Source organism: Clostridium magnum DSM 2767 (assembly GCF_001623875.1).
Classification (GTDB): domain Bacteria; phylum Bacillota; class Clostridia; order Clostridiales; family Clostridiaceae; genus Clostridium_AM; species Clostridium_AM magnum.
On the sequence record NZ_LWAE01000002.1, the window covers coordinates 57,672 to 115,342 of the forward strand.

The window sequence follows — 57,671 nt, forward strand, 5'->3', positions numbered from 1 at the left end:
AGATAAAAGAGTTACATATATAATACTTACTAGCGAAGGTAACCGGATAAAAGATAAGTATAAAGCTATTTCTAATGAAGTGTATGCTACTGCCTATAAAGATTTTTCACAAGAAGAAAAAGAGATATTTTTAAAACTGTTAAAGAAAATAAATAATAATTTCAATTCAACTACTTAATCAGAGAGAAATAAGTATAACATGTAATTCTAATAAGTATTGAAAAATGTAGTAGGAAAATATTTGCCACTCTGTGAAAGTAAAACTGATTAGTTAAACTGCCTCAAAACACTATAAGTATTTTTGAAGCAGTTTTTTAAATCTATATTTTAGTGCAGCACTGTATCTAATACCTTATAAAAAAATATTAAACATAACGTCAGTATCTTCATGGGTAACTATTAAATGAAATCCAGTGCCTGTGAAATATCAAAAATCAAATCTTCTTTGTCTTCAATGCCGCAGCTTATGCGAATTAATTCTGCTGGAACACCAGCCTCCTTTAACTGTTCGTCATTCATCTGGCGGTGTGTACTTGTTGCAGGATTCAGACAGCAGGTACGGGCATCTGCTACATGGGTTTCAATGGCTGCAAGCTTAAGATTTTTCATAAAGATTTCAGCTGCTTCACGTCCATCTTTTAAACCAAAGGAAACAACACCACAGGAGCCATTTGGTAGGTATTTCTGTGCAACCTCATAATATTTGTCACCTGGTAGACCGCAGTAGTTAACATAGGCAACCTTTGGATGATTCTGAAGAAATTCTGCAACAGCTTGTCCGTTTTCGCAATGACGTGGCATGCGGACATGAAGGCTTTCTAGCCCAAGATTTAGGATGAATGCATGCTGTGGTGACTGAACAGAACCAAAGTCCCGCATTAGTTGAGCGGTACATTTGTTAATGAAAGCTCCTTCCTTACCAAATTTTTCGGCATAGGTAATACCATGGTAGCTGTCATCTGGTGTGCAAAGCCCAGGGAACTTGTCAGCATGAGCCATCCAATCAAAGTTTCCAGAGTCCACAATGGCCCCGCCTACGGCAGCACCATGACCATCCATGTATTTCGTGGTAGAATGGGTAACAATGTCAGCACCCCATTCAAAAGGACGACAGTTAATAGGTGTTGCAAAAGTATTGTCCACGATAAGTGGAACACCATGTCCATGAGCAGCCTTTGCAAATTTTTCGATATCCAGTACGGTAAGTGCAGGATTGGCAATTGTTTCACCAAAAACTGCCTTGGTATTAGGCTGGAAAGCATCATTTAATTCTTCTTCCGTACAATCAGGAGAAACAAATGTGGTTGTAATGCCCATTTTGGCCATGGTTACAGAAATCAGGTTGAAAGTACCTCCGTAAATGCTGGAAGAAGCAACAATGTGGTCTCCACAGTTGCAGATATTAAACAGGGCAAAGAAATTGGCAGCTTGTCCGGAGGAAGTTAACATTGCAGCTGTACCACCTTCCATATCAGCAATTTTAGCAGCCACATAGTCATTTGTTGGATTCTGTAGTCTGGTATAAAAATAGCCAGTGGCTTCCAGGTCAAACAATTTTCCCATATCTTCACTGGTATCATATTTGAAGGTTGTGCTCTGGATAATAGGAACCTGACGTGGTTCACCGTTGCCGGGTCTGTAACCGGCCTGTACACATTTTGTATTCATTTTATAATTTCTCATTTCATTACGTCCTTTCTGAAAATAATAATATAATCATTATAATTTTAATTTTATGGTACTTCAAGGGTAAATTGGATATTAATTACTCAAGATTTTTACTGTTGATTATATAAAATAGAACTGAATAAAACTTGATTCAAAACTTGCATTATAAGTAATTTTTGGGTGGAATAAGAGGCCGGAATGAATAAAACTGAAATTTATTATAACCATAGCTTGCAATTATCCGGGATATATATTAAAATTCTTTATAAATACACTTTTTCTTTCACAAGTATCCAAGTAGGAAAGTTTGGTGGGTAAAAGTGGGAATGTATCAATTTGTATTTAATAAGGGGGCTATAAATAGTGGTGAGATTTTCTGAGATGGATTCCAAAGCCTTGCAGGAATATAGAGAAGGGCTTTTAAAAAGATATGAGGACTTTAAGAGTCGGAACCTTAAGTACGATATGTCACGGGGAAAGCCATGCCAAGAGCAGCTGGATTTATCCATTGGAATGCTAGATGTAACAGACTATAAGAGTTATGACGGTACGGACTGCAGAAATTATGGAGGTCTTGATGGCATTCCTGAGGCAAAACAGCTTTTTGCAGAGCTTCTCGAGGTTAATACGGATGAAGTTATTATAGGTGGTAACTCTGCACTTAATATGATATACGATACAATAGCCCGTGCAATGTCTTTCGGTGTATCAGGCAGTGAAGTTCCATGGGGAAAGCTCCCTAAGGTTAAGTTTTTGTGTCCTAGTCCTGGATATGACCGTCATTTTGCTATATGTGAGCTTTTCGGTATTGAAATGATCGTTGTGGATATGAAGTCCGATGGACCTGATATAGATGCCATTGAAAAGCTTGTTTATGAAGATGAAGCAGTAAAGGGAATTATGTGTGTTCCAAAGTACAGCAATCCCGATGGAATTACCTATTCAGATGATGTTGTAGACAGGCTTGCAGGGATGAAAACCAAGGCTAAAGATTTTAGAATCTTCTGGGATAACGCATATGCAGTACATCATCTTTTCGGCAAGGGAGACAGGCTTAAGAATATAATGAAGGCTTGTAAGGATGCAGGAAATGAAGACAGAGTGTTTGTATACACCTCAACTTCAAAGATAAGCTTCCCTGGAGCAGGTGTAGCAGCGATGGCTGCAAGTAAAGCAAATGTAAGCATGATTAAAAAATTGATGTCAGTTCAGATGATAGGGCCTGATAAAATGAATCAGCTTCGCCATGTGAGGTTCTTCAAAAACATGGAGAATATTGAAGAGCATATGAGGAAGCATGCTGAGATTATTGAACCGAAATTTTCAGCTGTTTTAGATATACTTAATACTGAGCTTGGCGGCAAGGAAATTGCATGGTGGAACAAGCCTAACGGTGGATATTTTATTAGCCTTAATACTCTTGACGGGTGTGCAAAGAAAGTAGTTGCCATGACTGCTGAGGCAGGTGTATTAATGACACCCGCTGGTGCTACCTTCCCATACGGCAAGGATCCGAGGGGCAGAAATATACGTATTGCGCCTACATTGCCATCCATTGATGAGCTTAAAAAGGCAATTGAGATATTTTGTATATGCATACAGATAGAGAGTATTAATAGCCTTCTGCTTACGAAGTAATATAGGGTTACGAAAGGGAATGTTAAATGGTAAAAAAGAATTATATAAAAATTTTAAGTGATGATGAAGTAATAGACACGCTAGACCTATATAAAAAAGATGCTGAAAGACTTATGAGGCAATTAAAAGCTATGGATAGGGCTAAAATAGAGGAGACTTATTCCGAAGATGGTAAACTTATAACAAAAATTGTCCATGAAACAGAGGATCATATAGTTGTTGATGAAATTGTATTTGATGATAGTGTCGACGATATAAAATATGAGTCTGAACAAATACAAACAGAAGTAGAAGCAGATAAAACTCTAAAAAGTGAGATAATAGGAATAGACAATAAAATTCAAGAGTTTTTAAAACAAATGGACAGAGAGATCGACAAATTAGAAAGAGATATACAACAGGCTAAAAAAGATTTAATAGATGGTATAAAGGGTAATTCAAATATTATAGCTAATAATGGACTTTCTAAAGGTGCTGAAACAATAACAAAATTAACATTTGCCATAGATCAATTATATACTCAAAAACAAAGGTTTGAATACATTTTTAAATTTAAGGATGCTAAATAAATAGTATCCTTTTCTTTTGGCACCTTTTCTCAACTTTTGGTGAACTGGAATAATTACAATTTTCTTATTTGGTATGCCACTTTTCTAATATAGAACCTGGAATCTGTAATGTACAACATGCTGCCATTTGTGTTAATATGTAACTATTATAAAAATTTAGTTTGACAAAAATAAAATTTTCTTGGGAGATGGTTATATGCATAAAAATAAATTAGTAGTTGTTGGAGTCGGACATGTTGGCTCGTATGTTTTAGCAGATGCTATGAAAACTGGTTTGTTTGCAGAAATTGGTGTGATTGATATTTTAGAAAATGTAGCTTACGGAGAGGCCCTTGATCAAGCTCAAGCAACAGCCTTAACTTATATGAATAATGTGGATGTTAAGAGTGGAGGATATGAACAATGCGCGGACGCTGACGTCATTATTGTTGCCGCAGGTCCAAGTGTTATACCTGATCCTAATGATCCAAAAGGTGAACCAGATCGTACTCTATTAACAAAAATGAACTGTGAAGTTATCCGTGAGGTAATGACAGGTATTACGAAATATACAAAAGAAGCAATTATAATTCTAATTACCAATCCATTGGATACGATGGTTTATATTGCTGAAAATGAATTTGGTTATCCTGCTGGACGTGTATTTGGTACTGGAACAATGTTGGATTCTGCTCGTTTACGTAAAATAGTAGCCGATACTTATCAGATTGATCCTAAATCTGTTACTGGTTATATGATGGGTGAACACGGTAGTACTGCATTCCCTGTTTTGAGTCATGTCAATGTTTCTGGTATTCGATTTAACGAATTAAATCAATATTTAGAAGCAACAGCAGATATTCAAGATCCTGAAGTAGTAAAAGCTTCCGTTGTAAGTGCTGCTTATAAAGTGTTAAACGGTAAAGGTTGGACCAATGCTGGTGTTGCTCAGTCTGCAATTACAATGGCAAAAGCAGTTTTATTAGATGAAAAGAGTGTTTATCCTGCTTCCACTACTTTACGTGGTCAATATGGTCATGATGGTGATGTGGCATTGAGTATGCCATGCATTATAGGGCGTGAAGGCATTTTAAGACAATTACCTATAAAATTGAATGAATGGGAAACACAAAAATTAGAAGAATCAATTGCATTTATTCAAGCAACTATGCGTGATGCAAAAACTGGTCCAGAGTTTGCAAAATAAAAATAGAATGTTTGGTGGGAAAGGCAAGTTCGGATGGAACTACACTTACAAGACTCCTGTGGTTCATTAATTAATTTTATATGTACGTACATAATGGGGACCTAAAGGGGTCTCCATCTTTTATTGTAAATTCTTTGGTATTGCGATACCATTAGGTCTATCAATTTTTAAAAACTTCATACTCCATAAAATAATAAGTCTTAAGATAAAATTGTATGCATTAGGTAAGTAAATCTTTTTATAATAAAACTTGAAATTATAATTTACGATATGTATAATATATTTAATAATTGTAATGTATAAAGAACAAATGTTAAATATAATTAACAATATTTAAATACATTTTTATAACAACAGGAGGTTATTACATGAATCTGAATCCAATAATTGCAGAAAATCTTAAGCGTTTGAGATTGGAAAGAAATTTAAGTTTAGGACAATTGGCGGAATTGTCTGAAGTGAGCAAGGTAATGCTTTCGCAAATTGAAAAAGGAGATACAAATCCAACAATCAATACTATTTGGAAAATTGCAAAGGGCTTAAATGTTCCATACACAGTGCTGATTGATAAACTTGAAGATGAAGCTTCTGTGGTAAGAAAAGCAGAAGCTGGATATCAGAACAGTGAAGATGGAACATATAGGGTATATTGCTATTATGGAAATACACCACATAGAAATTTTGAATTATTTTTACTTGAATTGGATTCAGGTGCAGTATATACTTCTGTTGGTCATTCTGAAAAATCTCAAGAATATATCAGTGTTATTCAAGGAGAACTTGTACTTACAACAAACAATGAGGAATATTTGTTGAAAAAGGAAGATTCTATTTGTTTTTCATCAGCAAATCCTCACACTTATAAAAGTTGTGGCAAGGATATTCTTAAAGCTATAGTTGTAAATTTTTATCCAATTTAATAATTTTAAATAAATTTTGGGAGGAACTAGAAATGACTGAATTAATATTTCAAAAAGACAGTTACATAAAGGAATTTGAATGTAAAGTTATTGGGGTAGATGTGGCTGAAAATGCTGTTATTTTAGATAGAACAGCATTTTATATAGGAGGAGGCGGGCAACCCTGTGATGTTGGAGTATTGGAAACAGCTGCAGATAAATATATTGTTAAAAAGATTAAGAAAAAAGGAAATGACGTATACCACTATATTGATGAAAAGACTCCTGAAGTCAATGAAATATGTACAGGAAAAATAGATTGGGAACATAGATATAAGTTAATGAGAACTCATACAGCTATGCATATTTTATGTGGAGTTGTATGGAGAGACTATAAAGCACAGGTAACTGGTGGAGATATGGATTGTCTTAAAGGAAGAATGGACTTTGAGTTTGAAAACTTTGATAAGGCATTAGTAGAGGAAATTGAGGAGAAGGTTAATAAGGAAGTACAATGTAAAAGAGATATTAAGGTAAATATTTTAGGTAGAGAAGAGGCTTTTAAAATTCCTGACTTAATAAGAACGAAAATAAATCTGTTGCCAGAAGGAATTAAGCAAATAAGAACAGTTGAAATTGAGGGATTAGATCTTCAAGCAGACGGAGGAACTCATGTAAAAAATACTCTTGAAGTTGGAAAAATAAAAATAGTGGACTATAAAAGCAAAGGAAAAACCAATAAGAGAATATATGTTGAAATAGAAGGCTAGATTAACAATGAAGAATATACTCACTGGTGGCTTAAAATACTTAAGTACTGATTTATTTTAAATATGTTCATACTTTGTGAAATAAAATTATATCTCAATCTTCCTAAGTTGTGACGTAACAGTAGTTCTTTGTGAAGAAAAAATATTAAGTTGATTTAAATCTACTACTATGTTAAACTAGGCCTATAAGTTGCAACTTATAAGTAATTAAATAATTGTATAGTTTTCTAGGGTTCCGCAGTTTGTGACTGGCTGGTCCGAGAGAAGACGCACATTTAATTGTGTACACGGAAGGATAAAAGCCTGGGAGATATTTTTATAATATTTCCTTAGGCTTTTTTATTTTACTTATTTTAGAATATTGCTATGAAATATTATTATGGTAAACGCAAATACTTGTTTTTAGAAGGAGTAATTATGGAATGGTTTTATTTAGTGATAGCGGGAATTTTTGAAGTAGGGTGGGCAGTAGGATTAAAGTATTCAGAAGGATTTACAAAAATAATGCCCAGTATATTAACTTTGGTAGGGATGATCGCAAGTTTCTATTTTTTATCATTGTCTTTAAAAAGTCTCCCAATAGGTACTGCATATGCAATTTGGACAGGAATAGGCACTATTGGTACAGTATTGTTAGGTATTATTTTATTTAAGGAACCCATTAATATCATACGTATAGTTTGTATAGTCTTCATAGTTAGTGGAATCATTGGGTTGAAATTAATATCAATAAAATAATCCGCTAATTAAAAAATAAGAAACAACTAATAAAGAAGTATTAATAAAGTAATTTCAGGGAGTTAAAGTCCTAAATGTAACGGGCAAACTGCCCAGTGTTTCGAGTGAAAGGAGAAAAAGGTGATGAGTGGTTTCAGTTATAAGGATATTTATATTGAAGATGGAAGGAGGGTGCTAGAAGTTAACATACTTCCAGAAAAGCATTGTAACTTTGACTGTATATTTTGCCCTATTGGAAGGTCGCAAAATAAGGTAGATATCCAAAAGTCATTTGACAAAATAGATAGTTCATTGATTGAACTAGAAAACATGATAGAAAATACAAAGACAGAATTAATCTTTATTAACTCAAAAGGAGAAGCTTTAGTAAATGATAAAATTGGTGATATTATTGACCTAATCAAAAGTAAGGGAGTGCCTGTACGGCTACTATCTAATGGATATTTACTAGGTAGAGATGAATATATAAAAATTGCTAATAAATGTGATGAGGTGGTTGGAGAGATAAAAGTAATAACAGAAGAAGATTTTCAAAAAGTCCAAAGACCGATTGAAGGATATACGTTAGAAGAATATATTTCTAACATGGTTTCATTTAATAAACAATACAAAGGGGAATTTATATTTGAAATTACTATCATTAAGGGCTATAACGATGATGAAAAATCAATTCAGAAGATAAAAAATATTATCAACGAAATATCTCCGAGCAAAATAATTGTTGCAAGAATGGAAGATGAAAGATTTAAGAAAAAACTTGGTATAACTGATGAAAGATTTGAGGAAATTTCAAAGGCATTAATAAACAGTTTACTTCATACCACTGGCCCATACACCTAAATATAGTAGGAGGCTAAGCGTAAATTACGCTTAGTCTTAAAAGAGGAATATATCTTTAAAGTTGAACTCTCATTAGTTACTATTAGTAAACTTATCTAAAATTATTCATCTAAATATTATAAATTTATGAATCTTTGTTCAACTATTAGTCAACTGATTATTTTTAAAGATCCAGCGTTTTACACAACAAACTATTAAAGTAATAGAAGGTATAACAATTTGTATCGGTATATGTATGTATTTTACAGTAAAATCTAACCCTAACTTTATATGCTGAGGATAATTTCGTGCTAATAAAACTGAGGCTATCGTTATAATAATACAGAAGGGTATGACAAGTACTTTTGTATCCTTTAATTTAAGTAGTTGGGTTGTTCCCAGCATAGATACATATGTAAGTATACTGATTTTAAAAAAAGCACCGTAAATCATAAGTATTATTACAAGTATATCGAACCTATTTACAAATCCTCCAAATTTAATTAAACGCATTGCAAGTATATGTGGGAACAAAGTCAGTGACGCATATTTTGCTCCTAAGGATATTATAAAAACTATATTCACTATACATAAAAGTATGCCTTCCACAATAATAGAAATATAGGCGACATTTTTTACTTTTTCTGGTTGATTTACATAAGAGTACAGCATAGTGAAGGCTACTGTTTCTCCATAAGGAAACGCCACTAGAGGCCATCCTTTTTTTATTATGTCTACAAATCCATTTTCCACCAGGGGCAAAAGGTTTTTAAAGTGAGTAGCGTGAGGAGTTATTAATAAGAAAGTAATCTCAAGGATAAGAAATATGATAAAAATAAGTATCCCCATTCCTGCTACTCTTGCAATGTTTTCGAAACCTTTGTAAAGGCCATAGGTAACTGTGGCCATTATTGATATATATATCACAGCGGGCGGCATATATGCCATAACATCATTAAGTAAAAGTTCCACGAAATCCCTTAAGTCTCTTGCTGCTATATATGCGAAGTATACTATATAAGTTATACTAACTAAGCTTCCTAAAAATTTTCCTAGTATCTTAGGCATATAAGTTGCTAAAGTATCCTTAGGATATTTTTTAAACAGTGATATATAAATATATTGCAGAGCAATACCGGGTAAAATATAAATTAATATACCAATCCATACATCCTGCTGAAGTTCAGGGGTAAGAAAATACAATGCAGCAGTGGCATAAGGAAGCATTACCATAAGGCTAAACAATTGATATTTTGATATTTTGATCTCCACTCTTTTTCTCCTATTATTTTATTGTTTTATTGTTTTATTCAAACTTCCTGGTCTTTTAATACTTGAATGTACATTTACATTTACCTTACAGTACTCAAACTCTTCATCCCATTTATCTTTAAGCTTTTTCCATTGTTTTGGATAACTTCTATGGATAACCTCACCAAAACCAAATACATCTTGGTTAAGATCTTTTTGTGCAGTATTTATCGCTTCCTCTACCTCAGATTTTATTACATTATTTTGAATTTGATTAAGTTTATCCATTATGTCTGGATTCTTCATTACATCTAAGTCCTCTGTCATCTCCCGTATATTAGAGCTATTTTTTATATCTATTTCTATTGTTGTACTATCATTTTCTAATATAGGTGTTATTTTAGTAGATGAGTTTATAATCAGCGTACTTAAGCTACCATTTTTAATGCCAGGTAATACTACAGCACTACGTCGTATTTTTCCTATCACCCATTCTAAACCTCTCGTTTGCTTTTCATTCATAAAGCCTATTAATCTATCCTTTTTAAACACAGCGGTGCCTTCAATTTTAAAAGAATCCAAATTAGTTATTTCATCAGTATTTTTCTTTATAACTGGAGCAATTGGTGCAGTACTCTCAGTTAGCAGCGCATTAGCAATATCTAGATTAGTGCTATAGGGTGCATATCCTATTTTGTCCTGCCTCTCTAATATGTCTTCAATGGCAGCTGGCGGTAAGGGATTTTCAAGAGTTTCTATTTTCATTATTTCTAAAGCAGTTCCTTTGGCTATCAGCATTGGAATATTGGGTCTCATTTGATACAGTCTCAAGGAGTTGTCTAAAATATTGTGTATGCTTTTCCTTGCAGTTTCTTCTCCTATAATAATGACCTTATTATGAGAAAATCTTATTTCCTTACCAAGTTGTTTATTTAATTTATTTACTGCATGAAGTATTGTATCGCCAGTGGCAGTATATATTGCAGACTCTGTAGGTTTTCCCCCACCTCTTCGCATTGACATTCCTGAGGACTTTTGTGAAGATGATTCTGATAGTATTCTTATACTTACTATAAATTTTCCGTCTGGTGCAGTATCCACACCTAAAGCCATTACTTTAGCTAGGTTAACTATTTCTACTTTTTGTGCGCATCCTGAACAAAAAGATGTAAGCGTAATAATCAAAAATATACTTAAAAGCCTTTTTTTCATAATTTTCACATCCATCTAAAAGTATTGAATCACTTAGTTTTATCCCTTTTCTGTCTGCGTGTGGAATTTATCCAGGTCATTATTTTAGGTCTATTTTTCATAGCAGGAGCTGGGGATCTTACAATAGCGTCACCTAATTCATCTTTTACTAATGGCATTATTGGAGCCATATAAGGTACCCCAAAAGAACGCTTAGAGGTAAAGTTTATTAATAAAATTGCAAATCCGCAATTTAATCCCAATAGACCTAAAGTTCCACCCAAAATTATAAATATATAACGTGGTATCAAAATTGACATATACATCTCAGGATATCCTAATGTAAAAGAGGATATGCCTGTAAATGCCACAACTATTACCATTAGTTCGCTGACTAGTCCTGCACCAACTGCTGCCTCTCCTAATACTAAAGCACCAACTATACTTATAGCCTGACCTAATGCTCTTGGCATCCTAAGTCCTGCTTCTCGTAATGCATCAAAAATAAATACCATGGTCAGTGTCTCCAAAAGAGCAGGAAAGGGAACGTTACTGCGGCCTTTAATTATTGTTATCAGCAAAGATGTTGGTATCAGTTCCTGATGAAATGTTATGATTGCAACATAAAATCCAGGCAACAGTATAGATATAAAAAAAAGGAAATACCTAATCCATCTATTAAAGGTTGTTGGAATATATCGTAAGTAATAATCTTCACTCCCCTGCAGAAATTCCATAAAAACTGCTGGAGCAGTTATAGCCGTTGGACTACCATCAGTAATAATTGCTATTCTCCCTTCTAGCAATTTACTCACAACTGCATCAGGTCTTTCTGTTGTAAAAGTTGAAGGAAACATGCTTTTACGAGTATCACTAATAAATTCTTGGAGATCATTACTATCGAAAATAGCATCTGTATTTACTTCATTAACCCTATTCCGTGCTTCGTTTACTATCTTTGGATTAGCTATGTTTTCTAAGTAAATAATCATAACATCAGTTTTGGTATTAGTTCCAATCTTAATCCTTTCTACTTTTAGGTATCTGTTCTTCAATCGCTTCCTTATTAACGCTATATTAACCTCTATCGATTCGTTTAGAGATTCTTTAGGACCTCGCAAACTTAACTCTGTATCCGGTTTTTCTACAGGTCTGTTTGGTGGGCTTTTCAAACTAGCTGTTATGCTTCTATTTATTCCACTGACAAATAGAGCTATATTTCCTTGTAATATTGAATCAATAATTTTATTCATGTCATCGTAAGTATCTGCTTTTCCTACCCCAAACAAGCTCTCATAATAATTAATGTCATTGAGATTAGCGGTTACCCCTAATGGATACCTAATAAGTTTATCTATTACAGATTCTTCTATCATTTTTGGTGGAGTCAAATTGGCAATATAAATTAGAAAAGCTGGATACTCTGAGTTACTAGCTATATTTATTTCTCTTATCATTACATCTGAACAATTACTAAACACATTGTGCAGAAAATCTTTATTCAATTTCAGCTCTTCTGATACATATATAGGTTGTTTCTGCTGATCCTCCATACTTGTAGTAGAATTAGTTGTGCTATTCATGTTAGAATTACTACTGTTTATTTTAATCACCTACTTTTAATTATCTCATAACTAGTATTTTCATGATGTGCTAATATATACACTTTCTTACTATTACGCCTATTTATACAAAAAAGGAGCAGCATTTTATTTCTGCCGCCTTTAGGCTCTCTTATCTTGTATTGCCTCTGTTGACTAATTACCTTCACCATTTCATCTATCCGGTGGCTAAAGTCTGTATGTTCTATAGAAACTGGATACTTTTTAATGTCTTCTTCTGAATTGGAATAAAGCACCACTGATTTCTGTAACTTATTTCCCATATGTGCTTCCTCATAGATGCTATTGTTGTATTACATTCATATTACAACAATATTGTAAAAATATTACGTGAGTAACGCAACTGTATTTTCTAAAAGGGGTGCCACCAACATTTTCAACAAAACCACGTTAAAGGCTAAACTGAATATAATATATAACATTGTACAAATTATATTCAGAGGTGATAACATGAGAAAAAAATTAGTTATAATATTTACTATTATACTTTTCACAATAGCTTTTACTAATAGATTTTGCTCTACCACTTATGCTAACGATAAGAACACTTTTTTTAATGCAGTCAATATAAATCAAGATGAATCTCAAGAAAAATTAGAAAATGACTTATTGCTTAGTGTTTTTACACCATATATATCTAAAGCAATTGAAAACTATTATGGTGAACTAAGGCAATTTGATTTATGGGATGCCAAAATTATAAGTATAAAAAGACTTGAGCCTGGGACATTTAATTTTGAAACTATGATTTCAGTAGCAACATTTAAAGGACCGCATAATCCACCTTATGGCTTAGAGATGGTTACAATAAGATTTGATGATACTGGAATACATGTTGTGAATTTTAAACATAAAGATGTGTCGTTCTATGATTGAACTAGAAAATATGATAGAAAATACAAAAGCAGAATTAATCTTTATTAACTCAAAAGGAGAAGCCTTAGTAAATGATAAAAATTTTGCAATAGAAAATAATACAATCTACAATGTTGAAATGCAGAGAGGAAAGCATAAGAATTTACCTAAGAGACTAAGATATTATCAAGGAAGTATAGACTTAGACTTAATAAGCAAAGGTGAAGATTATAGGGGGCTTACAAAAAGTTATATTATATTTATTTGTACATTTGATTTGTTTAATAAAGGCCGCCATAAATATACTTTTCAAAATGTATGCTTAGAAGATAATAGTATAATATTAAATGATGAGGCACAAAAAATAATATTAAATACTAAAGGAATAATGAAGGATTTAAGTGAAGAATTACTAGAATTCCTTGCATATGTAGAAGATTCAACAGATGATACAGTAAAGCATGCAAAAGGAAATCTTGTGAAAAGCATACACAAAAGAGTGCAGGAAGTTAAAAATGATATTTCAGTGGAGGTGGAGTTTATGACTTTATTGGAAAGAGATAGAGAAAAAATTGAAGAAGGAAGAGAAGTAGGAAGAGAAGAAGGAATTCTTTTGACAAAAAAAGTATTAAAGCTTTCAACTGAAGGATATACAATAAGTCAAATATCGAAAGAGTGTAATATATCAGAAGATCAAGTGAAAAAGATATTGGAACAGTATTATAATATTTGATAAGTTAATAAATTATAGATTTAAAATTAATAATTAAAAAGCTTTGTATTAAAAAAATTACTGACATGGAATATTCGTCAGTAATTTTTTTGCTTGCAATTTATAGAGTTTAAAAAGTAAAAAAATTTAACCGACCATTTCATCTGATTATTTACTACATCTTCTTAAGTCTACGCCATAGGGTTGTATAGCTCATTCCAAGCTCTTTTGCTACTTTAGTCTTATTACCGTTATATTTTTTTAGCGTATCCTTTATTAACTGATTTTCTATTTTTGAAATTTCTGATGTGGCATCACTTGGTTCTTCAGAGAAGGGTTGAAGAACTCTTTTTTCTGAATTATTGGGTTCTAAATCTAAAACCTGAGAGACCAAGTAGTCATCAATAATGTTATTTTCACACATCACAATAAGTCTCTCTACAATATTGTGAAGATGCCTTATATTTCCTTTATAAGGTAAACTACCAAGGGTTAGCAGGGCATCACTAGTGATTCTTATATCTGAAGCGTTGCTTGAAATAAAATGTTTAACTGGCAGTTCAACAGCCCCTTTTTTATAGACAATCTTAACTTTAAGTTACAGTATAGTATATTGTTAAGAATGTAAAGCTTAGGTATAATTAGGCTATACTAATCCATATATCCTTAAGGAAAGGAGTTTTTTATATGGATTCAAGAAACGTAATTAGAAATATTGCTGAGAAATATAATCTTCAATCCGTTGGAATATTTGGGAGTCGTTCTAGAGGGGACAATAGAGAAGATTCGGACTATGATATTTTTGTAATAGGTAGCTTGTCCTTAGATGAAGAATTGAAGCTAGAATCAGAACTAGAAAATCTGCTTAATGATAATGTGGATGTAGTAAAAATAAATGAAAATACTGATAAGCTATTATTAAAAAATATAGTAAATGATGCTGAAGTTATTTATAGCAAAAATAATGCCTTTGAAAATTTATATAAATTTATAGAGAGATTTTTTATAGAAAATAGTGATTTTATTCACAGGAGGGAGACTGATTTAATTGATTAATAGAGATAGAGTTTTAAAATTACTTAGTGATTTTAAAGAGTGGCAAATTGATTTTAAAGAGTGCTTAGATTCAATAGATATATGTGATGATAGCATTAAGAAAATACTATATCATAGTGTGAGGGCATACTTTTTAGATTTTCATATATTATGTAAGGACTATATATCTATTAGTCTATCTTCTCCAAACAGGGAGTAAAGAGCGGCTACGTCCCTGGATTCGTTCAACTAAGAATCAGGTGGGGGTTAAATGCCTAAATAGCATTTAACGGGCAAAGCCCCGGGTCGTAGACGAAACCCCATCTGATTCAAGTTTCCACTTCATAAGATAACCTTTAGGTTGTATCGGGAGGTAACTATATGAATATAAAAAATAAAAGTTTAATGGAGATTCATTTAGCAGTTTTTTTATTTGGCTTATCAGGTTTGTTTGGAAAATTGTTATCATTGTCATCAATAATAATTGTCCTTGGGAGAGTTTTCTTTTCAAGCATTTTTTTATTGATTATAATGATTTATCTCAAAAAAGATATAAAACTAAAACAACAAAAGCATTATTTTTATTTGGTAGTAATGGGTGTAATTTTAGCAATCCACTGGAGCACTTTTTTTAAGTCCATACAGGTGTCTACAGTAGCAATAGGATTACTTACATTTTCTACATTCCCTGTTTTCGTTACTTTTCTTGAACCATGTTTTTTTAAAGAGAAAATTAAGTTGTCAGATATTGTAATTGCAATTATTACATTCTTGGGTGTAGTGTTTGTTATTCCAAAGTTTGAAATGGGAAGTAATCTAACCCAAGGTGTTCTTTGGGGAATAATATCTGGTTTTACTTATGCCATTCTTTCAATGCTTAATAGAAAATATGTAAAAGAATATTCAAGTTCTGTAATTGCTTTTTATGAACAACTTGTAGCAACAATTGTATTAATTCCTTTTTTGTTTTTGCAAAAACCCGCTTTTCATATTAGAGATGTACTACTGCTAATCATATTGGGTATAATTTTTACTGGAATTTCTCACTCATTATTCATAAGTGGTTTAAAGAACATTAAAACGCAGACGGCAGGAATTATATCAAGTCTTGAACCAGTTTATGGTATTATTTTTGCTGTTTTTTTATTAAGAGAAATACCAACTTTAAGAGAAATTTTAGGTGGAATTATTATTTTAGGCACTGTTTTTTACTCAACTATAAAATCTAAATAACTCATTAAAAAATAAAATTCTAAAAATCTTTATTGTTATTTGTTTACTAAAAATCATTTTAATCAATAGACATAATGAAACGGCGGCCTTGAGTTCTCAAAGCCGCCGTAATAAGTTATATTATATTAATCTTCTTTTTTCTAATTCCTTTTGAATTTCGCACTGATCTATCATACACGTAGTTTCTCCAAGTTCTATGGATGGTTTTGTTTTTCCGTGGAAATCACTGCCGCAGGTCACCAGTAGGTTGTGTTCTCTGCCTTTCTGAAGAAAATATTTCGCAGTTTCAGCATCATGATAACTGCTGAATGCTTCAACGCCCTGTAAACCAGAATCTATCATTTCATCAAAGAGTTCAAATTGTCCTTTTAAATTATTGCCCGGATGAGCAAGTACTGTAATGCCGCCACTTTCAGCTATCAGTTTGCTCACATCTTCTAGTGAAGGATAAATGATTTCTGTATAGCATGCCTTTCCTTGAGAATAAAAGTCCCAGTAAAAGTTAACATAAGGGTTATCACTACGACTACCGCCAGACCTGTATGGATGTAACAATTCACTTTCTTTATATCGTGAATCATTCAATAGAATTTCTGCAAACATTTCTCCGGTATAGATACCACTTTTGCTTAATTCATCCACCTGCTCTTTTTTTATATCAAATCCAAGGCTCCTTGTTAACTCTAATTTCTTAACAGAACAGGCTTTTTCTTGACGAAGAATGTTTTCTTCCAGATCACAGAACATCACCTTTTTATAATCGATTCCGTATCCAAGAACATGCAGATTTATATCTCCATATGTGCAGTCTACTTCAATTCCATTAATGAAATGAATATTGTATTTGCAGGCTTCTTTTCTTGCTTCATCTACTGCCTTTATACTGTTATGATCAGCAATTGCCATAATGGAAACTCCTTTGTTATGGCACATTTTCACCAGCTCAGAAGGTGAGAATTCCCCATCATCACTATAATAACTATGCATGTGCAAATCAATGAATTTGTTTATCATGAATTTTACATCCTTTCTATAATATTATTATAAACATCTTTTGTTATATTATGTTTTATTATAAATTTAATTTGATAAACACCCTAAAAATTTCCAAACCATTAAAAGGAAATTTAAGGTAAATATCGAATATATAAATACAAACCAAATAATAATTTAAATGACATTAGGGAGGTATTGTATGGAAAAACTCTATTATTGTTCAGAATGCAAAAGGATTATAAAAAATGAAGGTAAGTGTGCTTACTGTGATTCAAGTGACATAAAAGAGCTTATGCTAAAAACTTCTGTAAATGTTATAGGAACTAAAACTAAAGGTAAAGTACTTAAAATTAAAGATGGGAAAGTAAATCTTATTGTTAAGGATGAAGGAAATAATAAAATAGTTAAAGAATATGAAGTGGAGCAGCTAAAAAAAGTATTATAGGGGTTAATCCTCTATAATACTTTTTCATATGCTTATTCAATTGCAGCAACTCCAGATTGCAAACTAGTAAATGGATTAGCTCTCTTCATAGCCGTTAACAGCTACCTCTAATTTTCCTGTCTCAGGATCTATTATCAATCCGTGGACTTTTATATCTTTAGGGATTAAAGGATGATTTTTTATTAATGTAACACTCTCTTTAACAGATTCCTCTACAGAGTTAAAACCATGTAACCACTTCTTTATATCAATGCCTGCATTGCATAAAGTTGATATAACATCTGTAGATATGCCTCGTTCTTTTGCACTTTCTAAGGTTTTATCTGCATTTAAATTACTCATGCCACAACCATGATGACCAATTACTAAAACCTCATCTGCTTGAAATTCATAAACAGCAACCACAATACTTCTTATTATACTTCCAAATGGATGCATTATAGAAGCACCGGCATTCTTAATAAGTTTTACATCTCCATTTTTTAGATTTAATGCTTTTGGAAGAAGCTCTGTTAATCTAGTATCCATACAGGATAAAATCACCAGCTTTTTTTTCGGCTCTTTTGATGTTTTATACTTAACATATTCTTTATTTTCTACAAAGGATTGATTATAATCTAATATTTCTTGTAACTTATTCATAGAAACCTCCAAAAAAATTATAATATTTAAATTAATTTAGTATCTTCATACTATTGAAATTTAGATGATAGTAATTATATCATATTTATATAATAATAGGTGGATATTTTTATTGCAGACACAGTAAATTTATACGTGATTAAAACCTTCCTTATGAGGTCTGAGTTTAGAGTAATGCAACTATAATCAAAGTTGTTGATACAAACTAAAAGAATAAATTATAATATTTCTGCCTATAGCTCCTGTAACTGTATATATAATAAGTGAAGGGAGATGATAAATATGGCTGCAATGGCAACAAAGCTGCAGACTACACTAATAGTTAAATATGGGGATGGTGTAGATGCACTGGGAAAAGAGATAATCAAAAATCAGAGGTTTTCAAAGGTAAAAACTACTGCAACAGAACAAAATATTTTAGATGTGTCACTGGAAATTGAAAAGCTTCTTGGAAAAACCTTAAATGAGGTTATAAGAGAAGATCAAAGCGGCATAACAAATGCTTAATTAGTAGTTCTCAACGCTCAACTAAAATAAAAAAATGGAGGATGTGTACATGAGTAAAACCTTAGTTATGAATTTTTTAAATGAGGGCGGCAGTAAAACTGCCATAAGAGTGAATAATGTTAAAGATGGTGTAACTGAAGCAGAGGTAAGCGCTGCTATGGATGTGATAATTGCAAAGAATATATTTACAAGCACTGGAGGAGATTTAAAAGATAAAGATTCTGCAGAACTTGTAGATAAGACTTCCACTGAATTAACGGTAAAGTAAGCACTTTGAAGCTTTACAATGAGATTAGATAGGAAGTTCTTTACTATCCTATCTAATCTTTAGTTGAAGCAAAATCTTAATTCAGATGGGGATTCTTTTACCCCAAGTTAGTCAGGTAAAAAATAAAGTAGGTGAGGCTGTTTGAATAATGATCTGTTGAACATGATTGGTAATGTGGGCTTTCCGATAGCTGTATCTGTATATCTACTGGTTAGGTTAGAGGCAAAGCTTGAAGTATTAACAGTCAGTATAAATAATTTGGCTAATTCAATAAAAGCTTAAAAAAGTACATGTAGGACTTGGTTCCTGCATGTACTTTTTTACACCTAATTAAAGGTGGTATTTATCATAGAAGAATTTATAATAGTTTCTGCATTCTACCACAAAATTTATATCAGCACTACTTTTTGGTATTACCACAAGAATCCCTAATTATCAATGGTGTATCGAATAAAACATTAGCAGTACTTTCAATATTATGATCAATTAGATCAGAAACAAGCTGAATGCAAGATCTAGCCATTTCCTCCATGGGGATATTAACGGTAGTAAGTGGAGGAGTGCTGAACTCTGTATTTTCAACCCTACTCATACCAACTGCAATTATTTCTACATCATCTGGAACTTTAATTCCTTCCTTGTTAAATACGTGAAGTACACCTAAAGCTAAGGTATCAGAATTACAAAACAGAGATTTAGGACGATTATCTAATTTAATAAATTTCTTAGCAGCTTCCACACCACCTTCTATGGTGTTATCAGAAATTATGATATTTTCTGGTAGGATTTCAATATTAGCAGTTCGGCAAGTTTCTATAAATCCTTTATTTCTAATATCCATTGCAAGATATGCTGATTTAGCTAATATGATAGCAGCACTTTTATGTCCCATATCAGCAAACAATGAGGCAGCTTGCTTACCCATCTTATAGTTGTCGACATGGACTGAACAATATCTATTAGAAAAACGATTAAATAAAACCAAAGGTATTTCAGGAGTTATGCTTTCTAGATATTCCATATCTGAAACAGAGGTATTTGCAATAATTGCAGCATTGTATATATTACGATTTGTAATCCCTTTTTCCAAATGAAGAAAATCATTCTTATAGGGACAAATTACAATGTCAAAGTTGCGATTGGAATTAAAAACTTCGTTTTGAAGTCCTGTTAAAAATCTAGCCATTAAATTTTGAAGAAATAGTAGCCTTAATGGCAGCTTTTAATATAGATCCTGAAACCTGTGAGGATGCCGCGATTGAAGATGCTTCAGTTTTTGGAAGAAACTTTGCACAAGCTGGGGGACTAACAAGTTCTATAGAGAATTATGTTAAGGAAAAAGGACTTGAGATAGAATTCAAACCAGTGAAAGCAAGTGGGTTTGATGAGATAAAGAAGACCATGGTTATGGCTAAAGGGGGGAGACTTCAAGGAAACTTTATAGAAGGCATGATGTGTGAAGGTGGATGTATAGGAGGTCCAGCACTGATTGGTGAAAATACTTATAATTATAAAGTTGCAGATACTGAAATATATATGCATCCATGCGATAAATTAAATGAGTTAGAAAAAATAATACCACAGCTCAAACAACAAGGAGTAACTGGAGTTGTTGCAGGTACTTTAGCCTCTACAGTAGCGATGAAGTATGGCATGAAGGTTGAAATGCTGGACACAAAAGTGCCTTCGATTAAAGGAGCGATAAAAGAGGCGGTCATAAGTTGATGTGTATGACTGAAAGAAAGTAAGGGCATACAACGTAAATCCACGATAAATGAATAATTGTAATTTTATGCGTCATAATCGTATAATATGAAAACCATTTATAGAATCTCTATTTTTCTTTATAATTAATAGATTATGCTTCTAAAAATTTCAAAAGAGCATTTTTGTTTAATACGAGAATTTTTTTATATTTAGTATCAATCCATTGATATTGAGAGAATTTGTTTAAAGTTCTGCTTACCGTAACTCTACTTACACCTACAGCCCTTCCAATATCTTCATGGGTGCAATCAATAGAACAATTAGTATATAGACTCATATTTAATAGATATTGGGTAATTCTTTTCTCTGCTGGTAAAAATGAAATATTGTCAATTTCATTTGATAACATTCTTACCTTTTTCGATAAAAGCTCTATGAAATTCAAAGCAAGAAGTGGCTCTCTTTGAAAATATAACATAATGTCAGATTTATTAATGTTGATGATTTCTGAATCTGAAAAAGTTTTTGCCGATGACATTCTTGGAAAGCCATCAAAAAAAGAAGCTTCTCCAAAAATTTCTCCCTTTTTATAAATTGTTAAAATTTTTTCTAAGCCATCTGGGGAATTTACAAAAGCTTGAACTCTTCCTTCTTTTAGGTAATAAAAATTTTTAGCAATTTCTCCTTGACGATAAATTATTTGATTATTTTTAAACATCTGTGCAGGTTTTGTCTTAAAAGTTTCAAACAATTCAGTAGGAATACCTATTTTATGGCCTAAAAATAATTCCCATTTATTCAAGAAAAAATACCTCCATTTAGTAATTATTTTTTAATTGTATCATAGTTTACATTCTTCATAAAAGTTTTATGTAATAATATAGTAAAACAATTTATGGAGGTAGCAAAAAAATGAAATGGAATAGTAATCTATATGATAATAAACATTCTTTTGTAGCAGAATACGGTAAGTCTATGATTAATTTTGTAAATGTGGGAAAAAAGCAAAAAATTTTGGATTTAGGATGTGGTACAGGGGTACTAACAAATGAGTTGGCAAAAAACGGTGCAACTGTTATTGGAACAGATTTATCAAAAAATATGATTGATAAGGCAAAATCTAATTATCCTAACTTAATCTTTCAAGTGGAGGATGCAACAAATCTGCCTTTTAAAAATGATTTTGATACTGTTTTTTCTAATGCAGTTTTTCATTGGATATCGAATCAAGAAAAATTGTTGCATTCTGTTTATACTTGTTTAAAAGATAATGGGACATTGATTTGTGAATTTGGAGCAAAAAATAATATAAGTCAAATTCAAACTGCTTTTGAAAAGGTAATAGAACAAAAGGGATATTCTTATTGTTCACCATTCTTTTTTCCTTCAAAGGAAGAATATAAGTTATTATTAGATCAAGTTGGTTTTGAAGTAAAACATATCATTGAATATGATAGACCAACACCACTTGCTGATGGGGAAAAAGGACTACGTAACTGGATTTGTCAATTCTTTGCAATTGATTTACTAGAATTTTCAGATGAACAAAAGGAGCAGATATTACTTGAAACAGAAAAACTTTGCAAAAATAGCATATGGAAAAACAACCAATGGGTAGCGGATTACAGGCGTATTCAAATTGTTGCAGTTAAAAATAAAAATAATCGTACCAAATGACATAATGGGTAATTATATTTAGTTCATAATGTTCTTAAGTTGTGACGAAACTGTAAATAATTATTCAGTAAAGATTATTTATATAATTGGTAGACAAATTAAGAGTTTCTGGGGGACTATTCATACTAACATAAGGAGGTAGATTAAAGTGAAGTATGTATTGTTAAGTGCAGATAACAATCCATCTGTTTATTCAGTTCCAAATGAGGTGGCTGGTAACTTAAGAAAATACTGTATAGATTTTTGTGACAAATGGCTACATGAGAGTCCGCATGCGAAGAAATATCGCGTAGATGGTGGCGTTTGCTATGATGAAAAAGACTTTATTGAATATTTGAATAGATGGGTTTTTCCTAATATACCATCAGTATTTATTGAAACACTTGAATGGATTGATTTAAGGGAAGACATTCCAGAAAAATATAAAGGATGTGAATGGTTCAATTTTTAATAGAGCCTTAAAATGTTTTGGTTAAACAACATGAACATAATATCTTGTTGAGTTAATACGCGTTTTTATGCAGCGTCATAGCAGTAATCTATTGTCCATTAATTATACGAAGGAGAAATATAATATGGACTACTTGGAGTGGAAAAATTATTTGCAAAATCTTATCAATAAGTATGATAAGCAAGGATATGATAAATTACACCTGATGAAAGAATATGGTTTAACATTCGGTCACTAATAGACACAGTAGGTATTTGATAAAGGTCGCCATAAATATACTTTTCAAAATGTGTGCTTATAAGATAATAGTATAATGTTAAATGATGAAGCGCAAAAAATAATATTAAATACTAAAGGTATCATGAAGGATTTAATGCAGAAATAAATGAATTTGATGTTGAATATGTAAGAGATGTAGTGAAAAGTAATAACAGAAGAAGATTTTCAAAAAATCCAAAGACCGATTGAAGGATATACGTTAGTAGAATATATTTCATACTTGTGCGGAATTCTCCCGTCCTCTATAGGCGGGAGATGAATAGCATTTGATGATAGTCAACAATTACCTATTTGTTACAACAATAATAATTATATGGATAAATTAAAAAAAGTATATGTAGGACTAGTTCCTAGATGTACTTTTTTTATGCGCAATTTAATAGAAAATCAAGTTTATAAGGCGAAATAACTTTAATTATCACAAAAAAACATAAAATTTAATTCTATAATTTAGACAAATTTCATTGATGAAAAAAGTATTTTTATATAATAAATGGTAATTAAAAGTTGCAATATGGAGAGGCGTTTCTTTAATAAAAGTAGAATAAATAAATTATGTAGAAAATTTAGTAATAATCAATCGAAAAAATTAATCGACGAAAAGTAGCTGTTTTCGGGCCTTAACCGTCTTTATATATATAGGGACAATTTACAGTTGAAAAATTATTAATCTAGGGGGAAGAAATTATGATATCAGAAAAAACGAATTGTGGCGAAATGGAAAGTTTGTTAGATAGAGCGAAGAGAGGTGACAAATCAGCCACTCAAGTAATACTTAATAGGTTTATAGGACTGGTAATAAACAATTATAATAATTTAGTCCACGAAAAAATTGACATTGAGTTTGACGATTATATTCAAGAATGTAATGTGAAAATTATAGAGTGCATTAATAAGACTAATAAGGAAAACTATTGGCAGCTAACCAGTATGATTGAAAAAAGTCTGAGATACAAGACCAGTGATGTTGGGAAAAAAATCAGCAACTTTAATAAGTTGAATATGCTTTGTGAGAATAGCATCGATGATTACAGAGCTAAAGAAATAGAGAAAGTTCATAAATTTGAGGATTTAGTATTAGGGGATATGGCCGTTGAACGTATCTGCAATACTATTATTAATGACAAGCTAAGCAGAGAGGAGAAAAGGGTATTTGATGTATATATTTCTGGGCTGGATCTTGAAGAATATGCACAGGGAAAGGGGATTATGGTTAAAAGTGTGATGAAAACCTTTAGAAGTGTTATCTGTAAAATTAGAAGCATAGAACAATTGAAAAACTACCACAATATGATTTTTATTACTCTCATCTTCCTTAAAAATATGAATACTTTTGTAGAGATAAAAGAATTATGTTTCTTCATAGAAATTATAGGCATGTAAATGGGGAGGTTTTAGTATAAAAGAGTATGAACTAATACAAGAAGTTCTTCGAGCTAAGGCTGGAGATAAGGAAGCTATGGGAGTTGTAATGAAAAGGTTTACGGGATTGATTGCAAAAACTGCAAGAGGGATTTATATAAAAGGGCTAGAATTCGATGACTTGGTCCAAATTGGGCGGCTCTCAATAATTAAGGCTGTAAATATGTTTGATCCTTCAAAAGGAAAAAGCTTTACAGGTTATGTGAAAAATGCTATTATAAAAAATTTTTATTATCTAATAAGGGGTACTGCGAAAACAGCTAGCTATTGTAGTTTAAATAGTCTAAATTCCGAAGGGATTGAGATTATAGAATGCCTAGTTTCTGAAGAGAATGTTGAAGAACAAATTATAGAAAGTGAACAAGCAGCAGCTTTACATAGAGCTTTAAGGGAATTGTCAGAAAAAGAAAGAGAAATTATAGAATGGTTTTATATAAAAGATAAAGCTTTGGGACAGTATGCAGAAGAAAAGGGAATTGCATATAGAACCGCTATAGATAGGAAAAAGAGAGCGCTAGAAAAACTTAAGAATATTTTAACGGGGAGGAATTAAGGTGGCACTGTATAGACAGATACAAACATTATTTTGGCAGGATGGATTTATAGCGGAGCTTACGCCAGAGGAGAGGTATTTTTACTTTTATCTTCTAACAAATCCAAGGAGTACCCAATGCGGTATATTTGAAGTTAATATGAGAATTATGGAGGCAGAAACTGGATATAATCGTGAAACCTTAGAAAAGCTAATAAAGAGATTTGAGGAGTATGGAAAGATTATATATTCTAAGGAAACAAAGGAGATTATTATATTAAATTGGCTAAAGTATAACTTCATAAACAGTAAAAATACCATGTGCTGTATAAATAAAGAACTTAAATCAGTTAAAAATGAAGGATTTTTAAAATTATTATATAAAAACTGCCTAATCAAAGGATATGATGTGGAGGCAATATTTAAGGATATTACTTTAGCTGTGGCGGAAGATAAATCAGAAGTAATTCCTGAAGAATTAAAAGAAGAAGTAGATGAGAATAAAGTAGAAGGCAGTAATATAGATGGACAAACTATAGCTGAAGATAGTACTAATGAGGAAGTGGGCAGAGATTCTATTGATGATGACATAAAAAAACAATCACTTGCTAGGGGCTTTGAAGGGGCTTATAAGGACCTTGGGGAAAAAGAAGAAGAAAAAGAAATACAAAAAGAAGCTTCTAATAAAGAAAAAGTAATAAATAAAACAGAAGGAGGTGATGCCTTTTATGGCCATGAGGAAAATTTCAGCTGTAGGGTTTTAATGGAGTTTAATAAAAACATACGGCAGGCTACCATAAGGGATCTTGAAAAGCTTGGGCAGTGGAAAAGTTATTTCTCTGATGAGGTAATAATACAGGCAATTTTTGAGGCAGTGAAGTATAAGGCGAGGCATACGGGATATATTGACTCTGTTCTTAAAAGCTGGAGGTCTGTTGGTATAACTAAGCTGGAGGAGCTTGTGGAGTATAGAGATGGAAGTTCTCAAAAGGATGAAAAGTGTAATGCAGATGCATATAGATATTTGGATTAAGAAGGAGGGGGATTATGAAAATAGAGAAAATATATAATCAGGATGCGGAGGCCAATATACTTAGTTCTATTCTTGTAAAAAATGACAGTATATGTGAGGTCATTGATGTCCTAAATCCTGAGGATTTTTATAATACAAGGCATAAAATAATCTATGCAAAGCTAAAGGAAATGTATGAAAGCAGCCTGCCAATGGATATTGTAACCCTATCTGAAAAGCTTGGCGAAAGGCTTAAGGAAGTTGGAGGAGTCAGCTATTTAGGGGAGCTTATAAACTCTAGTATTAGTGCAGTTAATATTAAAAATTACGGCTATATTGTGAAGGAGAAATCAAGTTATAGGCAGCTAAAAGGCATTCTCAGCAGCTCTTTAGATAAGCTGGATAAGGAAGAGATTGAAGCGGAGGATATGATAGAAAATGTACAGGATTCTCTTTTGGGTATAAGCAGTGTTGAAAAAGAAGATTCTGGACATATGACTGGAGTAATGGAGAGGTTTATGGATACTCTTCAGACAAGATATGAGAAAGGCGGGGAGATAAAAGGAATAAAGAGCGGCTATAGGATTTTGGATAAAACCTTAGGTGGTTTTATGCGTCAGGATTTAGTAGTTTTAGCTGCAAGGCCTTCTATGGGGAAGAGTACTATGGCCATAAACCTGCTTTTAAATACAGTTTTTATAGGACAGGCTAAGACAGCTTTTTTTAATCTTGAAATGAGTGAAATACAGGTATCAGACAGGGTTGTAGCTGTCCATACTGATATACCTATGAACAATGTAAAGACTGCCAGTTTAACTGATGAACAGTGGTATAAGATTTCTAAAGCTGCTTCCGATCTGGCGGCTTCAGCCATAAAGATTTATGATAAAAAACTAACTCTAAAGTCTATAAAAGCAGAGTGTAAAAAGTTGAAGATTAAAGAAGGGCTGGATATTGTTTTTATCGACTACCTTCAGCTTATTGATAGTGAGAGAAAATCGGAAAATAGGAATCAAGACATTTCCAGGGTAACTAGAACTCTTAAGCTTATGGCAAAAGAGCTTGATATAACTTTAATTCTCCTTTCTCAATTATCTAGAGCACCAGAACAGAGAAATGACCACAGGCCGATGCTTGCAGATTTAAGAGAGTCCGGCAGTATCGAACAAGATGCTGATATTGTTATGTTTTTGTACAGGGATGACTATTATACCAAGGATAGTGAAAGTAAGGGGATTATGGAATGCATTGTTGCGAAGAATCGAAATGGGGAGGTGGGGACTGTGAGATTGAAGTGGATGCCGGATGTGCAGAGGGTGAGGTAATATAATCCTTTTTTTAAATCAGTTAGGGTTTGAAACCCCGTCTGATTCAAGTTTACACTTCATATATCCTACTTTTGATAAAATAGAAAGAGTTTGGATAAGCCCAAACTCTTAATTAGTATTCGGTATTTTCGCTGTATTGCATTAGTTCCTCAATACTTACAATTTTTCTTTTTTTAATTATAGTTCTTAGTTTTTTATTTTTCATAAAGTAGTTATCCCATACTTCATTTAAATTGAATATAAGAACACTACTTCTGCCTTTTGGCTTATAAGTACATTCGTTCTTCAAGGTGTCCAGTATTTTATCCCTTGAGAATTCACCTTTATTGTTGCCTATCAAATTCTTGACTATACTTTCAACATCCTCTAAATAAATCATGTAATCCCCTTATATAAAAGTTCTATACAAACTATATATATGCAGTGTTATATAATATTGATTATTTATAAATGAAATACTTATTTGAAACAATATTATAAATTTTATTTAAAAACCTATAATATTGTTAAACCTGTTCAAGACCAGTTCCATCTAATTTAATTCTTAATATTTCATTGCCGCCAGTATCAAAGTATATCCAACCAGGTACGGTCCATAAATACCTAGCAACATGATCAGTAAGTTTTGTATTCTCAGAGCCATCGAGCTTTACTTTGAATAAACCTATTTGTTCAGGTGTTCCACCAAACTCAGTAACAGTATAATAGATATAATCATTATATATGTTTATACTGTATACACCTCCATCTTTACGCTCAACTGAGGTTAGTAGCGTATCTTCTGTACCATCATTTTTAACTTTATGAATACCTTGAATATCACTATAAAAAATCCAATTATATACCGGCTGAAATCTTGATAAAGTTTTATTTGTCACTTGTTTTACAGTACTTCCATCAGTTCTAATCATTGCGAATTGTGGTTTTACTGGATTAGTTAGAATATACATATTTGTGTATATCCATCCTTCCTTCACGCAAAATGGAAGCCCAACTTCTATTGAGTAAGATTCATTTAAATTTAGATGTATTTTCATTTCGTTTGTGCCATCTATTTTAATTTTACATAACTCACCGCCTCCAGTATCTGGAACACTCTGTGTATAATAAAGCCAGTCGCCGTCTAGCTGCATATGACGGGGATAGGAACTGCTTAATTTTACTTTGTTCGTACCATCAATATTTGATTTATAAATACCGTGGTCATTGCCAAAGACTACAGAGTAGTACATAGTATTTCCTACAATATTAGTACTGGCTAGAGGTTGATTTGCTAATTTTATGTTGCCTGAGCCATCTGCTTTCACTCTATACAGGGCATAGTTATCACTTGGTTTTCTATAATATATATATCCATTGTTATAGGACACAGATAATCCGTTTATAACATTACCAAGGTAATCTTCCTCTCTTGTTGTTAACTTTTCTATGGTTTCATCTGGAACTACTCCATCACCTCCAAGTACAACAATATTTTTTGTTGAAGAATTTAACTTAGCAAGACTATAAAGAAAACCTTTTGTTTTGTTGCCAGGTGTTTTAGGAGTGAGTACTATAAAAGAAGAATTTTTAGCTGCAACAGCAGCTCCAGATAGAGCATCAGGAAAATTTTCGCCAGAGGCAGTATAAACGTTAGTATAATCATATTCACCAAAGTGATTTATAACATCGATATTTGTATCATATCTATCTGCTCCTGCAATTCTTTCAGATCCAGGAAACTTGCTTAAAAGAGAATCGCTAATAACTCCTAAGCCACCTACTACATAGGATTTAGTAATTTTCTTTGCAGATAAATAAGTCTTTGTTGTATCTGAGAGAGTATCTTTTGAGGATAGGATAATAGGCATCCCCTTTTTTGCAGCTATTGGAGCAATAGAAAGTGCATCTGCAAAGCCTAATCCAGAGGTAACTACTATTTCACTGCCTGTATTAAAATTAGAATGTATATAATTTGCGATGGTAACCGAAGTTTCATACCTATTACTTCCACTCAGTCTAGTAATACTTATATTAGGTATTTTTCTTAAGGCATCTTCAGTTGTCTTTGAAATACTAGCCTCTCCACCGATAATAAATAAGGTTTGTACTTTTAAATCTTTGATTTTTGTTATTGTTTCCTCACTTATCATAGACTTTTCTACTAAAAGAATGGGTGCGTCTAACTGCTTTGCTAAAGAAACTGAACATAAAGCATCGGGGAAATCCTCACCACTAGCTAACACTAGGTTTTTAGATTCTTTCCAACTAGAATTTAAAATTTCAATGCTAGTTTTATAACGAGTATCTCCTGAAAGTCTAGTCACTTTAGACACTGTTGAAACTTGAGGAGTTGTTAAGGACCAAACCTTTGTAAATACAAAAATAAGAGGTACCAAAAAAATTAAAATCTTTTTTAACTTTATCATGGATTCACCTTCTTCGTATAATAGAATTTTGTAAAGTTAACACTAAAAATGTACTAGGTAAGCTTAGTATTAGATTTTCCCTATATAGAAAAGATTATTTACATAAGAATAAAGAATAGATCCGAGCATGTTAAGAATCTATTATAGAATTTCGTTACCTAAGTCTTGATTTGTTACCAGTTTTATATACTTGTGGAGAGTACGTAAATAAAATATAATTGTGTAGTAACAAATTGTTAACAAAAGGAGACAAATATGAAGAAAATAGTTTCAAACATTACCTCACTTTTAATACTATCTTTAGCTGTAATATCAACATCTCAAGTTAGTGCAGCAACATTAGATAAGAGATTATCAGGAAGCAACAGATATGAAACAGGTGCTAAAATTATAAGTAATGGGTGGACAACTTCTGAGTATGCCGTAGTTGCTAGTGGTGAGGGATTTGCAGATGCACTTTGTGCAGCTCCTTTAGCTAAAAAATATAATGCACCAATTTTACTTACTGGAAAAGATACTTTGGATTTAAATACAAAAAATCAATTGAAAGCACTTGATGTAAAAAAGGTATTTGTGGTTGGTGGCTCTGGTGTAGTATCAGAAAGTGTAAATTCTGAAATGAAAGATATGGGTATTGAAACTAATAGAATATATGGACAAAATAGATTTGAAACATCTCTACAAGTAGCTAATAATTTAGGAGATATTGCTGGTGTGGTAGTAACAAATGGATTTGGATTTGCGGATGCGTTATCCATAGCTCCAGTGGCAGCACAAAAGGGAATGCCAATACTGCTAACGGATAAGGAGGATTTATCTTCATCAGTTAAAGAGTTTTTAGCTAATAGTTCCTATAGTAAAAGTTATATAGTTGGTGGAAGTGGAGTTGTAAGCGATAAAATAGCATCACAGCTAAAAGGTAATACAAGACTTGGAGGGGCTAGCAGGTATAGCACAAATGCAGCTGTATTAAACCAGTTTGCTAACGAGTTTAGTTACGACAAAGTTTATGTAGCTTCTGGAGAGAACTATCCAGATGCCTTAAGTGGAAGTGCTTTAGCAGCTTTAAGTAATTCTCCTTTGATTTTAGCAGGTACTTCTGTTAATCCTTCAGTAATGTCCTCAATAAAAGCTCAGCATGAAAATTATAATAATGTGATAATTTTAGGTGGAACTGCAGTAGTTTCTGATGCAGTAGCAAGCGATATTGTAAGTGGAGTAGATACCATCACTTCAGCGGCTATTAGGAATGAGTTTCAAAAAATAGGGTTTGTATTTAGTTCAGAAACAACTGCTTTATATGACAAAGATGGAATTACTATTGGGTTAGTAAATCAAGGTGAGTATTGGCAGCTTGCTGTAAAGACTTGGGGAGAAGAGGAAGAGAGTTTATTTTATAGAGGAATGAGCATAATTCTAGGACAAGATGCAGCTTGGAGCAGTTTAATATATATTGATTATGCACTAGATATGCCTGATTCTGTTCATACAACTGAACATGTTCGTACATTTGTCAGTGGTGACAAATTGGTTGTGCATATTTTTAATCCAAAGGAATAATAGAGTATAAATGAAGTGGAAACTTGAATCAGATGGGGTTTCGTCTACGACCCGGGGCTTTGCCCGTTAAATGCCATTTAGGCATTTAACCCCCACCTGATTCTTAGTTGAACGAATCCAGGGACGTAGCCGCTCGCAACGTACACTTTGAAGAAGATGGGAGTATTAGAGCGGGTAGTCATCGGATAAATACTAGATTAGCGTGTCCATTAAACCTGGGGCTATTGCAAAATGAAATTTTGCAACAGCTCTTTTACTTGCTCAAAGATTTAATTTTGCTTTCTCAGTTATCCAGAGTAAATGGCAAGTTGTTTAAAGTATATAGCTTGGGTATAATATTAATAATTAGAACTAAAACTGAGAGGTGTTTTAATGCAGAAAAAATTCAATATAACCGGTACATGTATTCCAGAAAAGCATTATATGGTTAACATAGATAATAAATTGAAAAAAATGATCCTTATGATTGAAGATGGTGAATATTTTACTGTAAATAGACCTAGACAATATGGAAAAACTACAACATTATATATGTTGTCTAGAGCATTAAAAAAAAGAGAAGATTATCTTGTTATTAAATTGAGTTTTGAAGGAATGGGAGATGAAAGGTATAGTAGTGAAAAAAGCTTTATAGAAGGTCTTTTTATACAATTTAAAAGAATATTTTTAATGGACAATGAAAATCAAATTATGCAATTAATAGCTGAAAATAAGGAGATAAAAACTCTTGATGAATTAGGGGTATTTATAACTGAACTTGTATTAAAGTCTAGAAAAAAAGTTGTACTTATAATTGATGAGATAGATAAAAATAGCGACAATCAATTATTCTTAAACTTTTTAGGAATGCTGAGAAATAAATATCTATTACGAAGTGAAGGTGAAGATTTTACATTTCAAAGCGTTATTCTTGCTGGTGTACATGATGTAAAAAACCTGAAGCTTAAATTAAGAAAAGATGAGAAACGTAAGTATAATAGTCCTTGGAACATAGCTGTAGATTTTAATATGGACATGAGCTTTTCTAAGGAAGAGATAGGTACCATGCTTCAAGAGTATTCTTATGAAACAGGTATGGAAGTAAATTTGGAATATTTTTCAGAAAGAATACACTATTATACTTCTGGTTATCCATTTTTAGTAAGCAGATTATGCAAGATAATAGATGAAGAAATATTGATGGATAATAGAGGAACATGGAAAGAAATATATCTAGAACAAGCGCTAAGTATACTTTTAAAAGAAAGTAATACTAATTTTGATTCTTTAATAAAAAATTTGCAGAACAATAATGATTTATATAATATTGTTTATAAATTAATTATTGAAGGTAATGAATTGTCATACAATTCTGACAACCCAATAATAAACTTGGCGACGACTTATGGTATTTTTAAAGAAATGGATAGAAAAGTAAAGATTCATAATAGAATTTATGAACAGCGAATTTATAATTATATGATTTCAAAAGTTGAAACTTCAACAGATATAAAAGGATATAATTTTCGAGATAATTTTTATTACCTGATAACAGTATAGACTTTGAAAAGGTACTCTTAAAGTTCCAAGAGTTCATGAAAAAAGAGTATAGCACAAGAGACAAAGAATTTTTAGAGAAAAATGGCAGACTTATTTTTCTAGCCTTCATAAAGCCTATAATTAATGGAGTAGGATTTGACTTTAAAGAAATTCAAATCTCTGAAGAAAAAAGGTTAGATGTAGTTATAACATACTTAAGTAAGATGTATGTTATAGAAATGAAAATCTGGAGAGGTCAGGCTGCTCATGAAAGAGGTATTAAGCAGTTGTGTGATTATTTAGATGTTATGACTTTAAGTGAAGGATTTCTTGTAATTTTTGATTTTACAAAGCAGGGAAATAAGAATTGGAAAAAAGAAAGATTGCAGATAGAAGGCAAGGATATATTTATGATTTGGATATAGGTTACACTTTTATTTTGTAAAGTGGTTAGAAATATAGTAAATATTAAGGATTATGTTGGAGGATACTTGGGAAGATCCGTAGATTTGTGTAAATCAAATCTACGGATCTTAGTCGTGTAAACAATTTTGTGTATTCTCTTAGGTTATGTCGCAATCTTGTCTTTAAATTCTTGAAGGGTTCGTACTCGTGCTGATATTTTTAACCGTTTTTTAAGTTTTAATGTCAGATTGATTATTTATTATTTTTATAATATCCTCAGAAGCTTATTGGTACATTTGTATATATACATAAATTAAGATATAATTTATGTTAAAATATTGGTATATTAGTTATATGTTGGGTATTAATTAAGCAATATTTATACTTAATTCTAGATTTTATACAGTGTGAAATTACAAGGAGGTTTTGGTGAGTAATTTAGACAATATATTAAAAATGATATTCAAACTTAAGCCAGGGGTAGTTATAAAGCGAAAAGAGTTAGCAGATGAATTTAATATTAGTGAAAAACAAGTTGCAAGATATAAAAGAATTTTAGAAGAATTCTTTACAATAGAATCTATACCAGGACCTACAGGTGGATATAGACTATTAGATTCATATTTTCCTTTTAAAGAATTATTAACAGAAGATGAAGTAATGCTTTTAAAGTATTATAGTGCATCATCACAATATTCTGATGATGAAAAACTTAGAAAAGCATTAGATAAAATAAACTATTCAATATTAAAAGAGGATAATCAAATATCTGCACAGATCATTCCATATTCAAGAATTAATAATAATGGACGTGATATTCAAAGAACACAAAATAAATTTTATGAAGCTATTTTACATAAGTATGAAGTTATTATTAGTTATACATCAAATGAAGGAAAAAGCACTCGAAGAAGAGTTCAGCCATATAAGTTATTTATGTATAAGGGAGAATGCTATGTAATTGCAAAATGTTTACTGAAAGATAGCATTAGATTTTTCAAACTTGTTAGAATAAGTGAAATGATTGTTACCAGTATTAAGTTTGAACAAAACTTGGATGTAGAAAAGTTCTTACAAGATTCAATGGACAAGAATATAGGAATCTTTTATGGTCAGGAATATAAATTAAAACTTAAAATATATCCACCAATGTCAAATACAATCAAGGAAAGAATTTGGGTTGACAATCAAGTAATAACTGAGCTTGAAAATGGTGAAATATTCTTTGAAGCTACTATGCAAGGTGGACCAGAAATCATTTCTTGGATACTTTCAATGAGAAGTTGCGTAAAAGTCATTGAGCCTGAAAGTCTAAAAATTGAATTAAAAGAAGAATTAGAAAAAATGATCAATAATTTAAAAAAATAAAAAATTAGTGACTGTTTTTGTCCAGAATTATTAGTATAGTGTTTTTAGAAGCTAATGTATAAGTAATTCTACCAAGTGATAGGAGGGATTTTGTGAGATTCAAAATAAATTTAAGTGCAGCTGATAAGAAAATTCCAATTGGGAATAGATTTATGATATGTAGTTTATTAAAGAAAGCTATTGAAATAGGAGATGCAGAGTTATTTAATGAAATATATTTTTATGAAGATAAGAAAAATAAAAAAATTAAAGACTTTTCCTTTGCAATTTATTTAAGAGATTTTAAGGTGGAAGATAGCTATATAAATGTTAATGGAGATATTTCTATAACTGTTAGTACACCAGATTACAATTTAGGGATAGCAATCTACAATGGATTATTAAAGATCAAAACCTTTAATTTCAAAGGATATAATTTAGAGTTAAAAACAGTTACTTTGTTAAAGGAAGCTAAGGTAAAGAGTAACATAATTCCATGTAAAACTTTATCACCAATTTTTATAAAAGATAGGGCGGGAAAGGGCATAGATGTACATGATAGCAACTTTGAAGAAGGGCTTAATTATATAAGTAATTTATATCTTGAAACGTATAGAGGGTATGGTTTAAGGGAAAGACTTAAATTTATTCCTATTAATATGAAAAAAGTAGTAGTAAAAGAAGAGGTAGAAGGCTTTAGAGAAGGAACTAATAAGCAATTTTTATTGGTTGATTCATACAAAGGAATATTTAATTTAAGTGGAGATATTGATGATCTTCAAATTTTATTAGAAGCAGGAATGGGATATAGACGAAGCCAGGGATTTGGACTGATAGATTTAGTATAGGAGGTGGAATTTTGAGTTTAGTGAGAATCGAACTAGGTGACTGGTTAAAAAATGCATCAATTATTGGGCTTATAAAGGTATTAGAGCATAAGAAGAAGCTTGGAGAAAGTATTAAAATTAAAAATGATTATTTAGAATTTGATTCTGAAATGTTAGATGGTTTCGAAGAGGCTTATTTTAAAACTTTAATATCAGAACATGAGAAAAAGTTATCTTGGTATAAATTGGCTAGCCTTGAAGATGATTTAAATGCAATCGAAGGCAATGAAATAACTAATGAGAATGTGGAAAAATTAAATGATATTTTAGATAAAATGAAGTCAAAATCAATGCTTAATTCTAATAGCTATTTAAGTGCTTATTTATTATTAGAAGATAGAGTATGGATAGTAAATAAGGAAAAAAATCTAGCTAAGATAAAGCTTAAGAAAAAGGATAAAGTAGAAGATTTTAAAGAAGAAATATTAAAACAAATTTCCATAGCAAAAGAAATAATCAAGTGGTTTAAAAAGCCAGAGGTTAAAAGAGTAATTGCAGCAAAAAATGTAATGTATGATATAATTCAACCATTTTGGAATAACATAAGTATGCTACTTAAAACAAACAACGAGAAAAATATGTATGAATTGTATAAAAAAGATTTTATAGAGCCATTTACTAATTATGTTGAAAGTGATAAGACTAAGTATAAAAATAATTGTTTTACTTGTGATAACAAAATTAAGAAACTTGGGAAACCAGAAGCTTTTGATTTAACATGGCTTGTTAAAACAGGAGCAGATATGTCAAGAAAGTCATCACATTTTTGGAATATGAATGGGGATGCGTATATCTGTCCAATATGCAACTTAGTATACTCATGTCTACCACTAGGATTTGTACTAATGGAACGTAAAGGAATTTTTATTAATAGTAATCAAAGTATTAAAAGCCTTAAACAATGTAATATTACTACTATTGATTGTAAAGGAGATAGATTTGTGGAAATAGAAAATTTATCTTACTATAATGTGCTTAATGCAATGGAAAATGTAAACATAGAAAATATTGATAAAGAATTTGAGAATATTCAAGTTGTGAAGATTGATGGAAATAATGATAGAAGACCTTATAGTTTTAATACTTTATCACCAAAAATTATGAAGATTTTATACTATCATAGGAAAGCATTAGAAGGCTTAATAAAAATTAGAGTTAGGATAACGGATAAATATTATATAAATCTTTATGATGAAATTATTAGAAGGATATATGATGGTAAAAATCTATTTGAACTAATTCACAAATTATTAGTTATGTATTTAGATAAGGAAAAATTTAAAGGTGTACATAACATTTATAAAATATTACAAATTAATACTTCATTAACAGGAGGAAAGGAAATGAGACAAGAGGATATAAATAAGTTTATGTCATATGGCTTTAAACTTAGAGGGGCCTATGAAAGTAAAGAGGCAAAGGCAAAATTATCAGGAATAACTTATAGATTATTAAATGCAATTAAAACAAGAGATAGTGGTAAATTTATGGATACTATAGTGAATGCACATATGTATATGAAGAGGGAAATACCTAAGGAAATTGGACTAGCCTTAAGAAATAGCGATGTGCTGCAAAATGTAGGATATGCATTTGTATTAGGATTACAAGGTGAATTAAATAAAAAAGAAACTGAAGGAGAGAAATAAAAATGAGTACTATAAAGGGTTTAACAATAACAATGGTTTTTGAGGCTGAGAGTGCTAACTATGGGGAAGGAGTAGGAAATGTTACATCATTAAAGAAAATATCAAGAGATGGTGGAAGAGCTTATACTTATATTTCAAGACAAGCTTTAAGATATAATATTATAGGACAAATGGGGGTAGATAATACTCCTTTAGATTTAGATGGTGAAGTTCTTCAATTCCATCCAGATGCAACTATTAAAGATTATCCTGAAATAGACTTGTTTGGATATATGAAGACACAAAAGCCAGTAAAAACAAGAGCTGCAGTAGCAAGGCTATCAAATGCAGTTGCACTTGAAACCTTTAACGCCGATTTAGACTTTTTAACTAATAAGGGGTTGCTAGATAGATATAATGAAACAGCTGAAAAGAAAAAAGATGGTGGTAATATAGCTCAAAGTGAAATTCATAAATCTTATTATTCTTATACAATAACAGTTGATCTAGACAAAGTTGGAATAGATATACTAGACAAAGTTAATTTAGATAAGGAAGAAAAAACTAATAGAGTAGTAGCTCTTTTAGATGCTGTTAAATTCTTATATAGAGATATAAAAGGTAGAAGAGAAAACTTATCTCCAATACTTGCAATAGGTGGAGTATATTCAATTAAAAATCCTTTCTTTGAAAATAGAGTTAAGTGTTATAATAACACCATTGATATAGAGCCGCTAATGAGTGTTAAAGCCTTAGGTAAAGAAGTGTCAGATAACACAAAGGTTGGACTTATAAAAGGTATATTTAGAAATAGTGATGATATAGTCAATAAGTTAAGTGCAGTTGATATGGCAGAGTTCTTTGATTCAATTAAGAATGAAGTTAAAGCATATTATGAAGTGTAGGTGTTAACAATTGAGTGATAAAAGGGCTATTAGATTAGAAATATATCAAAACTTAGTTAACTATAAAAAGCCTACTAGTTTCCAATTAAAGGAAAGTTACCCCCTGCCACCACCATCAACTATAATAGGAATGGTTCATTTTGCCTGTAGTTATACAGAGTATGAACCAATGAAGGTAGCTGTACAAGGAAATTTTAAATCTAGAGTGTATGATTTGTATACAAGATATGAGTTTGCTGGTGCAAGCTATGAAGAAGCAAGACATCAATTAAAATTAGCTAGTAATGATGGGAAAGTTTATGGTGCAACAAGAGGAATAGCAACTTCCGAACTTTTAGTTGATGTAAATCTTATAATTCACATTTGTCCAGATGACGACACGAAAGTAGCGGAAATATATAGTGCTTTTAAATCACCTAAAGAATACATTTCCTTAGGAAGAAGAGAAGATTTAATAAGAATAGACGATGTTAAAATTGTAGATTTAACTGAAGAAGAAGTAGAGATAGAGACTTTAGAAGATGAAATCTGCTTTTATGTTCCATATGAATATGTTAAAAATGAAGAAGTTTTAACTAAAGCAACGCTATATACTTTAAACAAAGTTTATAAAAAGGAACAAATAAGAAAAGGCGTTGAAATTAGAAACTGGGAAAAAGTAAAGGTGGCTTATTGTGTAGGTGGTAAAAATACTGTTGAATCTGATCATATATATAAAGACAGTGATAATAAAAAAGTATTTCTTATTTAATTTGTAGGAGTTAGATATTTTTATCTAGCTCCTATATTATAGAGGTGAAAAATGAAGAATTTGTTTTTGGCTAAAAGTAATCCAAGAGAAACCATAATAGAGCATACTGAAAATTTATTAAAATCTTATGACATGTTAAAAGAATCATATCCAAATTTAAAAAATATAAACTGGGAATTATTAAAGCTCGCTTGTATTTATCATGATGCAGGTAAAATGAATACAAAGTTTCAAAATAAGATAATTAAAAATATAAATAAAGAGCTTGAAAAACAAGAAAGTGAAGAAATGTTACCATATCTTGAAGATTTTTTAGAAGATATTGAAGAAATTCCCCATGGATATTTAAGCAATGCATTTATACCCATTAGTTATTTAAAAGAGAATTTTACAGATGAAGAAATTAAGGTTTTATATGAGAGTATTTTTTATCATCATAATAGAGAAAAGCTAGAAGGACATAGAAAAGAAGAACTTTTAAAAATAATAAAAGAAGATTTACCTCAATATATAAATGATTTTAAGTATGATAAATTTATTAGTGATGAAATAAATTTAAATAGTAAATTTATGAGATATCTAAGAAAAAGAATTTTAACTGATGCAAATATATTGGATGACGAAACTTATGATATTGCTAGTAAATTAATAATGACAAAAGGACTATTAAATAAAATAGACTTTGCAGCAAGTAGTGGTGTTTTGGTTGAAGTTCAACCTGGTAAACTTAAAGGGTTAACAGAAAAATCTATTGAGCCATATAATTTAAATGATCTTCAAAAATATATGAAAGAACATGATAATGACAATTTAATAATATTAGCATCAACTGGTATAGGTAAAACAGAAGGGGCGTTAGTTTGGATTGGAAATAACAAGGGGTTCTTTACTTTACCTCTTAGAGTATCTATTAATTCTATTTATGATAGAGTAGTGTCTAAAATAGGGTATGGAAAGGATAAAACAGCTTTATTGCATTCAGATAGTGCATCAGAATATATGAAAAGAGAAGAAGATGGAATAATAGATAAATATTATTTAGATTCAACAAAGCAGTTATCATTACCACTAACTATTTGTACTTTAGATCAATTAATAGGTTTTATATTTAAATACGAAGGTTTTGAATTAAAACTAGCTACTTTAAGTTATTCAAAGATTGTTATTGATGAAATTCAAATGTATTCTCCAGATATGATAGCATATTTAGTACTAGCCCTTAGAGACATAGTTCGTATGGGAGGAAAATTTGCTATAGTAACAGCAACCTTCCCACCTATTTTTGAGTATTTTATGAATTATGCTGGCTTAAATAGAGGAACTGAATACAAAGTACCAGAAAAACCTTTCTTAAAAAAGTTGGATGATAAAGTTATGCTAAGACATAAGGTGAAAATTTTTCAAGTTAATATTGATTCAAATATTATTTATAATAATTATAAAGGTCAAAAGATATTAGTAATTGTAAATACAGTAAAAACAGCCCAAAAGCTTTATTATGAACTATCTAAATATGAGGACATAAAAGATAAATTATTTATGTTTCATAGTAGATATATTAAAGAGGATAGAGCAATTAAAGAAGATCAAATTTTTAATGATGGACAGCTTAAAAATAAGTTTTCTGGTATATGGATAACAACACAAGTAGTAGAGGCGAGTTTAGATATAGATTTTGATGTATTATTTACCGAATTATCTGATATAAGTGGTCTTCTACAAAGAATGGGTAGAGTTTATAGAAATAGAATTTTAGATAAGATGGAAGCAAATATAAATGTATTTGTTGGTGATGATAAATTACCTTCAGGTATATTTGATAATACTTCAAGATTTGATTCTATAATTGATATTGATATTTTTAATAAATCAAAAGAAGCAATTTTAAAATATAATGATGTAGAGCTTGATGAAGAGGAAAAGATGAAGCTTGTTTCAGAGGTGTATTCTGTAAGTAACTTAGAAAAATCTAATTATTTTGAAGTGATAAAAAAGACAATAGATACTTATAGTGACTTGATTCCTTATGATTTAAAAAAGAATGAAGTGAAGCTTAGAAATATTATGTCAGAAACTATAATTCCGGAAGTAGTTTATGAAAAAAATAAAGAAAGAATAAATGAAACAATAAAAGAACTTGGGGATACAAAGGATTTTTCAAAGAGAACCTCATTAAAAGATGAACTTATGAAAAAGACTGTAACTATTTCTGCATCTATGTTTGAAAATATAAAAAGAAAGGGCGCAGCAGTGGAAAAGCTTGAGGTAAATAAATATGAAACTATTTATATAGTTCCTGGAGAGTATACATTTGAAAAAGGGTTTGAGATTCAAAAAGATTTTAATAAATTTTCTGAAAAACAATTTGGATAACTAAATAATTAAGTACCAAAAATGTCCTTGATTGATGATAATATTCAATCAAGAATTTTTTCTTTATAAATGATGTAGGAGGTAAAGATGGAGTACAATTTTGATGATTTCAAAGTACAGGGAACAAAATTTAATTATTATTTTGTATGCAAAAGAAAACTTTGGCTATTTTCTAAGGGAATAGCTATGGAAGAGGCCAATGATAGAGTACAGCAGGGAAAAATAACTCATGAGTATGCTTACAAAAATAAAGAAGATAAAAAGGAAAAGCTTATTGATGGGTTAATAAAAATAGATATCTTAGAAAAAGAAGATATAAGAGAAGTTAAGCTGTCAAGTAAAATGAAGGATTCAGATAGGATGCAATTATTATATTATCTTTATTACTTAAAACAGCTAGGAATAATCAAAAGAGGTACGCTTAATTATGTAAAAGAAAGAAGAGTTGAAGAAGTAGTTTTAACTATTCAGGATGAAGAGAAAATTGAAGAAGTTCTTAAAGAAATTAAAAATATTTTGAAGTTTAAATATCCGCCTAAGGTAGAAAAATTGACCTATTGTAAAAAGTGTGCTTATTATGAATATTGCTATGTAAAGGAGATAGATTAGATGGGTAAGGATTATTATATTTTTTCTAATGGAAGAATGAAAAGAAAAGAAAATACAATTTATTTTATTGACAGTGAAGAAAATAAAAAAGCTATACCAATTGAGGATATAGAACGATTGCATTTGTTTGGAGAGATAGATATTAATACAAAGTTATTAAATTATGTATCAAAATACAGTATTTTAATTAGTGTGTATAATTATTATGGATTTTATAGTGGTACTTACTATTCAAGAAAGAAAAATGTAGCAGGAGTTTTAATAGTCAATCAATCTAGAGCATATTTAGATGAAAATAAAAGATTAGAGATAGCTAAAGCATTTATAGATGCAGCATTTCACCATATGCTTAGAAATATTAGAAGACATAGTACTGTACCAAAAGAAATTATTGATTATATTATAAAAGAACGAGAAAATATGAATAATTCTAAATCTATAGAAGAATTAATGGGGGCAGAAGGAAGGGGACGCAAAAAATATTATGAATCATTTAATTATTTTTTAAAGAATGACTTTTATTTTAATAGTAGACAAAAAAGACCGCCTACAGATCTAATAAATGCATTGATCTCTTTCGGTAATTCAATGATGTATACAACAACCTTAGGAGAAATATACAAAACTCAATTAGATCCAACTATAAGTTATCTGCATGAACCTTCTACAAAGAGGTTTTCATTAAGTCTTGATATATCTGAGGTATTTAAACCTCTTATTATTGATAGTATTATATTTACTCTTATAAATAAAAATATGATAACAGTAAAAGATTTTATTATAGAGGAAGGCTTATGTTATCTAAATGAAAATGGTAAAAAGAAATTTATTAGAGAATATGAAAATAAGCTTTCTACAACTATAAAGCATAGATCTTTAAATAGAAAGGTGTCATACAGAACCTTAATTAAGCTTGAATGCTATAAGTTGATAAAATCAGTAATTGAAGATGAAAGGTATAATGCTCTTAAGGCATGGTGGTAATTATATGTTTGTTGTGGTAACCTATGATGTAGGAGAAAAAAGGGTAAATAGAGTAAGAAAAAAATTGAAAATGTATTTAACATGGACACAAAATTCTGTTTTTGAAGGAGAAATAACAGAAGCGAAATTGAAAAAGTGTCTAGCAGAGCTTGATGCAATGCTTATTAAATGTGAAGACTCTTTATATATTTATAGAGTGAAAAACAGTAATAATATTAAGAAGGATATTCTAGGTGAACTTAAAAATTATGATGATTTATTTGTATGATTAGTTACAAAATTATATAGAAGTATGAGCTTTGCAGTAAATCATAAAAAAGATAGAATGAGTTTAAAGCGGCATAATAGGAGGATTCTAAGAGCTTTTTAAGTAATATTTTAAAATATTACTGGAGATCTACTGCATATAAGGATTAAAACGTGTATAATAGACGTTAAGAAATGGCTATTTTAGGTGGTTTTTTTGTTTAATTTTTAGGGTTTTAGATTAACTATAAGGAATGTAAATTTGCTAAGTATTGAGTGAACGGGGAACCCCATGTCCCGTTTTAGATTAACTATAAGGAATGTAAATGTAGTTGAGATAGTAGGTATTTCTATTGTCTTTGCTCGTTTTAGATTAACTATAAGGAATGTAAATTTATTATTTGGAATGGATAAGGTAGATATAACAAAGGTTTTAGATTAACTATAAGGAATGTAAATAAGGTAAGACTTATATAGTAGGTAGACGTATATTTAGTTTTAGATTAACTATAAGGAATGTAAATATATCAATGGTATTAGGATAATTCTCTTTAGCAACCTGTTTTAGATTAACTATAAGGAATGTAAATTGGCCTAAGAAGGTTCCAGATATACCTAATTCTCCGGTTTTAGATTAACTATAAGGAATGTAAATGAAGCAACAAAAGAAGCTTATGCAAACATAGCCAAGTTTTAGATTAACTATAAGGAATGTAAATCAGGAAGTACAGCTAATACATATGTAATAACTTTAAGTTTTAGATTAACTATAAGGAATGTAAATTCAAGATTTACATACATATGGTTATAACCATATTCAGTTTTAGATTAACTATAAGGAATGTAAATTGTAAACTAATTTTAAGACTATATTCTATTTGCTATAGTTTTAGATTAACTATAAGGAATGTAAATATTGGATTTTCATTAAACTCTAGTTCTTCGCATTCAGGTTTTAGATTAACTATAAGGAATGTAAATATTGTACTTGATTGTTTAACATTCTTATTTGGTCAACGTTTTAGATTAACTATAAGGAATGTAAATGAAAATTCATACTCACAATCATATTCTGTACCATCTGTTTTAGATTAACTATAAGGAATGTAAATAAAACGTCGCTAAGGCTAGAACTCCAACTACTAAATAGTTTTAGATTAACTATAAGGAATGTAAATTTTAGCCACGTAATCTGAGTTGCGAGTATCTATAGGTTTTAGATTAACTATAAGGAATGTAAATTAAGTACCAATAGATGTTATATAAGACAATTTACTAAGTTTTAGATTAACTATAAGGAATGTAAATCGAATTAAATAATGCAACTGATTAGCATTATAAATTGTTTTAGATTAACTATAAGGAATGTAAATCTTGTAAGAATAGTTGTTATTACAAGTTCCCACCGCGTTTTAGATTAACTATAAGGAATGTAAATATAGCTCCGGTTTTGCAACGTGATTCAGATGCTTATGAGTTTTAGATTAACTATAAGGAATGTAAATCCAGTAATGACAAGACAGCAAGTATTGAATTGGTATAGTTTTAGATTAACTATAAGGAATGTAAATTAAGTTCCCTTTAAAACCCAGGAATTGCTAGATAACTGTTTTAGATTAACTATAAGGAATGTAAATACAAGTCTCACAAGTTCTGATCCTTCTTTTGTCTTCAGTTTTAGATTAACTATAAGGAATGTAAATTAGTGGAGGTAATCCCTTGACTGTCCCGACGGGCTTAGTTTTAGATTAACTATAAGGAATGTAAATGAAGCTATGGAAGATATTTTAGGCAAAAAAACTTATGTTTTAGATTAACTATAAGGAATGTAAATATATTAGTTATTTTTTCTTTTTCGTGAACTACAAAGAGTTTTAGATTAACTATAAGGAATGTAAATGAGCAATCACTGAACTAATTACAGTATATAAGGATTAGTTTTAGATTAACTATAAGGAATGTAAATTAGGATGAATTAATGCCATATAAATTTGTTTAGCACGTTTTAGATTAACTATAAGGAATGTAAATCAATTACTAGACCTATTGGGTTAGCTAACATTGCTAGTTTTAGATTAACTATAAGGAATGTAAATGAGCACCTGCAATTAATAGATGTGCATATTGATTTAGGTTTTAGATTAACTATAAGGAATGTAAATGTTGGATAGGTACATAACTTTCATCTAAATAATCCATGTTTTAGATTAACTATAAGGAATGTAAATATTAAAGAGGTAGCTAATTATTATATTACCAAAACGTTTTAGATTAACTATAAGGAATGTAAATGATAAAACAGAGTTGCCAGCATGGTTTTAGATTAACTATGAGGAATGTAAATGTTGGTATAGGGATTATCGCAACTTTCACAGGTATTAGTTTTAGATTAACTATAAGGAGTGCAAAAACTTGAAGATTAAAGAAGAGCCGGAGATTGTTTTTATTGACTACCTTGATAAAAAATTAGTCTTATCTAATAAGTGTCAACAATGTAGGTACTAATGACATTTTTTATTCCTATAGTTTTGATATTAGTATGGGATTGAAAGAAGTAAATATAGCAGGTTCAAGACAAGCTTTCCACTATAGGAGTATGTAATCACAAGAAAAAGCTGTTGGAGAATATCCAACAGCTCTATATTAGCCAAATCACTAACTAATATCTTAAAAAATTTAGTTCCACTACCAACTTAATACTAGATAAACATGTTCAATACCAAAATACAGATTAATCCTGTTATCGACAAAATGGTTGATAGTAAAGTCCAGGTTGAGAATGTTTCCTTCAAGCTTAAACCAAAGTATTCTTTAACCATCCAGAAGCCTGCATCGTTTACATGGGAGGCTACAGCACTTCCACATCCAGTCGCAAGTGTTACTAAAGCCAAATTAACATGGCCATAGTTAGCAAGTATTGGAATAACTAAACCTGATGTTGACAATGCTGCCACAGTTGCAGAACCTAAGGAAATACGTAAGATTGCTGCAACTATCCATGCAAGTAGTATAGGTGATATAGAGCTTCCGTTGAATAATGTAGCAATATATTTACCAACGCCGCCATCGATTAGCACTTGTTTAAAAGCACCACCACCACCAATAATTAAAAGCATCATTCCAATTGACGCAGCTGCTGATGAACAAGAAGCTCCCACTTGTTTAATTGGAATTTTTCTTCCTATTCCCATTGTATAAACTGCAACCATTAAGGATATAAGCATTGCTGTATCTGGATTACCAATAAAGTCAATAAAGGTGAAAAATCCATTACCTTTAATTCCTGCTGTCTTTTGTGCCATTGAAACTATTGTTGCAACCATCATCAAAATAACAGGAAACATTGCTGTTATTAAACTGATTCCAAAACTAGGCGTTTCTTCCATTTTAAATGTTTTTTGTTCACCTAAAGATTCAATATTGCCAGCTTTTTCAAAGGCGCTTGGTATGATTTTTTTAGCAACCTTAGTAAATAATAGGCCTGATACAATAATACATGGGATTGATACAAGAATACCGTATAATAAAACCGTTCCAATATCTGCCTTATATGCTGAAGCTATTACTGTTGGTCCTGGATGTGGAGGTAGGAAACCATGTGTTACTAATAAAGCAGAAAGCATAGGAATACCTAAGTACATTGGGGAAACTTTTAATTCTTTTGCAATAGAGAATATAATTGGAATTAACAAAACCAATCCCACTTCAAAGAACATTGCAATACCAACAACAAATGAAGCAATTACAACAGCCAATTGAATTCGTTTTTCACCAAACTTGTTAATCAAAGTCATAGCAATACAATGTGCTCCACCTGAATCAGCAACTAATTTACCGATCATGGCACCAAGACCAAATATTACAGCGATATGGCCAAGAGTTCCACCTATACCAGATTCAATTGTTGTAACAATTTTTCCAGCGGGTATGCCCAAGCCTAAAGCTACAGCAAATGAAACAAGTAACAATGCAATAAATGTATTTAATTTAAATTTAGAAATTAATATAATTAACAACACTACCCCTAGTGCTACCATTAATAATGGCATAACATTCACCCCTAATCTCTTTATTTTTTGGTTATGTTAGATGAAATTGTGGATTTTGAAAAGTAAATTGAAAGTATTACTGAATTAATCTAATGATTTAATGTTCCGCACCCACAATATTATCTAACAGAGTCTATTTTTCTTACAATAACTAATTATTCTTTAGACAATGCTTTCTTACCGGCTTCAAGTACTTCAATAATTTTATCTACATCATATACGCTTCCACCCCAAGTTCCGCCACTTACGGATTGAAGTGCTGCCCATAATCTTGTATCATCTGGAAGACTTGAATTAGGTTTAAGATCTGAATGAGGTTCACGGTCTTCTAAGAATTTAGCTGCTTCTTCATAAGAAAGCATGTTATTCTCAGTTCCAATGAAATTAATTGAACCCTCAAGTTTATTAGTATCAACTATGATTTCAATAATATCTCCCTCTCTTAATTTTCCAATAGGACCTCCTTCTAATGCTTCAGGCCCTACATGTCCAAAACAAGCACCTGTAGAAACACCAGAAAAACGTGCATCTGTAATTAGAGAAACATGCTTACCAAAAGGTAATTTTTTTAAAGCAGAAGTTAACTGGTATGTCTCTTCCATTCCTGTTCCTAGTGGGCCGCCACCCATTACGATCATTATGTCACCAGCTTTAATGCTTCCACTATCCTTAAGGGCTTTAATAGCTGCCTTTTCAGATGTGAAAACTTTAGCTTTTCCAGTATGTCTAAATACTCCGTCAGCATCTATAACTGATGGGTCAATAGCTGTTGATTTTACTACTGAGCCTTCAGGAGCAATGTTTCCTAGAGGGAAAGTTACCGTTGATGTTAAGCCTCTTTCTTTTGCCTGGCTTGGGGTCATGATAATTTCATCAGGATTAATTCCATCAATTTCAACTAGACGTTTTCTGCACTGAGCACGTCTTTCGGATTTTTCCCACCAATCAAGATTAGCTCCAAGTGTTTCTCCTGTAACAGTAAGAACATCTTCATGTAGCAAGCCAAGTTTTCTTAAATGAAGCATAACCTCTGGAACTCCACCTGCTAAGAATGCGCTGACTGTTGGATAGTTAACTGGTCCAATAGGAAGAACACTTACTAAACGAGGTACCTTTTTATTAATTCTTGCCCAGTCTTCCACAGTAGGAATTTTACAATTAGCAGCATGTGCAATTGCTGGTAGATGAAGAAGCAAGTTTGTTGAGCCTCCAAAAGCAGCGTGAATCATCATGGCATTCTCGATTGCCTTATCTGTAATAATATCTTTAGTGGTTATTCCGTTGCTGGTCATATCTAAAACAGCTTGAGCTGATTGTCTAGCAATTTCTTTCCATATTGGCTGACCAGAAGGTGCTAAAGCAGAGTGAGGTAATGCTAGTCCTAATGCTTCAGCAATAACTTGAGAAGTACCAGCTGTACCTAAGAATTGACATCCTCCACCAGCAGAAGCACAAGCATTACATCCCACACGACAAGCATCTTCTAATGAGAGTTCATTATTAGCAAATCTAACGCCAATAGTTTGAACAGTTCCTGCATCTTCGCCTTCTATAGGTTGAAGTGTTGCACCACCAGGAACAATTATAGTTGGCAGATCATGCATAGATGCCAGTGACATCATCATGGCAGGCAGACCTTTATCACATGAAGCCACTCCCATTACTGCACGACGTGTTGGTAATGAACGAATTAAGCGGCGAAATACTACTGCTGCATCATTACGATAAGGTAGAGAGTCAAACATTCCAGTTGTACCCTGACTACGGCCGTCACATGGATCTGTTACGTATGCAGCGTAAGGAACGCCACCAAGTTTTTTGATTTCTTCAGCTGCTTCGCTCATTTGCACTCCTAATTCAAAGTGACCTGTATGTAATCCTACGGCAATTGGAGTACCATCATTATTACGAATTCCTCCTTGAGTGCTAAGTATTAATACTTCGCCACCTAGGAGTGTAGATGGTTCCCATCCCATACCAGCATTTAAAGTCATTCCAAATATATTGCCGCTAGGTGAATTTTTTAACAATTCTGGGGTAAGAGGAAGAGAACCTTTTGGTCCTTCCGCATGAGTATGAATTTCATATAAAGATTTTTCTTCTTCTCCATAAATTGATTTTAATGTCATAATTAAACCTTCCCTTCTATAATTTTAAGAAAGTACAACAGATTATTTTGAGATTATATGATCCATCTCTTCCATAAGCTTTTTAATTGAATTGATTTGGTTCTCATCAGCCTGTAGAAGAGGAGTTTTGCAGTAGTCTTTAATATCTAGACCTTTTAGCATCATTGATTTTTTTAGAACTGGAATAAAACATTTGCTAATTTCATATATGTCTGATAACTTATCAATATAATTCTGAATTTCAGCTGCTTTTTCCATATTTTTTTCATTAACTGCTTTTGCCCAATCTACACAAATTTCTGGATAAACATTGGAAATTGCACTGATGCATCCACTGCCTCCAGCGAGTACATTATGGACAAAATTTTCATCAAAGCCTGAAAGTACTTCAAACTCAGGAAACTCATTTTTTATAGTTTGAATTAATTTTCTAGTATGTGCCATTGAGGATACTGTATCTTTATAACCAACAATGTTACTATGCTTTCTTAATAAATTAAGTGTTAATTCTGGTGATATATCATGTCCAGTTCTGTCTGGGAAGTTATATAAATAAATATTACCTTTTACAGATTCGGCTACTTTTCCAAAATAGAATTCCAAACTTTCATCTGTTAGACTAAAATAGTATGGGCTAACAATGATAACTCCATCTGCTCCAGCATCAATGGCATAATTGGAAAGTTCAATTGTATCTTCTACTGTCATACAGCCTGTCCCAATAATAACCTTTGTTCTCTTATTTACATGGGAAACAACAAGATCAATTAATTCCTTCTTTTGTTCAGTAGACATGGCATAGAATTCACCTGTGCTGCCCATAACAACTAGTCCATCTATACCAGCGTTAATGAGGTAGTCATAAACATTTTTATTTGCCTGGACATCTAAGTTTCCATCAGCATCAAATGCAGTAATAACAGGTGTTAAAAATTTAGCTTTTTTCATATGTGATCTCTCCTCGTAATTAGATTAAATTTAAAGTTTGATTTGCAATTGTTTACATTAATTTGAAACAAAAAGTTAAGTTAATAACTTATCAATTCTAACAAAATAATCGAAACTTTTATATATTTGAATGATGAGTTAGAATTTTTAGTGCTGCTATAATAACTTAAAAGATTATTACCTCCTTTTGTTCTTATATACGAATCGCATTTGTTTATACGAATCTTATACTTAAATATTATCATATTTTTTTGCCATGTCAAGGTAAAATTTAGGTGATTTTGTGAAAATCAAATAAAATTATGATATTTTTTTAACTATTCTTAAATTAAAATAAATTTCTCTTATTTCAATTGGAATGTTTTTATACATGTATAAATGGATATTGAATATTGTGAGTAAGATATCTATAATTATTACTATATAATAATGTTTTAGAAAAATTTGAATGGCAGGTGTAAGTATGGGACATAAACCAACGGAAAGGGTATTAAATATATTAAATCTTTTATCAATTAATCCTAAAGGGCTAACTTTAACGGAGATTTCTGAAGCAATTGATGTGCCTAAAAGTACTCTTTTTCCTATTATGCAGACAATGTTAGAACGTAACTTTGTTTCTCTTGAAAAAAACTCTCTAAAATATTCAATCGGGATTTCTGCTTTTTGTATTGGGGCATCCTATCCGCGAGATAAATATATGTTAGACTTTATACAAAAAATAATGAAGGACATTGTCACTAATATCGATGAAACCTGTCAGATGGGTATTCTTGAAGGGAATAATGTGTTTTATATAGTGAAAGAAGATCCTATAAAAGATATGCATTTTCGCCTTATTTCCCATGCAGGGAAGAGACTACCTGCTTACTGTACAGCTTTAGGAAAAGCTTTATTAAGCGAATATAGTATTGAAGAAATAAAAGCGCTTTATCCTGATGGCTTAAAAGCGGTTACGAAAAATACTATAACGGACTTTGCTGTTCTAGAAGAGCAATTAAAAAACATTAGACAAACTCATGTGGCAACAGAAGTTGAGGAAGTAACAGAATTTTTACGCTGCTATGCCGTTCCCTTGACCTCAAAAGGAAAAACCACTGCAGCTATTAGTATCAGTATTCCAACCTTCCGAGCTACTGAGGAAAAAAACAAGCTGGCAATTGAATTATTATTAAAAGCAAAAGAACAAATTGATGCTGTTGATTTGGATTAAGTTAGAGGTGTTATAACTATGGATTTTTCAGAACGAACAAAATATGCATTAGCTTATTCTATCAAGGTGTTAATCAGCAATTAACAATCCTATTGAAAACGACACAAAGGACTGCTCGCTAAGCAGTCCTTTTAAACTGTATTATGTTATTAGTTTAGAAAAGAGTGTTTACCATAGGATATGCACTCTTTCAGTGTCTTTACCTCAGATTGACAGTAAGGATTAAAAGTATAGTATATTTGTATATAGCTTAATCTGTGTTATCCCATTATGTTTTCTGATAACTGTGAAAGCATTTGTTTGTTCGAGGATTATATAGTTTATATGCTCAGCGGTAGTAGACAGATTGACTATTCGATGACAAGTAGAACTATGGCTTTTGACATAAACGCTTTACAATGGAATGAAGAAATCTTAGAGTATGCAGGTATGGCGGTAGAGAAGCAGGCAGCAGTGATACCAGCAAAAAGGCCGAAGATGCATATACAGATCCGGATTTAGCAGAAAAGTTTGTTAAGGAAACAGGCATTGATGCATTAGCAGCATCTTTTGCTACTGCGCATGGATTCTACAAAGTAAAACCAAAGCTGGATTTTGACAGAATTGAAAAGATCAATTTAGAAAAACTTATTATTAGAAGTGAAAATGGAAACTTGAATGTTGCTCCTTTAAGCAAAGAAGATCATTTATAATAATTTACAATTTTTCAAGTTATGACATCCGCAGCAGTTTGAACTGTGGACAGTAATTTAGAAAAATAATGAGAAATGAAACAGATACATTTTGATATGGACCTTGAAACATACCTAAAGGTAGAAGAGGCCATATATGATAAGGTGTGTTATTATTCATTGAACTTTTATACAGCTGATATTGATAACTAACAATTATGTAATTATCATATCAGCTGCTATTTATTATATGTCTATCAGTATGTTGTTTTTATGCAACTACTAGTTTTTATATTCCTTAATAACCTCAGCCAAACGCTTAATTCCTTCAACAATCCTTTCATCTGGCATATTTGAGTAGTTTAATCTGAAGGCATTTTTGTAATTTCCATTTGGAAAGAAAGATTGTCCAGATACAAATACTACATTATTTTCTAAGGCTTTAACAAAAAGTTCTGAAGCATCAACATTATCAGGAAGCTGTACCCATATAAATAATCCACCATCAGGTAAAGTGTATTTTATATTCTCAGGAAATTCTTCCTTAATACACTTTATCATTAGTTCTCTTCTATGCCTATATACTTCTCTGATTTTTTCTATATGTGCTTCAATATCAAATAGTTCCATATATTTAGCTGTTATCATTTGAGCAAATATGTCACTGTGTAAATCTATATTTTGTTTAAAAGGTACATATTTATCAATAAATTCTTTATCAGCACATATCCAGCCAAGTCTTAAGCCTGGAGCGAAAATCTTTGAAAAAGTACTTAGGTAAATTACTCTACCTTCTGTATCAAAGTGCTTTACAGGTGGAAGTTTTTCTCCCGCAAATCTTACCTCTCCATAAGGATTATCTTCTATTATAACTATATTGTATTGGTTTGCTAGTTCTACTAATTTTTTTCTTCTGCTTAAACTCATAGTTCTTCCCGTTGGGTTTTGGAAATCTGGTATGGTATAAATAAATTTTGCATTAGGATTATCTATAAGTGTCTTTTCAAGTTCTTCCATAATCATGCCTTCTTCATCCATAGCAACTTCCTGAAATTTAGGCATATATGCTTTAAAGGCATTAATTGCTGCAAGATAGGTTGGACTTTCACATATTATAGTGTCTCCTTCATCGATAAATAACTTACCTGACAGATCTAAGGCCTGTTGAGAACCTGTAGTAACTATTACATTATCTATAGAAGCTTCTATACCTAAGTTTTTCATTCTTCCGCAAATAGCTTCTCTTAAAGGTACATATCCTTCAGTTGTGCTGTATTGAAGAGCTGATTGTCCCTTGTCGTTTAAAACCTCTATACAGGCTTTTTTTATTTCTTCTATAGGAAATAGTTCTGGTGCGGGGAGCCCACCAGCAAAAGATATTACTTCTGGTCTTTCTGTAACCTTTAAAATTTCCCGTACTTCGGAAGGTTTAAGGTTTTGGGTTCTTTTAGCAAATTTATTATTCATAGTTAACACGTCCTTTAATAAAATATTTTTAGTTACTATACTATAGGCTTTTTTAAGCTTTGCTTATAATCAGATAAAGGGTCAATTTCACTTGCTGATTCCTCAACAGCCTCTAGCAGTTTATCTATTCCATAGCATATATTTTTAGTATTTTCAAAAGTAAAGTTTAATCTAATATAATTATTACCATCAGTTTCTTCAGGATAAAATACATTTCCTGGAGTATACACAATGCCTTTATGAGAGGATTTTAATAATAACTGTGGTTGCAGAATTCCATCCGGGATTTTGCACCAAATATAATAGCCACCTCTTGGAATTTCAAAGCTTATTCCTGAGTTTTTCTTCTTTTTAAGTGCTTTAACCATAACATTTCTCTTATGTTCGTACTCTCTGCATATGGATTTAATATGATCTTCATAAAGCCCTTCCCGTAAAAAACTATCTAGTATATACTGGGAGGGAACATTGGTATGAAGATCTGTCATTTGTTTTATAATAGAAAATTTTTTTATTACTGGAGAAGGAGCAACTATCCAACCTACTCTCATGCCTGAAAACAAAATCTTTGAAAAGGTAGATAGGTATATAACATATCCATATTGATCCAGGGACTTTAATGAAGGTATTGGATTCCCTTCATACCTAAGTTCTCCGTAAGGATCATCCTCAATGATAGGTACTTGATATTTGTATGCTAATTCTAATAATTTATACCGTCTTTCTAAACTCATAAGTGTTCCACTTGGATTTTGAAAAGTAGGGATTGTATATATGAACTTTGGCTTATATTTATTGAGCAGTATTTCTAATATATCTGTTTTAATACCCTCTTCATCCATTGGTACTCCAATAACCTTTGCTCCTGCTAGCTTAAATGATTGTAGGGCACCCATAAATGTAGGTTCTTCTACAATAACTACATCTCTAGGAGTTATGAAGGTTCTTGCTATAAAATCCATTCCCTGCATTGAGCCTGAAAGGATCATTATTTCTTTAGGTGAACTTGATATATGCCTAAGCTTCATTAATTGGCTTATACTATCTCGCAGAGGATAATAGCCCTCCACAGCACTGTAATTGAGCATATCCTTTCCACATTTCTTGTATAAGTTTTCTTGCAATCTATGGATGGTATCCACAGGATATAACTCTGGGTCAGCTATTCCTCCAGAAAAGTATATTGTATTTTTACATTCTATCATATCAATAATATCTATAATGGTGTGATCATTTGCAGGAGCAATATTTGAATCAAAAAATTGATACCAAGATAAAGGTAGAGTATGTTTTTCATTATTTAAGAGTTGATTATAATTTTCTATAATAACTTTAGTACCTTTACCCATATGAGAATCTAATAATCCCAAAGTCTTCAATTCCTCATAAGCTTTAATTACTGTACTTCTACTTACACCAAGCTCTTCTGCAAGTTTACGTTCCGAGGGAAGAGAAAAACTCTTAGGTAATGTTCCAGCATAAATCATTTCACGTATTTCATTTTTTATTTGGATATAAATTGGAGTAGATATAGTTTTATTTATAGATATGCGCATTTTAATCACTCTCTCTCTAAAACGTTCAAAGGACTGGTACCATATATATATAATATCACTTTATCTTTATATTAAAACTACCAATTGGAATATTCCTTTATAGTCCAATGAATTTTTTTATGCATCTTTACAAGAATTCTTTCATAGTTAAAAAGTAAAACAGTATGGATTATTACTGTGCTCGATAGTGTAGTTACAAAAAGTGGGTAAGGGGCAATATTTGAATACTTCAAAAAATATAAATTAGCTCATATGGCTAATACCTATTATAGAGTTTCTAAGCTTATTTTAATTAATACAATTATTATAAGAATTCAGGATGAAAATTTCTGAATTCTTTTGGTGTACAATTTATTTGCTTTCTGAATTTTTCAATGTAATAACTGACACTTCCAAAGCCAACTTCCTCTGCAATTTCTGTTATTGGCAAATCGCTGTTTCTGAGCAGCAGAGTACTTTGGTTGATACGGTATGAAATTAAATATTCAAAGGGAGTCTGCCCAGTCATACGTTTAAAGAATCTGCTGCATTCAGCACGGCTTAAATTTACATTTTTAGCTATATCATCAAGAGTGACATTCTCTTTATAGTTTTCTTGTATATAAGACAGCATTTTTTAATACGCTGATCTTCAATAAAAGCATATGAACTGGTTTCTCTATCCCAGCATTTAATATTGACAATCATCAATAATTATATGTTTATAGGTTAAGAAATCATAGAGAAAGATAGAATGAAAGAACTTAACCTAAATAATGTAATCCATTGAATTTGTGCTGAACTACATGAAGAAAAATAAGGAGGAAATTATAATGGTTAAAGAAGTAATTTCAACAAAAAATGCACCTGGAGCTATAGGCCCATATTCTCAAGCTATTAAAAAGGGTAAAAATATTTTTGTTTCAGGTCAACTTCCAGTAAATCCTCAAACCGGAGAAATTCCAGAGGATATAAAAGAACAGACAAAACAATTCTTGAATAATGTAAAAGCAATATTAGAGGCAGCTGGAGCTTCCTTAGAAGATGTTGTAAAGACTACAGTATTTTTAAAGGATTTATCAAATTTCTCTGAAGTTAACGAAATATATGGAGAATTTTTTACAGAAAATTATCCTGCTAGATGCTGTGTTGAGGTATCCAAGTTACCTAAGGATGCAGGTGTAGAAATAGAAGTCATGGCAATTTTAGAATAGAATATTTTATTTAGGAGGTTAAAGTCCTAAATGGACTTTAACGGGTAATCTGCAAGTGGGAACGAGAAGATTACCCAGTGTTTCGAGGGAAAGGAGAAACAAAAATGAGAGATTTAACAGAAATTAAATATATTATAAATGAAAATGCAAGAAAAACAGATACTGAGAAAGCCTCTGTAGAATTTATTAATAGTGAAGTAGTTGAAAAGGTAAGAAATTTTCATAAAAGTTTTCCAGAGTATAAGGTAACTCCACTTCAAAGCTTAGATGAATTGTCTAAAAAATTAGTAGTTGGAAAATATATGGGTTAAAGATGAATCTTATAGATTTGGACTTAATGCTTTTAAAGTATTAGGTGGTTCCTATGCTGTTGGTAAATATCTAGCAGAAAAATTAGAGGTAGATATTTCAGAACTTTCTTTTGAAAAACTAAGAAGTGAAGAAGTGAAAGAGAAACTTGGAGATATTACTTTTGTAACAGCAACTGACGGAAATCATGGAAGAGGAATAGCTTGGGCTGCAAATCAGCTTGGACAAAAGTCAGTAGTGTTTATGCCAAAAGGGTCTTCAGAAATAAGATTAAACAATAATAAGAAAAGAAGGAGCAGAAGCTTCTATAACTTATTTAAACTATGATGATGCGGTAAGATTAGCTAATAAATATGCAGATGAACATAATGGAGTAATGATACAGGATAGTGCTTGGGAAGGTTATGAAGAAATTCCAACTTGGATTATGCAGGGATATGTTACCCTTGTTGATGAAGCACTAGATCAGATAAAGGCTAAGGGAAAAGATATGCCTACTCATGTATTTCTTCAAGCAGGTGTTGGTTCTTTTGCTGGAATTGTACAAGGATACTTTGCATCTAAATTTGGACAAGATAGACCAATAACTGCTATAGTTGAGCCAAATGAAGCAGCTTGTATATATAAATCTGCTAAAACAAATGATGGAAAGCCTCATGCAGTAACAGGCTTTATGCCAACTATAATGGCAGGACTTGCTTGCGGAGAGCCTAGTACTGTTGGTTGGAAAGTTTTAAGAGATTATTCAGATATGTATATATCCTGTCCGGATTATGTAACAGCAAGAGCAATGAGAATACTTGGTAATCCATTAAAAGGTGATCCTAAAGTTATATCTGGAGGATCGGGTGCAGTGGGACTAGGAATTTTAAGCCTAATTTTAGAAGAAAATGGCTTCAAGGAAATAGCTGGAAAATTAAATATAAATAAAGACTCAAGAATACTTATTATAAGCACAGAGGGAGATACAGATCCTGATAACTATAGAAAAGTAGTATGGGATGGGGCATATCATTCTGAAAGGGGAAACAAAAATGATTAGTAAATTAAATACATCAATTAA

Annotated in this window: 57 protein-coding genes, 6 pseudogenes, 1 CRISPR repeat array and 1 riboswitch (2 of these 65 cut by a window edge); of the genes and pseudogenes, 45 read left to right on the forward strand and 18 right to left on the reverse strand. The window is 31.4% G+C overall.

The features are described from left to right. Positions 1–178, forward strand: the 3' end of a protein-coding gene (locus CLMAG_RS07860) for a MarR family winged helix-turn-helix transcriptional regulator (protein WP_066620641.1). Its footprint begins 260 nt before the window's first position; 178 of the gene's 438 nt are visible here — the last part of the coding sequence; its start codon lies beyond the left edge, outside the window; it ends in the stop codon at positions 176–178. A 221-nt stretch (positions 179–399) separates the two neighbouring features. Here CLMAG_RS07860 and CLMAG_RS07865 read toward each other — a convergent pair whose 3' ends face one another. Then, on the reverse strand, positions 400–1,683 hold the full coding sequence (locus tag CLMAG_RS07865) for an O-acetylhomoserine aminocarboxypropyltransferase/cysteine synthase family protein (protein ID WP_066620642.1): 1,284 nt from the start codon (positions 1,681–1,683) through the stop codon (positions 400–402). 348 nt (positions 1,684–2,031) lie between these two features. Here CLMAG_RS07865 and CLMAG_RS07870 point away from each other — a divergent pair, with 348 nt between their 5' ends. The 7 genes from CLMAG_RS07870 (at position 2,032) to CLMAG_RS07900 (ending at position 8,308) form a co-directional block, all read left to right on the forward strand. Further along, positions 2,032–3,306, forward strand: coding sequence for an aspartate aminotransferase type Ic (locus CLMAG_RS07870; RefSeq protein WP_423231068.1), 1,275 nt, complete (start codon positions 2,032–2,034; stop codon positions 3,304–3,306). 26 nt (positions 3,307–3,332) lie between these two features. Continuing rightward, positions 3,333–3,875: a hypothetical protein gene (locus CLMAG_RS07875; RefSeq protein ID WP_066620652.1), complete on the forward strand. Its 543-nt coding sequence runs from the start codon at positions 3,333–3,335 to the stop codon at positions 3,873–3,875. Between the two features lie 196 nt (positions 3,876–4,071). Then, a complete protein-coding gene (locus CLMAG_RS07880) occupies positions 4,072–5,061 on the forward strand; it encodes a lactate/malate family dehydrogenase (protein WP_066620655.1) in 990 nt (329 codons plus the stop codon). 368 nt (positions 5,062–5,429) lie between these two features. Next, positions 5,430–5,981: a helix-turn-helix domain-containing protein gene (locus CLMAG_RS07885; RefSeq protein ID WP_066620657.1), complete on the forward strand. Its 552-nt coding sequence runs from the start codon at positions 5,430–5,432 to the stop codon at positions 5,979–5,981. 32 nt (positions 5,982–6,013) lie between these two features. After that, positions 6,014–6,730, forward strand: a complete 717-nt coding sequence (locus CLMAG_RS07890; protein ID WP_066620663.1) for an alanyl-tRNA editing protein — start codon at positions 6,014–6,016, stop codon at positions 6,728–6,730. Positions 6,731–6,946: 216 nt separating this feature from the next. Further along, positions 6,947–7,042, forward strand: a riboswitch (guanidine-I (ykkC/yxkD leader). Between the two features lie 105 nt (positions 7,043–7,147). Further along, a complete protein-coding gene (sugE, locus tag CLMAG_RS07895) occupies positions 7,148–7,468 on the forward strand; it encodes a quaternary ammonium compound efflux SMR transporter SugE (RefSeq protein WP_066620666.1) in 321 nt (106 codons plus the stop codon). A gap of 123 nt (positions 7,469–7,591) precedes the next feature. After that, the gene (locus CLMAG_RS07900) at positions 7,592–8,308 is read left to right on the forward strand and encodes a radical SAM protein (protein WP_066620669.1); all 717 of its coding nucleotides are present in this window, start codon (positions 7,592–7,594) and stop codon (positions 8,306–8,308) included. 138 nt (positions 8,309–8,446) lie between these two features. On the opposite strand, the gene CLMAG_RS07905 is transcribed toward CLMAG_RS07900, so the two are convergent. From CLMAG_RS07905 to CLMAG_RS07920, 4 genes are read right to left on the reverse strand one after another with little or no spacing between them, the layout of a single operon-like run. Next, positions 8,447–9,559, reverse strand: a complete 1,113-nt coding sequence (locus tag CLMAG_RS07905) for a GerAB/ArcD/ProY family transporter (protein WP_066620672.1) — start codon at positions 9,557–9,559, stop codon at positions 8,447–8,449. An 18-nt stretch (positions 9,560–9,577) separates the two neighbouring features. Then, positions 9,578–10,750, reverse strand: a complete 1,173-nt coding sequence (locus CLMAG_RS07910) for a Ger(x)C family spore germination protein (protein ID WP_066620673.1) — start codon at positions 10,748–10,750, stop codon at positions 9,578–9,580. 29 nt (positions 10,751–10,779) lie between these two features. After that, on the reverse strand, positions 10,780–12,312 hold the full coding sequence (locus tag CLMAG_RS07915; RefSeq protein WP_082831845.1) for a spore germination protein: 1,533 nt from the start codon (positions 12,310–12,312) through the stop codon (positions 10,780–10,782). A 26-nt stretch (positions 12,313–12,338) separates the two neighbouring features. Then, the gene (locus CLMAG_RS07920; RefSeq protein ID WP_066620678.1) at positions 12,339–12,614 is read right to left on the reverse strand and encodes a hypothetical protein; all 276 of its coding nucleotides are present in this window, start codon (positions 12,612–12,614) and stop codon (positions 12,339–12,341) included. 187 nt (positions 12,615–12,801) lie between these two features. Between CLMAG_RS07920 and CLMAG_RS07925 the strand changes: the two genes are divergently transcribed. Both CLMAG_RS07925 and CLMAG_RS07930 read left to right on the forward strand, forming a co-directional pair. Next, positions 12,802–13,227 (forward strand): DUF3888 domain-containing protein, encoded by a 426-nt coding sequence (locus tag CLMAG_RS07925; protein WP_066620684.1) that lies wholly within the window; start codon positions 12,802–12,804, stop codon positions 13,225–13,227. Further along, positions 13,220–13,939, forward strand: a complete 720-nt coding sequence (locus tag CLMAG_RS07930) for an Rpn family recombination-promoting nuclease/putative transposase (protein ID WP_242872972.1) — start codon at positions 13,220–13,222, stop codon at positions 13,937–13,939. The genes CLMAG_RS07925 and CLMAG_RS07930 overlap by 8 nt, the downstream gene beginning before the upstream one ends. A gap of 154 nt (positions 13,940–14,093) precedes the next feature. Here CLMAG_RS07930 and CLMAG_RS35165 read toward each other — a convergent pair whose 3' ends face one another. Further along, on the reverse strand, positions 14,094–14,504 hold the full coding sequence (locus CLMAG_RS35165) for a helix-turn-helix domain-containing protein (RefSeq protein ID WP_479723204.1): 411 nt from the start codon (positions 14,502–14,504) through the stop codon (positions 14,094–14,096). Between the two features lie 101 nt (positions 14,505–14,605). Here CLMAG_RS35165 and mntA point away from each other — a divergent pair, with 101 nt between their 5' ends. The 3 genes from mntA to CLMAG_RS07950 all read left to right on the forward strand — a co-directional run bounded on the left by mntA (position 14,606) and on the right by CLMAG_RS07950 (position 16,186). Continuing rightward, positions 14,606–14,974, forward strand: a complete 369-nt coding sequence (mntA, locus tag CLMAG_RS07940) for a type VII toxin-antitoxin system MntA family adenylyltransferase antitoxin (RefSeq protein WP_066620692.1) — start codon at positions 14,606–14,608, stop codon at positions 14,972–14,974. Further along, positions 14,967–15,173, forward strand: a complete 207-nt coding sequence (locus CLMAG_RS07945; protein WP_066620697.1) for a hypothetical protein — start codon at positions 14,967–14,969, stop codon at positions 15,171–15,173. Before mntA ends, CLMAG_RS07945 begins: the two co-directional genes overlap by 8 nt. Before the next feature lie 161 nt (positions 15,174–15,334). Continuing rightward, positions 15,335–16,186, forward strand: coding sequence for a DMT family transporter (locus CLMAG_RS07950; RefSeq protein WP_066620698.1), 852 nt, complete (start codon positions 15,335–15,337; stop codon positions 16,184–16,186). Positions 16,187–16,306: 120 nt separating this feature from the next. On the opposite strand, the gene CLMAG_RS07955 is transcribed toward CLMAG_RS07950, so the two are convergent. Continuing rightward, positions 16,307–17,200: a PHP domain-containing protein gene (locus CLMAG_RS07955; RefSeq protein ID WP_066620699.1), complete on the reverse strand. Its 894-nt coding sequence runs from the start codon at positions 17,198–17,200 to the stop codon at positions 16,307–16,309. A gap of 181 nt (positions 17,201–17,381) precedes the next feature. On the opposite strand from CLMAG_RS07955, the gene CLMAG_RS07960 reads away from it, so the two are divergent. After that, positions 17,382–17,627, forward strand: a complete 246-nt coding sequence (locus CLMAG_RS07960; protein ID WP_066620701.1) for a hypothetical protein — start codon at positions 17,382–17,384, stop codon at positions 17,625–17,627. Positions 17,628–17,702: 75 nt separating this feature from the next. Here CLMAG_RS07960 and CLMAG_RS07965 read toward each other — a convergent pair whose 3' ends face one another. Continuing rightward, entirely contained in the window at positions 17,703–18,269 is a 567-nt protein-coding gene (locus CLMAG_RS07965; protein ID WP_066620703.1) for a beta-class carbonic anhydrase, read from the reverse strand. Between the two features lie 282 nt (positions 18,270–18,551). On the opposite strand from CLMAG_RS07965, the gene CLMAG_RS07970 reads away from it, so the two are divergent. The 3 genes from CLMAG_RS07970 (at position 18,552) to CLMAG_RS07980 (ending at position 19,326) form a co-directional block, all read left to right on the forward strand. Continuing rightward, the gene (locus CLMAG_RS07970) at positions 18,552–18,776 is read left to right on the forward strand and encodes a DUF1659 domain-containing protein (RefSeq protein WP_066620705.1); all 225 of its coding nucleotides are present in this window, start codon (positions 18,552–18,554) and stop codon (positions 18,774–18,776) included. A 49-nt stretch (positions 18,777–18,825) separates the two neighbouring features. Continuing rightward, positions 18,826–19,044 carry a DUF2922 domain-containing protein gene (locus CLMAG_RS07975; RefSeq protein ID WP_066620707.1) on the forward strand — a complete coding sequence of 73 codons (219 nt, stop codon included), beginning with the start codon at positions 18,826–18,828 and terminating at the stop codon, positions 19,042–19,044. Between the two features lie 162 nt (positions 19,045–19,206). After that, positions 19,207–19,326, forward strand: coding sequence for a YvrJ family protein (locus CLMAG_RS07980; RefSeq protein WP_066622964.1), 120 nt, complete (start codon positions 19,207–19,209; stop codon positions 19,324–19,326). A gap of 118 nt (positions 19,327–19,444) precedes the next feature. On the opposite strand, the gene CLMAG_RS07985 is transcribed toward CLMAG_RS07980, so the two are convergent. Then, complete coding sequence (locus CLMAG_RS07985) at positions 19,445–20,230, reverse strand: substrate-binding domain-containing protein (protein ID WP_082831846.1); 786 nt, start codon at positions 20,228–20,230, stop codon at positions 19,445–19,447. Between CLMAG_RS07985 and CLMAG_RS33550 the strand changes: the two are divergent. Continuing rightward, positions 20,230–20,535: pseudogene (locus CLMAG_RS33550) on the forward strand ([Fe-Fe] hydrogenase large subunit C-terminal domain-containing protein); the annotation flags it as partial. The gene CLMAG_RS07985 and the pseudogene CLMAG_RS33550 sit on opposite strands and share 1 nt — an antisense overlap. Before the next feature lie 33 nt (positions 20,536–20,568). Further along, positions 20,569–20,769: pseudogene (locus CLMAG_RS33555) on the forward strand (PrpR N-terminal domain-containing protein); the annotation flags it as partial. 133 nt (positions 20,770–20,902) lie between these two features. Here the strand turns inward: CLMAG_RS33555 and CLMAG_RS07995 are convergent. Next, on the reverse strand, positions 20,903–21,553 hold the full coding sequence (locus CLMAG_RS07995; RefSeq protein ID WP_066620712.1) for a Crp/Fnr family transcriptional regulator: 651 nt from the start codon (positions 21,551–21,553) through the stop codon (positions 20,903–20,905). Between the two features lie 110 nt (positions 21,554–21,663). On the opposite strand from CLMAG_RS07995, the gene CLMAG_RS08000 reads away from it, so the two are divergent. From CLMAG_RS08000 to dnaB, 8 genes and pseudogenes are all read left to right on the forward strand, one after another. Next, a complete protein-coding gene (locus CLMAG_RS08000) occupies positions 21,664–22,428 on the forward strand; it encodes a class I SAM-dependent methyltransferase (protein ID WP_066620716.1) in 765 nt (254 codons plus the stop codon). A 148-nt stretch (positions 22,429–22,576) separates the two neighbouring features. Further along, the gene (locus CLMAG_RS08005; protein WP_066620717.1) at positions 22,577–22,879 is read left to right on the forward strand and encodes a hypothetical protein; all 303 of its coding nucleotides are present in this window, start codon (positions 22,577–22,579) and stop codon (positions 22,877–22,879) included. A gap of 250 nt (positions 22,880–23,129) precedes the next feature. After that, positions 23,130–23,261, forward strand: a pseudogene (locus tag CLMAG_RS34895) (Rpn family recombination-promoting nuclease/putative transposase); the annotation flags it as partial. Positions 23,262–23,300: 39 nt separating this feature from the next. Beyond that, positions 23,301–23,375: pseudogene (locus tag CLMAG_RS34655) on the forward strand (radical SAM protein); the annotation flags it as partial. 470 nt (positions 23,376–23,845) lie between these two features. Next, on the forward strand, positions 23,846–24,541 hold the full coding sequence (locus CLMAG_RS08010; RefSeq protein ID WP_066620720.1) for a helix-turn-helix domain-containing protein: 696 nt from the start codon (positions 23,846–23,848) through the stop codon (positions 24,539–24,541). Between the two features lie 34 nt (positions 24,542–24,575). Further along, on the forward strand, positions 24,576–25,133 hold the full coding sequence (locus CLMAG_RS08015) for a sigma-70 family RNA polymerase sigma factor (protein ID WP_278330508.1): 558 nt from the start codon (positions 24,576–24,578) through the stop codon (positions 25,131–25,133). A 1-nt stretch (position 25,134) separates the two neighbouring features. After that, entirely contained in the window at positions 25,135–26,145 is a 1,011-nt protein-coding gene (locus CLMAG_RS08020; protein WP_066620725.1) for a DnaD domain protein, read from the forward strand. A gap of 14 nt (positions 26,146–26,159) precedes the next feature. Continuing rightward, complete coding sequence (gene dnaB, locus CLMAG_RS08025; RefSeq protein ID WP_066620727.1) at positions 26,160–27,449, forward strand: replicative DNA helicase; 1,290 nt, start codon at positions 26,160–26,162, stop codon at positions 27,447–27,449. 115 nt (positions 27,450–27,564) lie between these two features. Here the strand turns inward: dnaB and CLMAG_RS08030 are convergent, their stop codons facing one another. Continuing rightward, positions 27,565–27,831, reverse strand: coding sequence for a hypothetical protein (locus CLMAG_RS08030; RefSeq protein WP_066620729.1), 267 nt, complete (start codon positions 27,829–27,831; stop codon positions 27,565–27,567). Between the two features lie 127 nt (positions 27,832–27,958). Next, on the reverse strand, positions 27,959–29,860 hold the full coding sequence (locus tag CLMAG_RS08035; protein WP_066620732.1) for a cell wall-binding repeat-containing protein: 1,902 nt from the start codon (positions 29,858–29,860) through the stop codon (positions 27,959–27,961). Positions 29,861–30,115: 255 nt separating this feature from the next. Between CLMAG_RS08035 and CLMAG_RS08040 the strand changes: the two genes are divergently transcribed. The 12 genes from CLMAG_RS08040 (at position 30,116) to cas2 (ending at position 43,095) form a co-directional block, all read left to right on the forward strand. Next, a complete protein-coding gene (locus CLMAG_RS08040; protein ID WP_066620735.1) occupies positions 30,116–31,420 on the forward strand; it encodes a cell wall-binding repeat-containing protein in 1,305 nt (434 codons plus the stop codon). 372 nt (positions 31,421–31,792) lie between these two features. Next, positions 31,793–32,959: a P-loop NTPase family protein gene (locus CLMAG_RS08045; protein ID WP_341420180.1), complete on the forward strand. Its 1,167-nt coding sequence runs from the start codon at positions 31,793–31,795 to the stop codon at positions 32,957–32,959. Positions 32,960–32,994: 35 nt separating this feature from the next. Then, positions 32,995–33,363: a hypothetical protein gene (locus CLMAG_RS34660; protein ID WP_341420182.1), complete on the forward strand. Its 369-nt coding sequence runs from the start codon at positions 32,995–32,997 to the stop codon at positions 33,361–33,363. Positions 33,364–33,772: 409 nt separating this feature from the next. Next, the gene (locus tag CLMAG_RS08050) at positions 33,773–34,711 is read left to right on the forward strand and encodes a helix-turn-helix transcriptional regulator (RefSeq protein ID WP_066620737.1); all 939 of its coding nucleotides are present in this window, start codon (positions 33,773–33,775) and stop codon (positions 34,709–34,711) included. A gap of 92 nt (positions 34,712–34,803) precedes the next feature. Further along, positions 34,804–35,538, forward strand: a complete 735-nt coding sequence (gene cas6, locus CLMAG_RS08055; RefSeq protein ID WP_066620739.1) for a CRISPR-associated endoribonuclease Cas6 — start codon at positions 34,804–34,806, stop codon at positions 35,536–35,538. A 20-nt stretch (positions 35,539–35,558) separates the two neighbouring features. After that, complete coding sequence (cas8a1, locus tag CLMAG_RS08060) at positions 35,559–37,226, forward strand: type I-B CRISPR-associated protein Cas8b1/Cst1 (RefSeq protein WP_242873021.1); 1,668 nt, start codon at positions 35,559–35,561, stop codon at positions 37,224–37,226. A gap of 2 nt (positions 37,227–37,228) precedes the next feature. Then, positions 37,229–38,110, forward strand: coding sequence for a type I-B CRISPR-associated protein Cas7/Cst2/DevR (gene cas7i / locus CLMAG_RS08065; RefSeq protein WP_066620744.1), 882 nt, complete (start codon positions 37,229–37,231; stop codon positions 38,108–38,110). Between the two features lie 10 nt (positions 38,111–38,120). After that, positions 38,121–38,861, forward strand: coding sequence for a CRISPR-associated protein Cas5 (cas5, locus tag CLMAG_RS08070; protein ID WP_066620747.1), 741 nt, complete (start codon positions 38,121–38,123; stop codon positions 38,859–38,861). 51 nt (positions 38,862–38,912) lie between these two features. Next, positions 38,913–41,234: a CRISPR-associated helicase/endonuclease Cas3 gene (locus tag CLMAG_RS08075; protein WP_066620750.1), complete on the forward strand. Its 2,322-nt coding sequence runs from the start codon at positions 38,913–38,915 to the stop codon at positions 41,232–41,234. An 87-nt stretch (positions 41,235–41,321) separates the two neighbouring features. Beyond that, entirely contained in the window at positions 41,322–41,843 is a 522-nt protein-coding gene (gene cas4, locus CLMAG_RS08080) for a CRISPR-associated protein Cas4 (RefSeq protein WP_066620753.1), read from the forward strand. Continuing rightward, positions 41,844–42,827, forward strand: coding sequence for a type I-B CRISPR-associated endonuclease Cas1b (gene cas1b / locus CLMAG_RS08085; RefSeq protein WP_066620756.1), 984 nt, complete (start codon positions 41,844–41,846; stop codon positions 42,825–42,827). A 4-nt stretch (positions 42,828–42,831) separates the two neighbouring features. Continuing rightward, positions 42,832–43,095, forward strand: coding sequence for a CRISPR-associated endonuclease Cas2 (gene cas2, locus CLMAG_RS08090; protein WP_066620759.1), 264 nt, complete (start codon positions 42,832–42,834; stop codon positions 43,093–43,095). A gap of 211 nt (positions 43,096–43,306) precedes the next feature. Next, positions 43,307–45,483: a CRISPR direct-repeat array (repeat unit 29 nt; unit sequence GTTTTAGATTAACTATAAGGAATGTAAAT). A 289-nt stretch (positions 45,484–45,772) separates the two neighbouring features. On the opposite strand, the gene CLMAG_RS08095 is transcribed toward cas2, so the two are convergent. From CLMAG_RS08095 to CLMAG_RS08105, 3 genes are all read right to left on the reverse strand, one after another. Beyond that, positions 45,773–47,122 carry a gluconate:H+ symporter gene (locus CLMAG_RS08095; RefSeq protein WP_066620764.1) on the reverse strand — a complete coding sequence of 450 codons (1,350 nt, stop codon included), beginning with the start codon at positions 47,120–47,122 and terminating at the stop codon, positions 45,773–45,775. 155 nt (positions 47,123–47,277) lie between these two features. Further along, positions 47,278–49,251 (reverse strand): YjhG/YagF family D-xylonate dehydratase, encoded by a 1,974-nt coding sequence (locus CLMAG_RS08100; RefSeq protein ID WP_066620767.1) that lies wholly within the window; start codon positions 49,249–49,251, stop codon positions 47,278–47,280. A 42-nt stretch (positions 49,252–49,293) separates the two neighbouring features. After that, positions 49,294–50,199: a dihydrodipicolinate synthase family protein gene (locus tag CLMAG_RS08105; RefSeq protein WP_066620782.1), complete on the reverse strand. Its 906-nt coding sequence runs from the start codon at positions 50,197–50,199 to the stop codon at positions 49,294–49,296. 448 nt (positions 50,200–50,647) lie between these two features. Here CLMAG_RS08105 and CLMAG_RS08110 point away from each other — a divergent pair, with 448 nt between their 5' ends. From CLMAG_RS08110 to CLMAG_RS34900, 3 genes and pseudogenes are all read left to right on the forward strand, one after another. Next, on the forward strand, positions 50,648–51,412 hold the full coding sequence (locus CLMAG_RS08110) for an IclR family transcriptional regulator (protein WP_242872973.1): 765 nt from the start codon (positions 50,648–50,650) through the stop codon (positions 51,410–51,412). A 270-nt stretch (positions 51,413–51,682) separates the two neighbouring features. Next, entirely contained in the window at positions 51,683–51,913 is a 231-nt protein-coding gene (locus CLMAG_RS30640; protein ID WP_073393267.1) for an FGGY family carbohydrate kinase, read from the forward strand. Next, positions 51,907–52,104: pseudogene (locus tag CLMAG_RS34900) on the forward strand (class II fructose-bisphosphate aldolase); the annotation flags it as partial. The gene CLMAG_RS30640 and the pseudogene CLMAG_RS34900, both read left to right, overlap by 7 nt. A gap of 261 nt (positions 52,105–52,365) precedes the next feature. Here CLMAG_RS34900 and CLMAG_RS08115 read toward each other — a convergent pair. The 3 genes from CLMAG_RS08115 to CLMAG_RS08125 all read right to left on the reverse strand — a co-directional run bounded on the left by CLMAG_RS08115 (position 52,366) and on the right by CLMAG_RS08125 (position 55,719). After that, positions 52,366–53,550 carry an aminotransferase-like domain-containing protein gene (locus CLMAG_RS08115; protein WP_066620788.1) on the reverse strand — a complete coding sequence of 395 codons (1,185 nt, stop codon included), beginning with the start codon at positions 53,548–53,550 and terminating at the stop codon, positions 52,366–52,368. Positions 53,551–53,585: 35 nt separating this feature from the next. Continuing rightward, on the reverse strand, positions 53,586–55,106 hold the full coding sequence (pdxR, locus tag CLMAG_RS08120; RefSeq protein WP_066620790.1) for a MocR-like pyridoxine biosynthesis transcription factor PdxR: 1,521 nt from the start codon (positions 55,104–55,106) through the stop codon (positions 53,586–53,588). A gap of 304 nt (positions 55,107–55,410) precedes the next feature. Next, a complete protein-coding gene (locus CLMAG_RS08125; RefSeq protein ID WP_066620793.1) occupies positions 55,411–55,719 on the reverse strand; it encodes a helix-turn-helix transcriptional regulator in 309 nt (102 codons plus the stop codon). Positions 55,720–55,918: 199 nt separating this feature from the next. Here CLMAG_RS08125 and CLMAG_RS08130 point away from each other — a divergent pair, with 199 nt between their 5' ends. The 3 genes and pseudogenes from CLMAG_RS08130 to CLMAG_RS33180 all read left to right on the forward strand — a co-directional run. After that, positions 55,919–56,299 (forward strand): RidA family protein, encoded by a 381-nt coding sequence (locus tag CLMAG_RS08130; RefSeq protein WP_066620796.1) that lies wholly within the window; start codon positions 55,919–55,921, stop codon positions 56,297–56,299. Positions 56,300–56,403: 104 nt separating this feature from the next. Beyond that, positions 56,404–57,650: pseudogene (gene dpaL / locus CLMAG_RS08135) on the forward strand (diaminopropionate ammonia-lyase). Then, positions 57,643–57,671: the start of a hypothetical protein gene (locus CLMAG_RS33180; protein WP_201787644.1), read on the forward strand. The gene runs 121 nt beyond the window's last position; the window shows 29 of its 150 coding nt (coding positions 1–29); the start codon lies at positions 57,643–57,645; its stop codon lies off the right edge, out of view. The pseudogene dpaL and the gene CLMAG_RS33180 overlap by 8 nt, the downstream one beginning before the upstream one ends.

Excerpts from the sequence above, each read along its gene's own strand:
- CLMAG_RS07930 (WP_242872972.1), top strand. The coding sequence starts at position 13,220 with ATGATTGAACTAGAAAATATGATAGAAAATACAAAAGCAGAATTAATC.
- dnaB (WP_066620727.1), top strand. The coding sequence starts at position 26,160 with ATGAAAATAGAGAAAATATATAATCAGGATGCGGAGGCCAATATACTT.
- CLMAG_RS07925 (WP_066620684.1), top strand. The coding sequence starts at position 12,802 with ATGAGAAAAAAATTAGTTATAATATTTACTATTATACTTTTCACAATA.
- CLMAG_RS07865 (WP_066620642.1), bottom strand. The coding sequence starts at position 1,683 with ATGAGAAATTATAAAATGAATACAAAATGTGTACAGGCCGGTTACAGA.
- CLMAG_RS08100 (WP_066620767.1), bottom strand. The coding sequence starts at position 49,251 with ATGACATTAAAATCAATTTATGGAGAAGAAGAAAAATCTTTATATGAA.
- CLMAG_RS07900 (WP_066620669.1), top strand. The coding sequence starts at position 7,592 with ATGAGTGGTTTCAGTTATAAGGATATTTATATTGAAGATGGAAGGAGG.
- CLMAG_RS08130 (WP_066620796.1), top strand. The coding sequence starts at position 55,919 with ATGGTTAAAGAAGTAATTTCAACAAAAAATGCACCTGGAGCTATAGGC.
- CLMAG_RS07970 (WP_066620705.1), top strand. The coding sequence starts at position 18,552 with ATGGCTGCAATGGCAACAAAGCTGCAGACTACACTAATAGTTAAATAT.
- cas7i (WP_066620744.1), top strand. The coding sequence starts at position 37,229 with ATGAGTACTATAAAGGGTTTAACAATAACAATGGTTTTTGAGGCTGAG.
- cas4 (WP_066620753.1), top strand. The coding sequence starts at position 41,322 with ATGGAGTACAATTTTGATGATTTCAAAGTACAGGGAACAAAATTTAAT.
- CLMAG_RS07875 (WP_066620652.1), top strand. The coding sequence starts at position 3,333 with ATGGTAAAAAAGAATTATATAAAAATTTTAAGTGATGATGAAGTAATA.
- CLMAG_RS08095 (WP_066620764.1), bottom strand. The coding sequence starts at position 47,122 with ATGCCATTATTAATGGTAGCACTAGGGGTAGTGTTGTTAATTATATTA.
- CLMAG_RS08045 (WP_341420180.1), top strand. The coding sequence starts at position 31,793 with ATGCAGAAAAAATTCAATATAACCGGTACATGTATTCCAGAAAAGCAT.
- CLMAG_RS08035 (WP_066620732.1), bottom strand. The coding sequence starts at position 29,860 with ATGATAAAGTTAAAAAAGATTTTAATTTTTTTGGTACCTCTTATTTTT.
- CLMAG_RS07955 (WP_066620699.1), bottom strand. The coding sequence starts at position 17,200 with ATGATAAACAAATTCATTGATTTGCACATGCATAGTTATTATAGTGAT.
- CLMAG_RS08030 (WP_066620729.1), bottom strand. The coding sequence starts at position 27,831 with ATGATTTATTTAGAGGATGTTGAAAGTATAGTCAAGAATTTGATAGGC.
- mntA (WP_066620692.1), top strand. The coding sequence starts at position 14,606 with ATGGATTCAAGAAACGTAATTAGAAATATTGCTGAGAAATATAATCTT.
- CLMAG_RS08075 (WP_066620750.1), top strand. The coding sequence starts at position 38,913 with ATGAAGAATTTGTTTTTGGCTAAAAGTAATCCAAGAGAAACCATAATA.
- CLMAG_RS07965 (WP_066620703.1), bottom strand. The coding sequence starts at position 18,269 with ATGAATAAGTTACAAGAAATATTAGATTATAATCAATCCTTTGTAGAA.
- CLMAG_RS07985 (WP_082831846.1), bottom strand. The coding sequence starts at position 20,230 with ATGGCTAGATTTTTAACAGGACTTCAAAACGAAGTTTTTAATTCCAAT.
- CLMAG_RS08105 (WP_066620782.1), bottom strand. The coding sequence starts at position 50,199 with ATGAAAAAAGCTAAATTTTTAACACCTGTTATTACTGCATTTGATGCT.
- cas2 (WP_066620759.1), top strand. The coding sequence starts at position 42,832 with ATGTTTGTTGTGGTAACCTATGATGTAGGAGAAAAAAGGGTAAATAGA.
- CLMAG_RS08040 (WP_066620735.1), top strand. The coding sequence starts at position 30,116 with ATGAAGAAAATAGTTTCAAACATTACCTCACTTTTAATACTATCTTTA.
- cas1b (WP_066620756.1), top strand. The coding sequence starts at position 41,844 with ATGGGTAAGGATTATTATATTTTTTCTAATGGAAGAATGAAAAGAAAA.
- CLMAG_RS07975 (WP_066620707.1), top strand. The coding sequence starts at position 18,826 with ATGAGTAAAACCTTAGTTATGAATTTTTTAAATGAGGGCGGCAGTAAA.
- CLMAG_RS07980 (WP_066622964.1), top strand. The coding sequence starts at position 19,207 with ATGATTGGTAATGTGGGCTTTCCGATAGCTGTATCTGTATATCTACTG.
- CLMAG_RS08125 (WP_066620793.1), bottom strand. The coding sequence starts at position 55,719 with ATGCTGTCTTATATACAAGAAAACTATAAAGAGAATGTCACTCTTGAT.
- sugE (WP_066620666.1), top strand. The coding sequence starts at position 7,148 with ATGGAATGGTTTTATTTAGTGATAGCGGGAATTTTTGAAGTAGGGTGG.
- CLMAG_RS07885 (WP_066620657.1), top strand. The coding sequence starts at position 5,430 with ATGAATCTGAATCCAATAATTGCAGAAAATCTTAAGCGTTTGAGATTG.
- CLMAG_RS34660 (WP_341420182.1), top strand. The coding sequence starts at position 32,995 with ATGAAAAAAGAGTATAGCACAAGAGACAAAGAATTTTTAGAGAAAAAT.
- CLMAG_RS08010 (WP_066620720.1), top strand. The coding sequence starts at position 23,846 with ATGATATCAGAAAAAACGAATTGTGGCGAAATGGAAAGTTTGTTAGAT.
- CLMAG_RS07890 (WP_066620663.1), top strand. The coding sequence starts at position 6,014 with ATGACTGAATTAATATTTCAAAAAGACAGTTACATAAAGGAATTTGAA.
- CLMAG_RS08000 (WP_066620716.1), top strand. The coding sequence starts at position 21,664 with ATGAAATGGAATAGTAATCTATATGATAATAAACATTCTTTTGTAGCA.
- CLMAG_RS07915 (WP_082831845.1), bottom strand. The coding sequence starts at position 12,312 with ATGAATAGCACAACTAATTCTACTACAAGTATGGAGGATCAGCAGAAA.
- CLMAG_RS08115 (WP_066620788.1), bottom strand. The coding sequence starts at position 53,550 with ATGAATAATAAATTTGCTAAAAGAACCCAAAACCTTAAACCTTCCGAA.
- CLMAG_RS07880 (WP_066620655.1), top strand. The coding sequence starts at position 4,072 with ATGCATAAAAATAAATTAGTAGTTGTTGGAGTCGGACATGTTGGCTCG.
- CLMAG_RS07910 (WP_066620673.1), bottom strand. The coding sequence starts at position 10,750 with ATGAAAAAAAGGCTTTTAAGTATATTTTTGATTATTACGCTTACATCT.
- CLMAG_RS07950 (WP_066620698.1), top strand. The coding sequence starts at position 15,335 with ATGAATATAAAAAATAAAAGTTTAATGGAGATTCATTTAGCAGTTTTT.
- CLMAG_RS30640 (WP_073393267.1), top strand. The coding sequence starts at position 51,683 with ATGTTTTCTGATAACTGTGAAAGCATTTGTTTGTTCGAGGATTATATA.
- CLMAG_RS08110 (WP_242872973.1), top strand. The coding sequence starts at position 50,648 with ATGGCAGGTGTAAGTATGGGACATAAACCAACGGAAAGGGTATTAAAT.
- CLMAG_RS07920 (WP_066620678.1), bottom strand. The coding sequence starts at position 12,614 with ATGGGAAATAAGTTACAGAAATCAGTGGTGCTTTATTCCAATTCAGAA.
- CLMAG_RS07960 (WP_066620701.1), top strand. The coding sequence starts at position 17,382 with ATGGAAAAACTCTATTATTGTTCAGAATGCAAAAGGATTATAAAAAAT.
- pdxR (WP_066620790.1), bottom strand. The coding sequence starts at position 55,106 with ATGCGCATATCTATAAATAAAACTATATCTACTCCAATTTATATCCAA.